40 protein-coding genes and 2 pseudogenes (1 of these 42 cut by a window edge) are annotated in these 46,102 nt (G+C 62.7%); 14 read left to right on the forward strand and 28 right to left on the reverse strand.

Going from position 1 to position 46,102, the window contains the following annotated elements; genetic code table 11:
* Both mgtA and HBR94_RS23700 read left to right on the forward strand, forming a co-directional pair.
* Positions 1-97, forward strand: the final stretch of a protein-coding gene (gene mgtA, locus HBR94_RS23695; protein ID WP_170045642.1) for a magnesium-translocating P-type ATPase. It extends 2,618 nt beyond the left edge of the window; only the last 97 of its 2,715 coding nucleotides appear in the window; its start codon lies off the left edge, out of view; its stop codon occupies positions 95-97.
* A 107-nt stretch (positions 98-204) separates the two neighbouring features.
* The gene (locus HBR94_RS23700) at positions 205-933 is read left to right on the forward strand and encodes a hypothetical protein (protein WP_170045643.1); all 729 of its coding nucleotides are present in this window, start codon (positions 205-207) and stop codon (positions 931-933) included.
* Between the two features lie 1,307 nt (positions 934-2,240).
* On the opposite strand, the gene HBR94_RS23705 is transcribed toward HBR94_RS23700, so the two are convergent.
* Entirely contained in the window at positions 2,241-2,972 is a 732-nt protein-coding gene (locus HBR94_RS23705) for a tellurite resistance TerB family protein (RefSeq protein ID WP_170045644.1), read from the reverse strand.
* A 295-nt stretch (positions 2,973-3,267) separates the two neighbouring features.
* Here HBR94_RS23705 and HBR94_RS23710 point away from each other — a divergent pair, with 295 nt between their 5' ends.
* A complete protein-coding gene (locus HBR94_RS23710) occupies positions 3,268-3,552 on the forward strand; it encodes a hypothetical protein (protein WP_057440027.1) in 285 nt (94 codons plus the stop codon).
* Between the two features lie 37 nt (positions 3,553-3,589).
* On the opposite strand, the gene HBR94_RS23715 is transcribed toward HBR94_RS23710, so the two are convergent.
* Complete coding sequence (locus tag HBR94_RS23715; protein ID WP_057440026.1) at positions 3,590-3,772, reverse strand: hypothetical protein; 183 nt, start codon at positions 3,770-3,772, stop codon at positions 3,590-3,592.
* 226 nt (positions 3,773-3,998) lie between these two features.
* On the opposite strand from HBR94_RS23715, the gene HBR94_RS23720 reads away from it, so the two are divergent.
* Complete coding sequence (locus tag HBR94_RS23720) at positions 3,999-4,601, forward strand: glutathione S-transferase (RefSeq protein ID WP_057440025.1); 603 nt, start codon at positions 3,999-4,001, stop codon at positions 4,599-4,601.
* On the opposite strand, the gene HBR94_RS23725 is transcribed toward HBR94_RS23720, so the two are convergent.
* Together HBR94_RS23725 and HBR94_RS23730 are read right to left on the reverse strand one after the other, a co-directional pair.
* Entirely contained in the window at positions 4,591-5,022 is a 432-nt protein-coding gene (locus HBR94_RS23725) for an MAPEG family protein (protein WP_057959585.1), read from the reverse strand. The genes HBR94_RS23720 and HBR94_RS23725 overlap by 11 nt on opposite strands.
* Positions 5,019-5,330, reverse strand: a complete 312-nt coding sequence (locus HBR94_RS23730) for a hypothetical protein (RefSeq protein WP_057959584.1) — start codon at positions 5,328-5,330, stop codon at positions 5,019-5,021. Before HBR94_RS23730 ends, HBR94_RS23725 begins: the two co-directional genes overlap by 4 nt.
* Before the next feature lie 112 nt (positions 5,331-5,442).
* Between HBR94_RS23730 and HBR94_RS23735 the strand changes: the two genes are divergently transcribed.
* Complete coding sequence (locus tag HBR94_RS23735) at positions 5,443-6,252, forward strand: helix-turn-helix domain-containing protein (RefSeq protein ID WP_170045645.1); 810 nt, start codon at positions 5,443-5,445, stop codon at positions 6,250-6,252.
* A 10-nt stretch (positions 6,253-6,262) separates the two neighbouring features.
* On the opposite strand, the gene HBR94_RS23740 is transcribed toward HBR94_RS23735, so the two are convergent.
* The 6 genes from HBR94_RS23740 to eutH form a co-directional block, all read right to left on the reverse strand.
* Entirely contained in the window at positions 6,263-9,100 is a 2,838-nt protein-coding gene (locus HBR94_RS23740) for a TonB-dependent receptor (protein WP_170045646.1), read from the reverse strand.
* Positions 9,101-9,197: 97 nt separating this feature from the next.
* Positions 9,198-10,163 (reverse strand): FecR domain-containing protein, encoded by a 966-nt coding sequence (locus HBR94_RS23745; RefSeq protein WP_169960863.1) that lies wholly within the window; start codon positions 10,161-10,163, stop codon positions 9,198-9,200.
* On the reverse strand, positions 10,160-10,666 hold the full coding sequence (locus HBR94_RS23750; protein ID WP_057959580.1) for a sigma-70 family RNA polymerase sigma factor: 507 nt from the start codon (positions 10,664-10,666) through the stop codon (positions 10,160-10,162). Before HBR94_RS23750 ends, HBR94_RS23745 begins: the two co-directional genes overlap by 4 nt.
* Positions 10,667-10,952: 286 nt before the next feature.
* Positions 10,953-11,798, reverse strand: coding sequence for a DUF1989 domain-containing protein (locus tag HBR94_RS23755; RefSeq protein ID WP_170045647.1), 846 nt, complete (start codon positions 11,796-11,798; stop codon positions 10,953-10,955).
* A gap of 192 nt (positions 11,799-11,990) precedes the next feature.
* The gene (locus tag HBR94_RS23760; protein WP_057440017.1) at positions 11,991-12,347 is read right to left on the reverse strand and encodes a DUF1937 family protein; all 357 of its coding nucleotides are present in this window, start codon (positions 12,345-12,347) and stop codon (positions 11,991-11,993) included.
* Between the two features lie 56 nt (positions 12,348-12,403).
* Positions 12,404-13,648 carry an ethanolamine utilization protein EutH gene (eutH, locus tag HBR94_RS23765; RefSeq protein ID WP_057440016.1) on the reverse strand — a complete coding sequence of 415 codons (1,245 nt, stop codon included), beginning with the start codon at positions 13,646-13,648 and terminating at the stop codon, positions 12,404-12,406.
* A 386-nt stretch (positions 13,649-14,034) separates the two neighbouring features.
* Here eutH and HBR94_RS23770 point away from each other — a divergent pair, with 386 nt between their 5' ends.
* Complete coding sequence (locus HBR94_RS23770; protein ID WP_057959577.1) at positions 14,035-14,814, forward strand: DeoR/GlpR family DNA-binding transcription regulator; 780 nt, start codon at positions 14,035-14,037, stop codon at positions 14,812-14,814.
* A gap of 4 nt (positions 14,815-14,818) precedes the next feature.
* Here HBR94_RS23770 and HBR94_RS23775 read toward each other — a convergent pair whose 3' ends face one another.
* The 3 genes from HBR94_RS23775 to HBR94_RS23785 are packed head-to-tail and all read right to left on the reverse strand — an operon-like array spanning position 14,819 to position 18,894.
* Positions 14,819-16,234: a glycerol kinase gene (locus HBR94_RS23775; protein WP_057440014.1), complete on the reverse strand. Its 1,416-nt coding sequence runs from the start codon at positions 16,232-16,234 to the stop codon at positions 14,819-14,821.
* 25 nt (positions 16,235-16,259) lie between these two features.
* On the reverse strand, positions 16,260-17,498 hold the full coding sequence (locus tag HBR94_RS23780) for an NAD(P)/FAD-dependent oxidoreductase (RefSeq protein WP_170045648.1): 1,239 nt from the start codon (positions 17,496-17,498) through the stop codon (positions 16,260-16,262).
* Entirely contained in the window at positions 17,485-18,894 is a 1,410-nt protein-coding gene (locus HBR94_RS23785) for an NAD(P)/FAD-dependent oxidoreductase (RefSeq protein WP_170045649.1), read from the reverse strand. The genes HBR94_RS23780 and HBR94_RS23785 overlap by 14 nt, the downstream gene beginning before the upstream one ends.
* A gap of 812 nt (positions 18,895-19,706) precedes the next feature.
* Between HBR94_RS23785 and HBR94_RS23790 the strand changes: the two genes are divergently transcribed.
* Positions 19,707-24,683, forward strand: a complete 4,977-nt coding sequence (locus tag HBR94_RS23790) for a glycosyltransferase (protein ID WP_170045650.1) — start codon at positions 19,707-19,709, stop codon at positions 24,681-24,683.
* 19 nt (positions 24,684-24,702) lie between these two features.
* On the opposite strand, the gene HBR94_RS23795 is transcribed toward HBR94_RS23790, so the two are convergent.
* Positions 24,703-26,025, reverse strand: a complete 1,323-nt coding sequence (locus HBR94_RS23795) for a PLP-dependent aminotransferase family protein (protein ID WP_170045651.1) — start codon at positions 26,023-26,025, stop codon at positions 24,703-24,705.
* Between the two features lie 92 nt (positions 26,026-26,117).
* On the opposite strand from HBR94_RS23795, the gene HBR94_RS23800 reads away from it, so the two are divergent.
* Genes HBR94_RS23800 through yghX form a run of 3 tightly spaced genes read left to right on the forward strand, consistent with a single transcriptional unit; the run spans position 26,118 to position 28,488 of the window.
* Complete coding sequence (locus HBR94_RS23800) at positions 26,118-27,008, forward strand: DMT family transporter (protein ID WP_170045652.1); 891 nt, start codon at positions 26,118-26,120, stop codon at positions 27,006-27,008.
* Between the two features lie 51 nt (positions 27,009-27,059).
* Positions 27,060-27,554 (forward strand): PaaI family thioesterase, encoded by a 495-nt coding sequence (locus tag HBR94_RS23805; protein ID WP_170045653.1) that lies wholly within the window; start codon positions 27,060-27,062, stop codon positions 27,552-27,554.
* A gap of 46 nt (positions 27,555-27,600) precedes the next feature.
* A complete protein-coding gene (gene yghX / locus HBR94_RS23810; protein ID WP_057959570.1) occupies positions 27,601-28,488 on the forward strand; it encodes a YghX family hydrolase in 888 nt (295 codons plus the stop codon).
* Between the two features lie 426 nt (positions 28,489-28,914).
* Here the strand turns inward: yghX and HBR94_RS23815 are convergent, their stop codons facing one another.
* A complete protein-coding gene (locus HBR94_RS23815) occupies positions 28,915-29,793 on the reverse strand; it encodes a LysR family transcriptional regulator (RefSeq protein ID WP_057439722.1) in 879 nt (292 codons plus the stop codon).
* A gap of 132 nt (positions 29,794-29,925) precedes the next feature.
* Between HBR94_RS23815 and ampC the strand changes: the two genes are divergently transcribed.
* Positions 29,926-31,068, forward strand: a complete 1,143-nt coding sequence (ampC, locus tag HBR94_RS23820; protein WP_170045654.1) for a class C beta-lactamase — start codon at positions 29,926-29,928, stop codon at positions 31,066-31,068.
* 263 nt (positions 31,069-31,331) lie between these two features.
* Here ampC and HBR94_RS23825 read toward each other — a convergent pair whose 3' ends face one another.
* From HBR94_RS23825 to norR, 7 genes are all read right to left on the reverse strand, one after another.
* The gene (locus HBR94_RS23825) at positions 31,332-31,799 is read right to left on the reverse strand and encodes an SCP2 sterol-binding domain-containing protein (RefSeq protein ID WP_057439724.1); all 468 of its coding nucleotides are present in this window, start codon (positions 31,797-31,799) and stop codon (positions 31,332-31,334) included.
* On the reverse strand, positions 31,793-32,683 hold the full coding sequence (locus HBR94_RS23830; protein WP_170045655.1) for a U32 family peptidase: 891 nt from the start codon (positions 32,681-32,683) through the stop codon (positions 31,793-31,795). The genes HBR94_RS23825 and HBR94_RS23830 overlap by 7 nt, the downstream gene beginning before the upstream one ends.
* 10 nt (positions 32,684-32,693) lie before the next feature.
* Complete coding sequence (locus HBR94_RS23835; protein ID WP_057959567.1) at positions 32,694-33,689, reverse strand: peptidase U32 family protein; 996 nt, start codon at positions 33,687-33,689, stop codon at positions 32,694-32,696.
* Between the two features lie 65 nt (positions 33,690-33,754).
* A complete protein-coding gene (gene glp, locus HBR94_RS23840; protein WP_057439726.1) occupies positions 33,755-34,990 on the reverse strand; it encodes a gephyrin-like molybdotransferase Glp in 1,236 nt (411 codons plus the stop codon).
* Positions 34,987-35,541 (reverse strand): molybdenum cofactor biosynthesis protein B, encoded by a 555-nt coding sequence (gene moaB / locus HBR94_RS23845; RefSeq protein WP_170045656.1) that lies wholly within the window; start codon positions 35,539-35,541, stop codon positions 34,987-34,989. The genes glp and moaB overlap by 4 nt, the downstream gene beginning before the upstream one ends.
* A 92-nt stretch (positions 35,542-35,633) precedes the next feature.
* Positions 35,634-36,281: a pyridoxamine 5'-phosphate oxidase gene (pdxH, locus tag HBR94_RS23850; RefSeq protein WP_057439727.1), complete on the reverse strand. Its 648-nt coding sequence runs from the start codon at positions 36,279-36,281 to the stop codon at positions 35,634-35,636.
* Positions 36,282-36,380: 99 nt separating this feature from the next.
* Positions 36,381-37,904 carry a nitric oxide reductase transcriptional regulator NorR gene (gene norR / locus HBR94_RS23855; protein WP_170045657.1) on the reverse strand — a complete coding sequence of 508 codons (1,524 nt, stop codon included), beginning with the start codon at positions 37,902-37,904 and terminating at the stop codon, positions 36,381-36,383.
* Positions 37,905-38,094: 190 nt separating this feature from the next.
* Here norR and HBR94_RS23860 point away from each other — a divergent pair.
* Positions 38,095-38,532: pseudogene (locus HBR94_RS23860) on the forward strand (hemerythrin domain-containing protein); the annotation flags it as partial.
* A 40-nt stretch (positions 38,533-38,572) separates the two neighbouring features.
* Here the strand turns inward: HBR94_RS23860 and HBR94_RS23865 are convergent.
* On the reverse strand, positions 38,573-39,004 hold the full coding sequence (locus tag HBR94_RS23865) for a hypothetical protein (RefSeq protein ID WP_057439729.1): 432 nt from the start codon (positions 39,002-39,004) through the stop codon (positions 38,573-38,575).
* 10 nt (positions 39,005-39,014) lie between these two features.
* Complete coding sequence (locus HBR94_RS23870; RefSeq protein WP_170045658.1) at positions 39,015-40,202, reverse strand: NnrS family protein; 1,188 nt, start codon at positions 40,200-40,202, stop codon at positions 39,015-39,017.
* Between the two features lie 513 nt (positions 40,203-40,715).
* Here HBR94_RS23870 and HBR94_RS23875 point away from each other — a divergent pair.
* Complete coding sequence (locus HBR94_RS23875; protein ID WP_057444811.1) at positions 40,716-41,435, forward strand: Crp/Fnr family transcriptional regulator; 720 nt, start codon at positions 40,716-40,718, stop codon at positions 41,433-41,435.
* Positions 41,432-41,632, forward strand: a complete 201-nt coding sequence (locus tag HBR94_RS23880; RefSeq protein WP_057439731.1) for a hypothetical protein — start codon at positions 41,432-41,434, stop codon at positions 41,630-41,632. The genes HBR94_RS23875 and HBR94_RS23880 overlap by 4 nt, the downstream gene beginning before the upstream one ends.
* Here the strand turns inward: HBR94_RS23880 and HBR94_RS23885 are convergent.
* The 4 genes and pseudogenes from HBR94_RS23885 to HBR94_RS28480 all read right to left on the reverse strand — a co-directional run.
* A complete protein-coding gene (locus tag HBR94_RS23885; RefSeq protein WP_115128082.1) occupies positions 41,626-43,467 on the reverse strand; it encodes a VWA domain-containing protein in 1,842 nt (613 codons plus the stop codon). The two genes, HBR94_RS23880 and HBR94_RS23885, sit on opposite strands and share 7 nt — an antisense overlap.
* Before the next feature lie 72 nt (positions 43,468-43,539).
* On the reverse strand, positions 43,540-44,961 hold the full coding sequence (locus HBR94_RS23890) for a cbb3-type cytochrome c oxidase subunit I (RefSeq protein WP_057959561.1): 1,422 nt from the start codon (positions 44,959-44,961) through the stop codon (positions 43,540-43,542).
* Positions 44,962-44,964: 3 nt separating this feature from the next.
* Positions 44,965-45,405 carry a cytochrome c gene (locus HBR94_RS23895; protein WP_057439734.1) on the reverse strand — a complete coding sequence of 147 codons (441 nt, stop codon included), beginning with the start codon at positions 45,403-45,405 and terminating at the stop codon, positions 44,965-44,967.
* A gap of 487 nt (positions 45,406-45,892) precedes the next feature.
* Positions 45,893-46,102, reverse strand: a pseudogene (locus tag HBR94_RS28480) (hypothetical protein); the annotation flags it as partial.

Raw genomic sequence — 46,102 nt, forward strand, 5'->3', positions numbered from 1 at the left:
CTACTTCCCTTGGCTGGTCGGCACCTTGCTCGCCTACTGCTGCGTGGCACAACTGATGAAGACGATCTACATCCGCCGCTTCAAGCAGTGGTACTGAGTTTGCTGTTGTGACCGGGCTGGGTGTGGCAGACAGGTTTGCCACACCCAGCCCACTCTAACAGCACCATCGCTACAGATAATTCTGTTCATTTGGAGCATGACCCCATGCACAAACACACCTTCCTTGCTGCCTTTGACTGGCTACCGGCATCGCGGCAACGGGCGCTGCGGCGCAACCTGATTTTTATCGGCGCCCTCCTGGTGCTCGGCCTGCTGTCCAAGGCCTTCGCCGCCGGTGGCTCCTATGTGGTGGACGATGGCGCCATCAACGCCCCCGGCGAATGCAATATCGACGGCGGCTACACCCGCTCGACATCGCACACCACCCTCTCCGCCGCCTGCACATCCCGCGCAATGCCCAACCTGCAATGGGGCGCCGCCCTCGAGGATGACCCTGAGCAGACCCAGCTCAGCCCGCAGCTCAAGGGCTCATTGTGGGCCTGGCAGGATGCCGGCGTGGAGATCGCCTGGGCGGCGGCAGCGCATATCGCGGTGGATCGCCGGCACCCATTCGACGGCGCAGACCTGGGCCTGCCGCTGACCTGGCAAGCGTCTCAGACGCTACGCTTGAACCTCAATGCCGGCTGGGCCCATACCTATGACAATGGCGAACAAAATCACCGACTGACCTGGGGCACAGGCCTGGAATACCGCTTGGCGGACTCGTTGACGCTATTGGCAGAACGCTATGGCCAGCAAGGCGGCGACCAGGCCTGGCAAGCTGGGCCGCGGGTGCATCTGGGTCAGCAAGTCGATGTGGACCTGGTGGTCGGACGCAACCTGACCGGGGATCGCGACCGCTGGCTGACCACCGGGGCTACCCTACGGTTCTGAAACACTGGAGGGAGATCAATGTGGGAGCTGTCGAGCCCCGGCGAGGCTGCGATGGCAGTGGTACGGCTGGCATGGATGTTGGCTGAGCCACCGCTTTCGCAGCCTCGCTGGGGCTCGACAGCTCCCACAGGGTTTGTCGGAGTTTGCGGGATCTGTGTTCTCGAACGCGGGCGTCCCACAGCGAACACGTTATGCCAGCGGGCACAAAATAATGTGGGAGCTGTCGAGCCCCGGCGAGGCTGCGATGGCGGCGGTACGGCTGGCATTGATGCTGGCTGAGCCACCGCTTTCGCAGCCTCGCCGGGGCTCGACAGCTCCCACAGGGTTTATCGGGGTTCGCGGGATCTGTGTTCTCGAACGCGGGCGCCCTACAGCGAACACGTTATGCCATCTGGCCCAAAATAATGTGGGGGCTGTCGAGCCCCGGCGAGGCTGCGATGGCGGCGGTACGGCTGGCATTGATTTTGGCTGAGCCACCGCTTTCGCAGCCTCGCTGAAGCTCGACAGCTCCCACAGGGTTTATCGGTGTTTGCCGGGACTGCGGACCTTAACGCTGGCGCCCTATAGCGAACACGTTATGCCAACTGGCACAAAACAATGTGGGAGCTGTCGAGCCCCGGCGAGGCTGCGATGGCGGCGGTACGGCTGGCATTGATGTTGCCTGAGCCACCGCTTTCGCAGCCTCGCTGAAGCTCGACAGCTCCCACAGGGTTTATCGGGGTTTGCGGGATCTGTGTTCTCGAACGCGGGCGCCCTGCAGCGAACATGTTATGCCAGCTGGCACAAAATAATGTGGGAGCTGTCGAGCCCCAGCGAGGCTGCGATGGCGGCGGTACTGCTGGCATTGATGTTGGCTGAGCCACCGCTTTCGCAGCCTCGCTGAAGCTCGACAGCTCCCACAGGGTTTGTCGGTGTTTGCCGGGACTACGGACTTTAACGCGGGCGTCCTACAGCGAACACGTTCTGCCATCTGGCACAAAATAATGTGGGAGCTGTCGAGCCCCGGCGAGGCTGCGATGGCGGCGGTACGGCTGGCATTGATGTTGGCTGAGCCACCGCTTTCGCAGCCTCGCTGAAGCTCGACAGCTCCCACAGGGTTCGTCGGTGTTTGCCGGGACTGCGGACCTTACCGCGGGCGCCCTGCAGCGAACACGTTATGCCAGCTGGCACAAAATAATGTGGGAGCTGTCGAGCCCCAGCGAGGCTGCGATGGCGGCGGTATGGCTGGCCTTGATGCTGGCTGAGCCACCACTATCGCAGCCTCACTAGGGCTCTGCAGCAAGCACACGCTTCAAGTTGCCTCGGTATCAGGCCGGCTTGGCTTGCTGCTCAAGGTGCAGTTGCAGCTCCGGCTCGATGCCCAGCGCACCTGCCAACTCGTCCAGGTAGTTTCGCTCGGCGTCCTGTTGGTCATCCACCAACATGACGCTGGCCAGGTAGACCTCGGCAGCCACCGCCGGGTCATTGGCATATTCGGCAAAGTCGGTTGCATCCAGGGGCTTGGCGACTTGAGCGTCGAGCCATTGCTGCAAGTCCGGATCGTCGGTGTGGCGCCCGATCTCCTGGGAGATCAAGGCCTTTTCTTTCTCATCAATCCGCCCATCCGCCTTGGCCGCCGCGATCAATGCACGCAGTACCGCATGGCTATGGGCCTCGACATCGGCGCCAGACAACTGGTCAACCGTCTGCAGCGTCTGTTGCGGCGCCGAGGCCTGTTGCCGTTGCCAAGCCTGATACGCCTGGAACGCCATCATCCCCAGTGACGCCAGGGCCGCGTAGTTGGTACCGCCAGTGCGCGCGCGGGTCGATCCGCCCGCCTGGGTCCCGCCCAACATGCCACCCAGACCACCCAGCAGATCGCCAAGGCCGCCACCGCCCGACGCCGTTGCGGAGCCGCCGCCGCGCAGCAACCCACCGAGCAGGCCGCCCAAGCCACCGAGCCCTCCCGCGCCACCCTGGGGTGCCGCCGAGCCGCCTTGCTGCGCCAGCGAGGCTTGGCCTGCACGGAGCAGTTGTTCTAGTAGAGCACTGGTGTTCATGGTATCGCCCTCCTTTGGGCTGTGCGCCAGACAATCAACAATAGTCCCTGGAACCGGTAACGCCAAGGCCGCCCAGCAGGCACGGAGTTGGCGACCTGAACGCGCCCCAGCAAACCCGGCGCAGGCCTTTAGCCACCGTGAGAATTCTTCAGATTCGGCACACCAAGACGGGTGGTGAACGTCAGCGCGCGCGTGGGGTCGGAAATATAAGGGCTCGGCCTCAATCGGCCTGGCCTTGAGCGCGAGCATCAACAGATTAGCGGTGCCGCGTACCCTCACAGAAGGAGACGCTGACATGGTCACTCACTTCAAGGTCGCGGGGCACCTCGCTTGCGGCCATCACGGCAATAACCTGACGTCCACGGTGGAACTGAACCGGGTTAAATGCCGCACCTGCCGCAACACCGATGCCTACAAGGAAGCCCGCCGTAACCAGCGCAACGCATCGCGCCGCGCGGCACGCAGAGCCCGCTCCGGTAGCCCCCACAATGACTGGCGCAGCGCCTGGACCCAACGCCTGACCGAGCTGCCCGGCCTGCAGCGCCTACCACGCGGCTTCAGCGGCCAGCCCTTCGTCTGACCCGGTGCGGGGGCCGCAAAACCGGCCCCCTCCAAGGTTATGGGGTCGGCCGTGGCCGGGCCTTGTAGCCCGGCAAGGTCGCGGCATAGGCCAGCGCCTGTTCGCGGGAGCTGAATGAAGCCAGTCGATCATCCTTGGTGCAGACGCGCCATGGGCCGCTATTGACCCGGACAATTTCATAGCCATTGAGCTGCATCTTGTTCAACAGGGGAACGCTCATAGTCACCTCTCCTCTTCCAGAGATAATCCACGGGTTGCCCGGTCCACCATACTCCCGATCCCGGCCCTGCGGCCTACCGAACGTCGCTGACTGCCGTTCGCGCTCACCATGATCCCGCCAAGGGTCCACAGACAACCGGGCTGAGTTTCAACCAGGCATTTATGGTAAAAAACAGCGGCATCAAGTCAACGCACAAACCCTTCCCCTTGATAGCAATGGAGGCTTCATGAAACTGGTTGGCATGCTGGACTCGCCCTACGTGCGCCGCGTGGCGATTGCCCTGGATCTGTATGGGGTGGACTTTGAGCAGCAATCCCTCTCGGTGTTCAGCACCTTCGACGAATTCGCCAGGATCAACCCGGTGGTCAAGGCCCCAACCCTGGTGCTCGACGACGGGACGGTGCTGATGGACTCCAGCCTGATCCTGGATTACTTCGAAACCTTGGCGCCGGCCGATAAAAAACTCTTGCCCCAAACTGCTGCGGCCCGCGCACGGGACCTGCAAGTGATCGGCCTGGCATTGGCCGCCTGCGACAAGAGCGTGCAGATTTACTACGAGCACAACCTGCGGCCCGCAGAGAAGCTGCATGCGCCATGGCTCGATCGGGTAACCGGGCAACTGCTGGCGGCCTATTCGGGCCTGGAAAAACTCTTGGCCAACGCTCCAGGCGAGCCCTTGACCCAGGCGTCGCTGAGCGTCGCGGTGGCATGGTCCTTTAGCCAGTACGCCGTGCCCTCGGTGGTCAAGGCCGAGGACTTTCCCAACCTGCAACGCCACGCCCAGTTGGCCGAGCAACACCCGGCATTCGGCAAATACCCTATCGAATAGGCAGCAGCGCCGCGCCGATCAACCCCGCCAACCCCAGCAGGCACGCCAGGCCAACGCCATAGGCCAGGGTGCGCCAGGGTTGGCGGCGACCCAGGTACATCAAGGTATGTAGCACCCGCGCGACGGTGAACAGGGCAAACAGCCAGGCCGTCGCCACCCCATGGGTGCCCAACGCCACGCACAACCCGCCCAGCGCGAAGAACAGCGGAATATTCTCCAGGTCATTGGCCCAGGCCCTGCTTGCCCGGCTGACGGCGGACAGTTCGTGCACCAGGGCATCGCGCTTGAAAAAACCGGCATCCTCGGGGTTGGTGAACGCCCGGTGCCTGAGGCGGAAAAACCCCTGGTAACAGGAAATCGCCAGCATCTTGGCAAATAACACCAGCACGCACAGGGCAAACACATGCAGGCTGCTGCTCATTGCCGGCCCCTGGCAAAGCCATTGACCACGATGTACAGCAGCGGGCCGACTGAGACAAAGACCGCCGTCAGCAGCCAGTAAGGCAACACGCTAGCCAGGGACCGACCCTTGGCGCGGGCGTCGCGGTACATCCACACACACGCCAGGGCCGCCATCAGGTACAGGTCGATCACCACCTGGGCGGTATCGGGCCGGGATAGCAGCTCAAGACCGAACGCCAGCAGCGACTGCTCGGCCCAGAGCAGGGTGCCCAGGGTGTACAGGGAGAACGCCAGTAGGCTGGCAAGGGCGATGTAGGGTCTGTGCATAGGGTCCACCACGCAGGATTGGGCAAGCCGCAGATTAGTGATAACGTCGCCGCCATCTCAATGACCTGCGAGGTCATGGACGCCCCCCGCCCCGCCCTCCCAGAGTCCATCCATGAACCGCCCACCCTTCCCCCGCGCCAACCCCGAGACCGACGCCGGCACCCAACTGCGGCTGTTGCGCCGTCAGGCGAAGTTGAGCCAATTGCAGCTGGCGCTGATCAGTGGCATTTCCCAGCGCCACTTGAGCTGTATCGAAACCGGCCGCGCCAAGGCCAGCCCGGGCACCTTGCATAACCTGCTCAGCGCCCTCGAGGTGCCCCTGGAGCAGTGCAACAGCCTGTTCCTGGCCGCCGGCTACGCCCCGCGCTACGAAGCCACGCCGCTCGCAGCGCCGGCAATGGATGCCATTCGGGATGCCATCAGCCATGTACTGAAGGCCAACAATCCGGCGCCGGCGATCGTGCTGGGCAGTCACTGGGAAGTGCTCGCCGCCAATGCCAGCACCCAGGTGTTGTTCGACCTGGTGGGTTTGGCGCCAGACGCTGCACAAGGCCTGAACCTGCTGACCACCCTGCTGCAACCGGGCGGCCTGGGCGACCATCTGCTCAATGCCGACGAGATCCGCAACCTCGCCTGGCAACGGGCTGCCCGTGAAGCACTGGGCAACCCGACCCTGGCCACGCTGCTGCAAAGCCTGCCCGTGCCGCACGGCTCGACACCCCTGGCCAATCAACTGCCGCCGCTGGTGCTGACCCGCGTGAATTCACGGCATGGCCAGCTGGATTTCATGTCCACCTTCACCACGTTCGGCATGCCCCAGGACATCACCGTCACCTCATTGCGCATCGAGCACCTGATCCCGGCCAATCCCCACACTTGGCAGGTCATGACCGCAGCCTACGAACACTCCCTGGGCCGCTAGGCGCCGCTGATCAGAACTTGGTCACCACGCCCATGCGCAACGTACGCCCCGGCGCCGGCATAAAGCTCTGGGCCAGCGGGTCCAGGTAGTAACGGTTCGTCAGGTTGTCCAGCGACACGTTGAACTGGGTGTGGTCTTGCCATTTGTAGTCGAAGAACAGGTCCACCAGCGCCACTTCGCGATAAACCAGCTGCGGCGTGGTGGCGCCGGTCTGCCAGGATTTGTCGGCGGTGACGGTCGGGCCCGAGGTGTAGGTCAGGCGCCCGCCCACGGTCAGGGTCTGGTCAAAGAAGCGCAGGCCCGAGGTCAGGTTACCGGCGACCCGTGGTGGGTTCTGGGTGTTGGTGTACGAGCCCATGAAGCTGCCCGCGGTGCAGTTGGGGGTGTCGTCAAGCTTCCGCCAACGGTTGGAACTGGCCCGCAGGCGCGCGGCGAAGGCCGAGTCACAGGTTTCGGTCTTCAGGTAGTAGGTCGAGGACAGATCGGCAAAGACCCAACCGGCATCGTATTTCGATTGCAGTTCCAGGCCGCTGGTCTTGAAGCTGTCGGTATTGCTGAAGTTCATCAGGCCCATCAGGCCAGGGCTTGGGTCGTAGTAGCGGGTCACGTAGTTCTTGATGGTGTTATTGAAGTACGCCAGCTTGATCGCCGCCGTGTCGTTGTCCGCCAGCAGGCCTTTTTGCAGGGTGCTCGCACCGATTTCCCAGTTGCTCGAACGCTCCGGTTTCAGGCCCTTGCCAGGCATGGTCTGCAGGGTGCCCTGGCTGGTTTCGAACAACGAGGGCATGCGCAGGCCCTGGGTGTACGAGGCATAGATGAAGGTATCCGGAGCGATCTCGTAGTTGATGCCGATGGCCGGCGAAAAGGCGCCCTTGCTGTCGCTCTGCTTGCCCGAATAGGTGTAGCCGGTGACCACTTCGCCCACCTGCGACGGATAGACGAGTGTGCCAACGCCCCCATAGTCGTTGTAGCGCGGGCCATCAAACGGGTTGTTGGTGTCGCTGAACACAATCCCGTTGTTCAGGCGCGGGTCGGTGGCGTCGGTGTATTGGCCGTTGGCGTCGGGGAACCACAGCATATTGCCGTAGCTGCCCGGCTTGATCACGTTCACGTAGCGCAACTCGCGCTCCTCGCGCTGGGCGGTCGCGTGCGGTACATGGTCCTTGGTGCGGTAGTAGGTATAGCGCCCGCCGCCCCACACCGTCAGCTCATCCACCGGTTTGTACTCCAGCTTGCCGTTGAGGCTGAATTCCTTGCGCGAACCGTCACGCAGGCTGCGGTTGGCGTTGATATCGTTCTGTGTGGTGACCACGCTCTTTTGCGGCTGCAGTTCCTCGAGCTGGAACGAGCCCCCCAGGTCCAGCTTGAAATCGCCATAGCGCGTATCAAAACGCGAGGTATTGGCCAGTTCACCGCCGATGCGTCGGTCATCCTGGCGCGTCCAGTTGCGGTCCGAACGATAGGCCTGGGATTTGGGCGCCAGCACCGAGGTCAACTGGCTGGTCTTGGCATCGGTCATCCACAGGCTGGTCGTCAGGTCCACCAGCATATTGCCCGTGGGCAGGTAGTGATAGCGGGCGGTGTAGGTGTCGATCTTGGTGCTGCCGCGCGGGTACTGGTAGATACCGCCGGTGCCGAAACGGAAGATGTCCGAGGGCATGATCTCGCCTATGCGCCCATCGTAACGGATGTAGCCGAAGTCGAAGGTGTGGTCATCGGCCGGGCGCAGGGTGGTCTTGAGCAGGATCGACTCGGTCTCTGCCGAGGAGTTGAGCACCTCTTCGCCGGCGTTGTAGGTCGTGGCCACCGTCATGTTTTCCTGGCCATAGCGGTCAAAGGTGCGGTAGCGGTCCTGGCCGTGCTTGCCGGAGAAGTAGTTGCCCTGGTTGCGATGGGCGTAGGCGGCCACCACATCAAACAGGTCATGGGTATAGGCAAACGCCGCGCTGCCCGATTCCGAGTCGGAACCGAACAGGCCGCCACGGTTCTGGTGCGGTTCGGAGTACAGGTCCTCGGTGGTCGAATGGCTGTTGCGCGAGGCCGGCTCGACGCCGTTGTTCCACAGATCGCCCTTCAGGCGCAGGCCCACGTTCTTGCCGTCGCGCAGGATGTCATCGACACCCAGGGTGCGGATTGCCACCGTGCCGCCGATGGCGCTGGAGGTCAGGCTGGGGCCTTTGTCGATGGACACGTCGCTGATCAGGTCGGGGTCGATGTAGCTGCGCTGTTGCGTGCCCGCATAGCCGCGATAGACATCCAGCGCCTGCTGCGAACCGTCGACCGTGACCGCGACCCGGCTTTGCCCCTGGATCCCGCGGATATTCACATCCAGGCCACCGCCATTACGGCTGTCACCCACCTGCACCCCCGGCTGGCCCTTGAGCAGGTCGCCGGCGGAGATCACGCCAAAGCGGCGCACTTCTTCGTTGGAGATATACACCAACGAACGTGGCTCGGTGTACACCGCTTTTTTCTCAAGGTCATCGCCAGTGACTTTCTGCGACGGCAGCACCACGGCACTGGTCGCCGGATGCAGTTCAAAGCTGCCATCGACCTGGCGCTGAAAACTCAAGCCCGTGCCCGCTAATAACTTTGCCAGGCCGGCTTCGGTGCTGAAATCGCCGTGCAGGCCGTTGCTGCGCTTGCCCGCCGTCAGCGTCGAACTGCCCGCCATGCTGATACCCGCCTGCACGCCGAAGCGCGAGAGTGCCTGGTCCAGCGGGCCGGCTTCGATGCTGTAGGGCTGGCGCTCGGCCTGGGCGAAAACCGCCGTGCTGTACAGCGGTTGCAGGCTGAGTAACAACAGACCCAATGTGCGGGTGCGCAAGACACTTGCGGGAGAAATCATGCAGGACTCCTAGAGGTGAAGGCCCACCTGTTTCGGTGGGTTATTCCTAGAGGCCAAGCGAGTCGGGAAAAACTACGGGGGGAACGTAAAAAAATATTCAGACCGGCACCACAGTCACCCAATAGCGGGTCCGCCGCTCGATACGCACGGGCAACGCATGGGCGACCAACGCCAACGCCGCATCGGTATCGTCCAACTGGAAGCTGCCGGTCACGCGCAACGCCGCGACCTGCTCGCTGCATCGCAAGACGCCCGGCCGGTAACGGGACAGTTCGGCCAGCAGCACATCCAGGCGCATACGCTCGGCGGGCAAAATCCCGCGCAGCCAGGCTTGGGCCAGAAACCCATCGGTTTGCCGTGGCGTGCCCACACCCTGGCGATCGACCTGGGTCTGCCAGCCTGCCGCCACTGATACCGGTGCCGGATGGCGCGGCGAACTCACCTCGACCAGCCCGCGCACTACGGTAATCCACGTGCCCTGCTGATCATGACGCACCAGCAGATTGGCATCCTGACCACGCAGCAGCGCATCCGGTGTGAGCAGTTGCAGCGGGCGCGATTCAACCCGAGCATCCAGCGCTACTTCGCCCTCGATCAACTGCACGCGACGCAGCTGCGCGCTAAAGTCCAGGCTGACAGCGCTGGCAGTGTTCAACCACAGAGAGCTGCCATCGGCCAGGGTCCAGCGGCGGCGCTCGCCGGTGGCCGTGCGGTACGTGGCAAAGGCTGCGCGCACCAGGGTCGATTCCGCGCCCTGCCAGGACAAACCACCGAGCAGGCCCAGGCCCAACAAGCACTTGAGCACCTGCCGGCGCCGTGCCGGATCGGCCCCGGCCGCCTCCAATGCCCGCCGCGCGGTGACATCGGCCAACAGGTTGGCCCCGGGCTGGAGCATCAGCGGCAGACTGGCGACGCGTTGCCAGGCGTATTCGTGCTCGGCGTTTGCCTGGCGCCAATGCTGCAACGCCTGCTGCTCGGCCGGGCTCATCATTCCGGACTGCACGCGGACGATCCAGTCGATGGCCGTCTCGCGGACTTTCGGTGCAACCGGCTTGCCAGTCATTCAAAACGGCTCGCGTAGCACACGCTGAAAGCCTTGCCCATCGCCCGTTGCACCTGGGCCACGCTCAAGCTCAACTGCGTGGCGATCTGCGGATACGTCAGGCCATCGAGCTGGGACAGGAAGAAGATCTTGCGCACCTGCATCGACAGGCCCACCAGCAGCGAGTCGAGCTGCAGCAGGGTTTCGATCATCAGGTAGCGGGTCTCAGGCGATGGCTCCTCACCTTCCGGCCGGGCGGCGAGTGCTTCCAGGTAAGCCCGCTCTATCGCCTGGCGGCGCCAGCGGTTGATCAGCAAGCCATTGGCAATCGCCGCCAGAAACGCCATGGGCTGGCGCAACTCCCGCACATCCTGCTGCGTGCGCAACACCCGGATAAACGTGTCGTGGGCCAAGTCTTCGGCATCGGCGCAGTGCCCCAGGCGCCGCTGCAACCAGCTGCGCAACCAGGGGTGATGACGGGTATAGAGTTGTTCGACGGGCGAGACGAGACTGTCGTCGTACATGTCAGGTCCAATGAGCAGCGAATGATAATACTTCTCATTTTAGTGTCTAGACCTGATGCTTGTACAGCCTCGACTGCTCCCATAGGGGATCTCTGCCTGGCACAGAACCTTACACACACCACACATCAACTGTGGGAGCTGGCTTGCTTGCGATGGCGGTGTGTCAGATACCAGAAGTAGCGCCTGAACCACCGCCATCGCGGGCAAGCCCGCTCCCACAGGGGGGGGGCGGCTGGGCACGCAATTTCCGCCACATAAAGCACTACCGCCGCCCTTCCCGGCTCCATTATTTTTCCCACGCTGCCTTGGGAATCAGCAAACCATGGTTGCCGTTGTACGCCGCGCGCGCAGGCGATTCCCAGCCGTGCAGCAGGGCCGCGTCGAGCCGATAGATCTCCACGCCTAGCGGGCGGCACACGGTCAGCGGATCCTGGGCATCCGGGCCCCACATCGGCAGCGACAGGTCGCCGCCCGGACAAGTGGACAGTGCGCACAGCAAGTCGATCTCGGCAAAAAATTCCAGATAATCGCCCTGTTTGGCCGGGCATGCCTTCATGAAGTACATGTCGTCGTGGTTCAGGCCGGTGCACTGGAAGATGTTCAACACATCGTGCACATCGAACTCGGTCAGGCCGTGGGGCAAGATGGCGCGGGTCAGGTTGGAGTGGCAATGGTGGTGGAAGTCCTCGCCGGTGAGCATCTTGTTCACGTATGGGTCGCAGCGCGTGCCCAACAGGTCGTGCAGGCGCCCGCCGTGCTCGTCGATGCCGTAGCCGGCCAGGCTGTCATCGGTGATGGTGACCATCGGCCGCAGGAACGGCAGGTTCGACCACAAGCGGTCATAGGTGCTGACGTGGGCGCCTTGCAACTGGCGGGTGCGGGCCGCCCACATGCGCTCGCGCGGATCATTGGCATTCCACACATTGAAGTCGCCAACCTGCGGGCCGACCGGGGTGGTCACGCGGAACACATGGCCTGCCTGCACTTTCCAGGCGCGGCCGGTGCGGATCGGCACTTCAAACTGCTCGACCAGGGTGCGCTCGGCCTCGCGCACGCGATCATAAAATGCCTGGTCGACCTGCAAGGCAGCACCTTTGCTGACTTGGTAGGCGGCGGGATAGTCCTTGTACATGGGGGGTGCTCCGTTGCAGGGTTTTGCAAGACCATACAACGTGGCATGTGGCGTGCGCCATGCACACAACCCGAAGTGGGAGGGCTTTTGTGGGAGCGGGCTTGCCCGCGATGGCGGTGTGTCAGTCAAGTAGTTTTAACCTGACACACTGCTATCGCGGGCAAGCCCGCTCCCACAAGGGGATCTGCGTTGTTAGCTGAACTCGCCAGAAACCTGCGACCACAGGCTGACCTTCTGCCCGCGATTCTTGAAGAATTCAATCTCGCGCTTGATCCCCGAACTCAAGTCCCAGCCTGGCAGATCGAGGATGATCAATTCTTCCATCATGTCCATGAACAACGCATCCACCGGCGCCCACAGCTTGCCGATGGTTGCGCTGTCCTTGCCTTCGAACGCCAGGTTGATCGGGTGCGACATCGACACCTGACTGAACACCCCATGACCCGCCTCGATAATCGTGGCCGCCACCTTGTTGCACTGGATAAAGCGCTCGTGGGTGACGGACGCATCGGCATGGCTGTAGGGGCAGGCCAGAAAGATCTTTCTCATTGTTACCTCAGGGCAATGCAAGGGCTCGCACCCTTGCGATGGTTGAACAGTGGCCGTCAGACCGCCTGGGCAGCGGGCACACCGGGAGCATCGGCCTCTTCGCGCTCGCGTTCCTGCGCTTCATAACGCTGGGCGGCGGGCACCGAGATCTTGATCGCGATCGCCACGGCGAGCAGGCCGCCAAACAGCTTGGCGAGCAGGATCGGCATGATCAGCGTCGGCTGGAAGTTTGCGGTAAAGGCCAGGTGATCGCCAATGGTGGCCTGGGCACAGACACCCAGCGCCACACACAGGACCTTATCCCGGGCATTCATTTTCTTGAACAGGTGGTAAACCGCGATGATGTTGGCAAACACCATGACAAACGCCGCCGCACCATCGGCCGACAGCCCGATGTGCTTGCCCAGCACTTCCATGGGTTTCTTGCAGTAGCGGTTGAACAGGTAGCAGATCGGGAACGTACCGGCGAGCATGATGCCGATATAGCCAGCAATCTCGATGGCACGGAACAACTCCTTCTCGTCGGCGAACATCGGGTCAAAGCCCCACACACCGAAATTCTTCATGAAGAACCCGGTGAAGTGCTCAACGATGGCCAACGCCAGGACGATCTTGATAAAGGCGTCCATCAACTTACCGAACACCAGGAACCCGGCCACCATCCACGCCGCCCGGTAGCGCAGGCCGGCAGCCAGCAGGAAGCAGAACACAAACAATGGCGCGAGCAAGCGCACGCAGTCGACAAAACCCAGGCTCAGGTAATGCAACGCCGGCGACGTGGTGGACACAATGTCCCGCACCGGCAGGTTGAAGGCGGTGATCATCATCAGCGACGCAAGCACCGCGAACGGGATGCTGATCAAGCCCGCCATGGCCCCCAGCGCCAGGTACTTGTGGTCCTTGCGCTCGAGCATCATCAGGCCGACCGGGATCAGGTAGACAATAGTCGCGCCGGAGGTGTAGCCGACGATCATGGCGGTGATCCACATGTCGCGGTTCGCCGCCAGGGCATCGGCCAACTGGTAGCCGCCCATGTCCACGGCAATGATCGACAGCGCCGCAATCGACACGTCAGACCCCATCGCACCAAAGTACGGCCCCAGGGCGACCTCGATGAATTTGGACAAGTACGGGATCGCCACCATGATGCCCGCCTGCGCCAGGAACACCGGGCCGATGGAGTGGATGCCGTTGACAAACTCCTTGCCCAGGCCGCTGTCCGGCTTGATCACGGATGCAAACGCGCCAACCACCGCGCCGATCATGATCAGGTAAATAACGTAGTTGCCAAATTCCGCCATTGCTTTCGCTCCATCTGTACTGAATCAATTATTTTTGTAGGAGTACGCCCCAGTTCGGTCGCTCCATTGGCCAAACGCGTTTACAGCTCCATTTGCGGTGTTTTCACACCCTATTACTAACCACTTCCCATGCCAATCGTGTGTTTTATGTGGTTTTGCGGGTTAAACACACTGGAATCGGTCAATTGTATTGCGTAATCTCTGGTCACACCTTTCAAGGCAGCGGACTTTACGGCCGTGAACGACAAACGCCAATACCACGTTCACCTCCCTGCCGCTGGCGCTCAAACGCCCCAGCGCTAGCGACTGCGGCATCATTTGAGTGCCTCGGTAACAGCGCCGCGCCCCTGTGGCGCATTCACGTAGCATCAAGAGGATGATTACCCATGCGCCCCAATGAAAGACGCCAACATATCCTTGAGTTACTACGCCAACGTGAACGCATTTCGGTCGACGAGTTGGCGCGCACCCTCGGCACTTCGCAAGAAACCATACGCCGCGACCTCACGGCCCTGGCCGAAGACGGCCAGGTCACCAAGTTCCATGGCGGTGCCTCGCTGCCCCCAAGTGGTGAGCACGAGAACGCCTTCCAGACCCGAATGAATGAGTTCTCCCACGAGAAACGTGCGGTGGCGCGCTTCGCCGCCGGGCTCTACGCGCCGGGCGACAGTCTACTGATTGATACTGGCACCACTACCCTGTTCTTCGCCCGTGAACTGGCAAAACTCAACCGCATCACAGTGATCACCAACTCCTTGTTGATCGCCGCCGCCATTGGCGCCAGCGGTAATCGCGTGTTCATGATCGGCGGCGAATACCGCCCCGAATCGGAACAGAATATCGGCGCCCTGGCCATGGAGCAGATCGCCCGTTTCAACGCCGAACATGCCGTGGTCACCATTGGCGCCCTGAACACCGACGGCGCCTTCGATTTCTCCATCGAAGAGGCGGAAATCACCCGCGCGATGATCGCCCGCACACGCTACCTCACGGTGATTGCCGACTCTTCGAAGATGGGCAAGCGTGCGCTGTTCCAGGTGTTCCCCCTGGAGCGCATCGACCGCCTGATCATCGACCGCGCGCCCCTGGGCGAACTGGCCAAGGCCCTGGCAGAGGCCCAGGTTGAAGTGCTGCAAGCCCCTGCCCTGACCCGCCCGGAGTGGTGACTGGTTAACGCCAGTCGCGGCACCGCGTCACCGCGTCACTGAACGTGGCACGCCACTGCTGGGCCTGGGCGGCACTGACTTTCGGGTGGAAGCTGGTGCTGGTATTGCGCGGTGGCTTGAGCGCCACGCCAAGCCCTTTGGCCGCCAGCGCGGCACAGCCGAACGCGGTCAACTCATCGAAACGCTGGGTGACGATGCAACGCTGCAAGGCATCGGCGAGGAACTGCGCAAAATACGGGCTGCGCGCCAGGCCGCCATCAATCGACAGGTGATCGGTGACGCTGAGAAACCCGTCCATGGCCGTGATCACTTCAACACTGCGCAACGCCACGCCCTCCAGCACCGCCTGGCACATATCCTGGCGTGTGGTGCTGCCGTTCATACCGACCCACAGGGCGGCCGCGCTGCGGTCCCAATGGGGGCAAGCCAGCCCGGACAGCGCCGGCACAAACGCCAGTTGGCGGCCAATGGCCGGAGGCTCGTCAAACGCCGCCAGCTCCGAAAAATCCGTGAACAAGCCGAGCCGCCCGGCCCACTCCACCGCCGCGCTGGCATCGTAGACACCACCGTCCATGGCATAGGTGGGCTTGCCGTCGATCTGCCAGGCAATGGTTGCCAGCAGGCCCTTTTCCGGCGCGCGGATGATCTGCTCGCCGGTCAAGGTCAGGGCAAACGCACCGGTACCGTAGGTGATCTTGGCGTCGCCTTCATTGCGGCAACCATGGCCATAGAGCGAGGCCTGCTGGTCGACAATCGAAGCGGTGACCGGGGTGGCGCCAATCTCGCCAAAGTGCCCGACGGTGTCGCGGATCTGCGGCAGGGTTTCCATCGGCACGCCAAACAGCTCGCAGAGCTGGCTGTCCCACTGCCCGGTCGCCAGGTTCATCAGCGAGGTGCGCGAAGCGGTGGTGACATCGGTGGCAAAGACCCCGGTCAGGCGGTCGAGAAAGTACGCATCGGTGGTGCCCAGGCGCAGCCGTCCGGCGCGCAATGCGCTCTGCGCGGCCGGCAGGTTGCGCACGATCCAGGCCAGCTTGCTCGCCGAAAAATACGGGTCGAGCGGCAAACCGGCGCGCTCCAGGGTCAGGGCCTCGCCACCGTCGCCGCGCAACTGGGCGATCTCGGCCGAGGTGCGATTGTCCTGCCAGACGATCACCGGGGATAACGGCTCGCCGGTCTGGGCATCCCACGCCAGGCAACTCTCGCCCTGGTTGGCAAGGCCGATGGCGTCCACCTGGCCGGTGGCCTCCAGGCAACGTTGCAGGTTATTGAGCAATTCCAGTGGATCATGCTCCACCCAACCAGGATGGGGATGGTGTTGCTGATGGCGCAACGAGAGCTGGATATCAGCAGACCCATTGTCACTCACCACCAGCACACGGGTGCTGGTGGTACCTTGATCGAGCGCGGCAATGCGCATGTTAAAGACTCCTCGGCAGGTCTTGTTATGGGCCGACAAAGTCGACTTCGAGTTGCTGTACGCCCTGGGGCAGGTTCAGGCTGGCGATGGGTATCAAGATCCGCCGCTCGGGCAGCGAACTGTCGGCGCGCGACCAGATCTCCTTACCGTCGGCGCGAACCACCAGGCGCCCTTTCACCCCACGACGAACCCGCAGTTGCAGGTGCTGCAGCCCCGCCACGGCAGACGGGCTCAGGCGCTGCGGTACGCAGAGTTTCAAGTCGCCCCTGCAGGCAATTTCGATACTCGACGCAGCAGACGGTAATTGCCCCTGCAGGTCACGGGCAATCATCGTAGCGATCTTATGGCCTTCGCGAAACGACCAACCTGCCGTCTCGACGGGGCGCAGCAGATTGCCGGCGGCAAAGTACGCCGGGTCGGAACAGCGCCCGTACTGATCAATATGCGGGCCGCCGCTGTTGGGGTCCAGGCGCAACTCGCTCAAACGCACCAGGCTCGATTCAGGGGTGAACTGGCCGGTGAGCAGCACGCCGTCACAGTCAAACGTCTGGGTCTGCCCGTTGGCCAGGCGCACCGTCGCGCCCTCGACCCGCCCGGTGCCGTGGATTTGCAGGAGTTGCGCGCCAAAATGCATCGGCACCCCGCACAGCCGCGGGAACAGCGACAACGGCCAGCGCGCCGTGGCCCGTGGGTTGACCTCGATCATGGCCACCGGCTGGATCCCGGCACGCCGGCAACTCATGACTGCCGACAGGCTGACCAGCTCGGTACCGACGATCAATGGGCGTTCAAAGGGCTTGAGGTGCTCCAGGTACAGATAGGATTGGAACGCACCGGTATTGATCACCCCCAGCGGGCGGTCGCCACCCACCAGGCGCGCCGAGCGCGGCGTTTCCCGGGCCCCGGTGGCGATCAGCACCCGACGCGCCTGGATCACCTTGGCGCCCTGCGGGCTGACCACCTCCAGGCGTCCGCCCTGGCCCATCTGCGTCACCGAGTGCTTGACGCGGATATCCACGCCCGCCTTCACCGCCTGCGTGACATTTTTGCGCGCATACGCCGGCCCCGTGTAGACCCGGCCATATTCACGCAGACCAAAGGGTGGATGCCCGCAATGGCGCGGAATACCGCCAGCCTCGGGCTCACGCTCGAGCACCACCACCGTGCCCACGCCCAGCTTGCGCAGGGTGATCGCCGCCGACAGTCCCGACGGCCCGCCACCGATAATCGCGACATCAATGTTTTCGACTTCAATGGGCTGCATGACAAACACCTGTTGCAAGGGGAATGGCCAGATGGCCAGCGCTCAGCTCGGCCACCCGCGCCCCACAATAAAAACCCTGGCAGCGCCCCATGCAGGCCCGCGTGCGCCGCTTCAACCCGCCCAGGTCACCGGGCGGCAGCGCGCTGGCCAAGGCATTCTGGATTTCCCGCAGGGTCACCATTTCACAGTGGCAGACGATTTCGCCGTAGCCCGGCCGGTGGTAGTCGCGTGGCAAATGTTCGGCGAGGTTAGGCAGCGTCGGCCATTGCAGGATGGACGCGGGGACTGGCGTGTGCTCGCGCTGATACAGGCTGAACACGTGCCGGGCGATGCCCAGCGCCGCCGTCAGGCCGGTGGAACGGATGCCGCCGACGCTGATCCAGTTCTTACCTTCGACCCGCTGCACCCGATACTCTTTCTTTTCCGTGGCCGGGCGCAACGCAGCATAGGTGGCAGTGACCGGCATGCCGTCGAGCGCGGGAATGCGCTCGACGGCGGCGTCCACCAGTTGGCGCAATACCTCGCTGTCGAGCCCTGCGTGCAGGCGGTCTTCCTGTTCTTCGGCGGTAGGCCCCACCAACAGGTTGCCGTAGACCGTGCGCGTCAGGACGATGCCCTTGGTGCGCTCATTGGGCACCGGCAGGATGATATTGCCCAGATAGCGCGCGGCCGCCTTGTCGAACACCACGAACTGGCCTTTGCGCGGGTGAATGGAGAAGCTCGATGCGCCCAGCAACTGTTGCTCCAGCACATCGCCGAACAACCCGGCGCAGTTGATGATCGTACGGCCGCGGATAAACCCGTTGGTGGTCTCCAGGGCCCAGAGATCGCCATCAAAATAGCCGCCGTTGACCTCGGTGTTGAGACGCACCTGCGCGCCATGCATCATCGCCTGAAGCAGGTAACCCAAGGGCGCCGACCACGGGTCGATAAGGAATTCGCCAGGCACCTCGACCGCGCCCAGGGCATTGAGCGCCAGGTTCGGTTCCAAGGTGCGCAGCCGCTCGCGGCCGATCAGGCTGACATCGGCAATGCCATTGGCGTGTGCCTGCTCGACGATACCTTGCAGCTTGCCCAGGTCGTCCTCGTTCCAGGCCACCACCATCGCGCCGCTCTTGAGCAGCGGCAGCGACATCTGCTGGTGGATCTCCAGGTATTCCTGGTAGCCGTCCTTCATGCACTGCAGCTCCAGGCTGCCGGTGGGCGCATCGAAGCCGGTGTGCAAGATCGCGCTATTGCCTTTGCTCGCCCCAGACAGGATATCCGGGCTCTTTTCCAGCAACAGCACCCGCGCCCCCTCCAGGGTAAAGCGCCGGACCATCGCGCATCCCACCACGCCACCGCCCACAACGATGACGTCGTAGATACCGCTCTGATTCGGGAAGGGTTTCGTCATGATCAAGCCTATGGGTGAAGTGAACGCATGGAATGCCTTGAAAGGGTGCAGGGCATATGCCACTGACCGAACCGGGGTTGGAATGACCGATTGGCTATGGCGTTTCTCGCAGTGCCCAAGGGCTCTACGCCAAAACAAGCAGTCACAGCCATGCCAGCGCCTAATGTTTATGGGGATCCGGGCTTTAAACACAACGTGGAAAAGGCTGACCGGATCGGTGCGCACAGAGCGGATTCTGTCAAAAAGACGTTACTGTGAATTCGGTCAATACGCACAAAAGCGCTACCTAAATACACATAAACTTTATATATGGTTACTTTTCAACACCTACAAAGCATGACCCAGACCGCTTTTCCACGGCCATATCGCGCTCTACCAGCGCCGATCAGTCAATAAAACCAACAAAAAATGACTGATATCAAAAATTAACCACATGAAATCCGCGCATTAACGACGTGAAGCCATCTTTCTTCGAGTCCTTCTATATAAAGACGTTGAAAGGGGCTGCGCTGAGACCAAGGTGCCCCTCGCCCGAGCAGATTCTGCAGGCGGCACAGGTGCTCAAAGCGATTGACCGGGTGCGCCAACAGGCGAAGGCGACCGCAACAACCAACTGCTGGAACCCTCCGAAGGCAAGAACCGTGATGCTGACTACCCGCTGGGATTTCTGATCCGTAGCTGATGGAAATAAGAGGTAAATCAACAACTGCAGACGCAAGGGAATCATCCGGCGTTAAACCGCTACACAAGGCTAATGCCACGGTCGCTGTTTAACCCCGGACCCATTCCCAAACCTTCAGGCAGTCGCCCTTATGCTCAGTATTCCCAAGCACGTGAACCCGCAACGTCAGCCACCTCTTGCCTCCAACATCCTCCCCGGACCGCCGCCCTCCCGGCAAAAACGTGAAGCCCCCAACCCCGAAGGCCCCAACGAAAACCCGCGTGTCGCAGGTGATCGCGAGCTGGCGATGGAGTATCACTCGGCGCTGTTGCTGGCCGCCAATGGCCAGAGAAACGTCACGATCAACACCCTTGCTCCCGAGTCCACGTTCGGCCAGTGGTGGACGCAACTGTCAAACGCCTTCAAATCGCCCGACATCCGTCAATGGATGCAAGACAAAGGCATCAATCCCCGCTCGATCGAACTGCATCCGCAATCCGGCAAAATCTCCTTCAAGCTCCAGCAGCACCTTGATCCCGAGCAGAAGCGACACACCGTCGGGCAAGACGACGCCCGCTGGGCCGCCATCAGCGGACCCGTGCTCAAGGCCGGCCAAGTCATCGCTGCGGGCGACAGCGATACGGCCTTCTCGCCGCCGGCAAGCGACCTTATCGAGCCCGTCCCCTACTGGTTGGTCGGGCGCTTTTACAATGAGCGGCTGGACCTAACCGCCCCCTCAATGCGCCAGCGTGCTGCGCAAATCGACCAGAACCAAGGCTTCACACCGCTCGATCCAGCCGCCTCGGCCCCCTTGATCAAGTCGCGCAGCGAAGATGAACTGCAAAACCAGGAAGCGCATCTGGGCGACATTGACCACCGGCACCAGGCCATCGCCGAGCTTCGTCACCTGGCAAGGTCGGTCGAGCACGACATCGACTATGTCGGGCAGATCAGGAACCAACTGCACAAAAGCATGATCGAGCTGTCCCCCAACAGCACCTACCAGGCCAACCACACCGAGCAATCGAACAAGGTCAGCCTCCTGCAATTCATCGAAGACCATGGCTGGGACGTGCCCACCACTCATGAGCAGTTGGCAAACCTTGCAACCGTCCTCGCTACGCCAGCCCCCAAGGCACCGGCCAATGGCAACCTGGGTGGAGCGCTGGCCTGGCCCGAACCCCTTGACCGGGCCAGCCAGCAACAACTGCACTCGGACCTACGCGCCGGCAAGTTCGGCGATACCACGCTGAGTCCGTTTAACCATGTGCTGGATTATTTGCTGAACGGTAGGCAAATCTCGGCCGAGGAACAAAAACACCCACGACAGTTGATCGATACCATGCTCCATTCGCCCCGGGGCAAGGCACTGGGTAGCGCCATCCAGGCCACTTTCGAGGCGCGCGGCGTCAAAGGCAGTGCCACGGACTGGCTGTTGGCGGCCTTGAACATCGAGAGCGGCAAACACCTGCATAACCCGTCACCCGGACAGATCGAGGGCTATCGGCTGGTCTCGGAGAACAATACGGGCAAGCCAGCCTCGGCGATCATCAAGGAACTCGCCGCGCACTTGCTCGCCCAAGGCAGCGCTTCGTCCCCTGAGAGCGCGGCAGTCAAAGCCCATCTTTTGCTGGCCAGCCGGGCACCGGAGTTCCTGGTCAAGGGCATTCCGAATCAGGTGACGCCGGGCACCCATAGCTGGGTCAGCCTGGTCACGGCAACCGCGCGCCTCGAAGCAAAAGCGCCAGGCAGCACGGCGACGATGAGCTACGCGCAAATCATGCTCGACGCCGCAACCGCCCCCATCACTGACGAAGAACGTCGTATTGAGTACACGGCGCAGAGCGAGGCGATCAAAGACTGGGGAGCAGCCAACGGCATGGGTTACCCGGCAACACCCGCAGCCATAAATACCGTGCGCGAGGAGTTCAGTGCGCAGATTCGCGAGCTGAAAGAGGCCTCCGAAACCCAACTTGCGCAAATGCCTACCACCAAGGCAATTGCCCTCGAGCAACTGAAGAAAGCCCTGCCGGACATGGACCCGGCACTGTTCGACAAGAAGTGCATTACCTCGCAACCCTCCAGCCGTTATTTCCCGGGCCCCTACTCGATCCTCGACCTGTATATCGATGGTCGCGCGCTCAGCGGGGCTCCCGACTCGGCCGACAATTGGGGGGAGCATGGCCGTGCTTTTGTAAAAGACCTGACGTTTGGGGCGATCACCCTCGAGCCTGATGGCAAACCTGCGGCATGGGTTTCCTCATCTGAGGCGATCAACATCAGTGCTGTCATGCCAAAGCTTAAAAACCTGGCGCGCCCGGTGGAGGCCTTCAACGAGACATTTGCGGGCTACGCCAATACGGTCAAGAAAGCCACGGCCACCCAGATCAAGCTGCTTATTTCAAAACTGCCGCCGCAAGACCGAGAGAACCTCGAGTTCGGCAAAATATCCATCAGCAAGGAGGTTCGCTACACCCGGGCCGATCACCCCATTCTCGTTGAACCGGGTGTGCTGCTGGTCAAGACCGAGCGCAACGGTAAGGTCATGACCTATGCCATTGACCGATTGAAAGGCACGGTGACCAGGCGACCGAACCAGAGTTACCAGGAGTACGCCCCCACCAGCGGCTTTTTACACGCATCAGGCGGCAAGAGATTCGATGCAGTAAAACCGGCGGGCCCGCACCCGCCTGGCATAACCGATGAAAACAAGGGAGCACAAGGCGCGCCCAACAGCTTCAACAGTGCCCGGACCCGCTACATTGCTGACGCAGTGATCGAGGCCATGGACCTGCCTGCTGTAGAACGCTACGCCAAGGGCGCCACCACCTTTGACACTGAACTACCGTTCTATAAGGCGCTTGAAGAAATCGCCCTGAACCTCATTCCATTTCGCTCAGCCATAAAGAACTTTATAGACGGCAACGTTGGCGAGGGCATTACCGACCTGGCGTTTGATATCTTCGGTTTTGCAATTGGCCTGGGCACCGCAGCCAAAGGTGCCAAAGCCCTCGCAGCCGGAGCATCGGCCCTTTCAAAACTGGGGCGTGCCGGCAAGATCATCGGGCGCGCGGCGGTTGGCGCGCTGAATCCCGTGGGGGGGCTTGATGACCTGGCGCGCTCGGTAGCGAAGCTGGGGCGTACCGCCTACAAGGGGGTCAAATACTTGCGTGGCTCCTACCGCAGCGTGAACCTGCTGGAGTTGGCGAAAAAACCTGATATCGCCGAAGGCACCTACAAGACAGCCAATAGCGCACTTGAAAACAAAGCCTTGGCCAAGTTCGATGAGGCGAGCCAAAAATGGTATGCCTTTGACCCGCACACCCAGCGGGCGTACGGCAAAGCCCTGGACAACTTTGTGGCTACCCCCGACAACCCGATTGCTCTCGGCGGCGATACAACCAAGATCGCCAGCCAGCAGCACGGCCTGGCAGCAACCGGCACGTTCAAGGTTGGCCAGGAGACGACCGAAGGTAACGTCGTCATGTTTCAAGGCAATTGGCATCAATACGACCCGCTCAAGAAGCGAGCCTTTGGCCCCCCGATAAAGGAGTTCAAGCCGCACCGGGTAGCGGCCAGTGGAGAGGTGAAATCCCTGAATGCCGATTTATCCGGGTATGAAGTCAAACATATCGCCCTGTCAGAACTAAAGATCAAGGGCCGACAGGGCAACGTGTATGTCGGGGGCAGTAATAAAGAGTATGTAAAGGTTGACGGAGCGCTGTATGAGTCACGCGTGAAAGATGGCCAGCGCGTGATCGTGCGCGCGGGAGGCGCAAGCCCCGATATCCCCGTCAAGGATCTGGGCGTTGCTGGCTGGGAACCCGTGTCCAGGGGTAACCGTCTGCTGGGCGGTGCCGGGAGCCCGCCCACGCCGTGGCGGCTCGACGAACATACTTATGTCGTGCCGATAGACGATGTCAAAACAACCGGGCGCCCACCCTCCCCCTACACGCTCAATTACATGGGCGTGGAACATAGCGTCACGTTCAATAGTTCACTCGGTGCCTGGAAGGCAACGAATACCTCTACCGGTGTTGAAGGGGTTACTGACCAGTATTTCTGGAGAACCGGCAAAGGCAAGTGGCAGCGGGGAACCCTACAACAACTCGGCAAAGCCAAGAAAATCGACGCCCATAGATTCCAGTTCGTGGATGTCAGCCCGCCGATCTCCATACATATCCCGAGAGATGCGAGGCCATTACCCAAACAACTGCACTATTTCTGGGCAGGCCAGGACATCCCCACCAACCTGGTGGAAAACATGGCCAACAATGCCAAGAAAGCCCCAGGCTACCAATCTGTTCTCCACGTAGATGCCGACAACCCAGCCATTTTCCAACAGATAAAAAGCAAGCTGCAGAGCAAGGCTCCCGACCTGACGGTGGTGAATCTCAATGAGGACGAGGTTTTCAAACAGTTGAAAAATGGCGAAATGTACGACTACTTTCGCCAAGGCCAGGGGAAAAACCTGGCCGCCGCATCGGACGTCGCACGCTATCCGATCATGAATAAATACGGCGGCATCTATCTTGATACCGATGATGTGATTCAAGCCGATATCGGCAATGTAGTTTTAAAAGCCGGCGCCAATGACGTTCTTCTTAACAAGCCTGTTGCCCATAGCCTGACCGGCTACAACCCGTTCTATAACACCAGTAACTTTGCTACGCAGCCGGGCAATCCCGTGCTGACGGACATGATCACAGAAATGAACCGACGCTTTTCCGCCAACAAGTCGTACTTCGCCGCCAATCGGCCCACGGTTTCCAGGGGCCCCAATGGACAGGTCCAATTCACCCCCGAGTTCAATGCCTATGAGCGCAAGATCTTTGAGACGGTAGGGCCCAACCTGTTCAATGACATACTTAAAGCGAAACGGCCCGACATGTACGACCTAGGGTTTGACGGCATTGCCAAAGAATCAAAAGTCGTCGGCAACAAAGTTGTTTCATCCGGACCGAGCGTCAATATCGAAGACGGTCTACGCGAGTTTTACGTGAGCAAGGGCATTGTTCCATCCAACCTGCTGGGTGTGAGGATCAAGGAAATGAAGGAACACTACCTCCCGCTGTTTCACAAATTCAACATCAAGGTGGGTGCTGAGCATTCCTGGATCGACGGCTGAGCCCTCACTCGGCGGATGGTCATTCGACCACCCGCCGCACCTTGAGCAATGCCGCGCGCAACGCCCCCTTATCCACCGAGCCCAGCGCCAGCCGGATCGCATGGGGCACCTGCCCCGACACCGAAAACGGCTCGGCGGTGGACACTGAAATCCCCTCCCGCGCCAGGGCCATGGTGACCTGGTCCGCGCGCACCTCCTCCCCCAGAGGCAACCAGAGAAAGTACGAGGCGGGATGGCTGATGTACGCCAGCCCGGCCAGCACCTCGGTCGCCAGCGCCTGGCGGGCCCGGGCGTCCTGGCGTTTTTGCGCCTCCAGCTGTACGACCGTGCCGTCCTCGATCCAGCCTACCGCGATGGCCGTCATCACCCCGGGGGCATTCCACACCGTGGCCATGAGCGTGCGCTCCAACGCCGGCACCCATTCCAGGGGCGCTGCGACGAAGCCCACACGCAGGCCGGTGGCGACGCTCTTCGACAGCCCGCCCACATACACGGTGCGTTCCGGCGCCAGCTGCGCCAGCGGTGGCGGCGCGTGTTCGGCGAGGAAGGCATAGGCGGCGTCTTCGATGAGGATCAGCCCATGTTCGCGGGCGATGCGTACCAGTTCCTCACGCTGCTCGAGCCCCAGTACCCAGCCCAGGGGGTTGTGCAGGGTCGGCATGCAGTACACCGCGCGCACCGGGCGCCGGCGACAGACCTGGCGCAGCGCGGCCAGATCCGGCCCGTGCGGCGTAACCGCGATGGCGACGATCTCCAGGTGCAGGGCCTCGGCCAGCACCTTGAAACCGGAATAGGTCAACGCATCCACCGCCACCACATCGCCCGGCTTGAGCAATGCCATCATGCTCACCGCCAAGCCATGCTGGGCCCCGCCGACCACCAGCACCTGCTCGGCCGCCACGCTCAGACCACGGTGCAGCAGATGCCGCGCCATGGCCGCCCGCTCATGGGGGCGCCCGGCATGGGGCTGGTAACGCAGCAGTGCTTCGAGGTCGCCGGACAACGCCAACTGGCGCAAGGCGGTGCGCAGCAGTTCGGCCTGGCCCGGCAAGGACGGGTAGTTGAAGTTCAAATCGAGCATGCCCGCCGCCACCGCCATCTGACCAATGCCCTGCCCGGGCGCCAGGGCAATTTCCCGCACAAAGGTGCCGCGCCCGGTCTCGCCGCTGACCAGGCCCATGGCCTCCAGCTCGCTATACACCCGGCTGGCCGTGACCAGGGCCAGGCCATGGCTGGCCGCCAGTTGGCGGTGGGTGGGCAGGCGGGTGCCGGGCACCAGGGTTCCAGCGCGAATATCCCGGGCAAAGGCATCCACCAACGACTTGTAACGGGCACGGGGCATAGGTGATGTATCCATGACAATTTTTTGATTGTCACAATCTTCAGCCCTAGGATGCGCCAAACGCAACCCCGCCCCCTACGAGCACACCCTGCATGGAACAGACCTCTCGGATTATCACCCCCGCGCACAGTCGCAGCGGTTGGATCAATGGCTTGATTGGCGTGCTGATTTTCAGCGGTTCGCTGCCCGCCACCCGCGTGGCGGTGCTGGAGTTCGAGCCGGTATTTCTCACCGTGGCCCGGGCGAGCATCGCCGCCGTGCTGGGCCTGTGCCTGTTGTGGCTGTTCCGGGAACAACGCCCCGCACGCCACCAGTGGCGGCCGTTGCTGATTGTTGCCCTCGGTGTGGTGATCGGTTTTCCGCTGCTGACCGCACTGGCCTTGCAGTACGTGACGTCGGCCCATTCCATCGTATTCATCGGCCTGCTACCCCTGGCCACCGCAGTGTTTGGCGTACTGCGCGGCGGCGAGCGACCGCGCCCGGTGTTCTGGCTGTTTTCGATCCTCGGCAGCCTGCTGGTGATGGGCTATGCCCTGACCCAGGGCCTGAGCGCCGCCCCCGCCGGCGACCTGCTGATGCTGTTGGCGGTGCTGGTGTGCGGGCTGGGTTATGCCGAAGGGGCCACGCTGTCACGCACCCTCGGCGGCTGGCAGGTGATCTGCTGGGCGCTGGTGGTGTCGCTGCCGGTGGTGGCGCCCCTGACCTTGCTCCTGGCCCCCCCCACCTTCAGCGGGATCAGCCTGCCGGCGTGGCTGAGCCTGGGTTATGTGGCGCTGTTCAGCATGTTGATCGGCTTTGTGTTCTGGTATCGCGGCTTGGCCCAGGGCGGTATCGCGGCGGTCGGTCAGTTGCAGTTGCTGCAACCTTTTTTCGGCCTGGCGCTGGCGGCCGGCCTGCTGCATGAACAGGTGAGCCTGGGCATGCTGGCGGTGACTGGCGCGGTGATTGCCTGTGTGGCCGGGGCGAAGAAGTTTGCGCGGTAGGGGGCTGCGCCATTAGGCTCATGGATTGGCCAAAAACAATAAGGATCCACGATGCACAGCCCTTCCCTGCAAGACACCACCGCGCCGGACGGCGTCTGTTACGGCTGCGGCCCACGCAATGCCCACGGGCTGCAGATCAAAAGCCGCTGGGATGAAGACGGCGTGCATATCGTCGCCGAGCACCTGCCCGCCGCCCAGTATTGCGGCTGGCCCGACCTGGTCTACGGTGGCCTGATCGCGATGCTGGTGGATTGCCACTCCAACTGGACCGCCATGGCCTATCACTACCGTGCCGAGCAGCGCGAACCTGGGGAGGCGCCGCGTATCGACTGCGTGACCGGCAACCTGGGCATCAAATTTATCAAGCCCACCCCCATGGGCGTGCCACTGACCCTGCGCGCCAGGGTCGAGGGCGAGGTCGGGCGCAAAAGCCGCGTGATCTGTGAGGTGTACGCAGGCGATGTGCTGACGGCGATTGGCGACTCGATCTTCGTACGCGTCGATACCGGGCAGCTGGCGGCGTCGGCCCATGGCCGGCCCGCCTGAGAATGGTCTACATTCAACGCCACGTGCCGAAAAAAGGAACCTGACGATGACGCGCCTGACCGCCAAAGACTTTGCCCCCGAACTGCTGGAACTCTACGACGGCTATGCCCACGGCAAGATCAACCGTCGCGAGTTTCTCGACCGCGCGGCCCTGTTCACCTTTGGCGGCCTGACCGCCTCGGCGCTGCTGGCCTCCCTGAGCCCCAACTACGCCCTGGCCGAACAGGTGAAGTTCACCGACCCGGACATCGTTGCCGACTACGTCACCTACCCTTCGCCCAAGGGCAACGGCCAGGTGCGTGGTTACCTGGTGCGTCCGGCAAAGGCCAGCGGCAAACTCCCGGCGGTGGTGGTGGTCCACGAAAACCGTGGGCTCAACCCCTATATCGAAGATGTCGCGCGGCGCCTGGGCAAGGCCGGGTTTATCGCCCTGGCACCCGATGGCCTGACCTCGGTGGGCGGCTATCCCGGCAATGATGAAAAAGGCGTGGCACTGCAACAGACCGTCGATCCGACCAAGCTGATGAATGACTTCTTTGCCGCCATTGAGTGGCTGATGAACCATGACGCCAGCACCGGCAAGGTGGGCATCACCGGCTTCTGCTATGGCGGAGGCGTGACCAATGCGGCGGCCGTGGCCTACCCGGAACTGGGCGCGGCGGTGTCGTTCTATGGACGCCAACCCGAGGCCAAGGATGTACCGAAGATCAAGGCACCGATCATGTTGCATTTCGGCGAGTTGGACACGCGGATCAACGAAGGCTGGCCGGCCTATGAGGCGGCGTTGAAGGCCGCTGGCACGACCTATGAAGCGTATATCTACAAAGGTGCCAACCACGGCTTCCACAACGACTCGACCCCGCGCTACGACGATGCTGCGGCGAACCTGGCCTGGGAGCGTACCTTGGGCTGGTTCCGTAAATACCTCGTGTAATTGCGGCGGTGGTTTCTCGGACGCCATCGCGGGCAAGCCCGCTCCCACAGGGGACTTTTGCCGGACACACATTTGCGCCGCATCGCAAATCAAATGTGGGAGCTGGCTTGCCTGCGATGGCGGTATACCAGCCACCAAAAATAGCGCCTGAACCACCGCCATCGCGGGCAAGCCCGCTCCCACAGGGGACTTTTGCCGGACACACATTTGCGTCGCATCACAATTCAAATGTGGGAGCTGGCTTGCCTGCGATGGCGGTATACCAGCCACCAAAAATAGCGCCTGAACCACCGCCATCGCGGGCAAGCCCGCTCCCATAGGGGACTTTTGCCGGACACACATTTGCGTCGCATCGCAATTCAAATGTGGGAGCTGGCTTGCCTGCGATGGCGTCCGAGAAGCCACCGACACCAGCAAGCCAGGCGCCTACAGGCCCTTCACCTGCTCCAACAGCCATTGCTTGAATGCCAGCATCGCCGGGGTTTCGGCGCGTGACTGCAGGCGCGTCAGCCAGTAGCTGCCGGTGCTGATGCCTACATCGAAGGGCTGGCGGATCACGTCCTGGGCCAATTGCCGCGAGAACATCATCGCCGGCGCCAGCGCCACGCCACTGCCCTGCAACGCCGCTTCCATCATCGCCAGGGACGAATCGAACACGATACTGCGCGGCACCAGGGTGTCGGCGGGCAAGCCTGCGGCCTGGAACCAGAGGTTCCATTCATCCGCCCGGTAAGAGCGCAGCAATGTGTGCTTCAACACATCGTCCGGGCCTTGCAACTGGCGGGCAATCGCCGGCACGCACAACACCGTCAGCGGCGCCTCCAGCAACTCACAGGCATGGGTGCCATGCCAGGCGCCAGCGCCGAAGCGGATCGCGTAATCCAGGCCCTCGGCCGCCACGTCCACGCGGTTGTTATGGGTCGACAACCGCAGATCGATAAACGGGCAGCGCGCCTGGAAATCCGCCAGGCGCGGTAGCAGCCAGCCCACCGCAAACGTGCCCACCGCCCCCACCGTGAGCACCTCACGGTAATGCCCGGCCTGGAACTGGCCGAGGGTCTGGGCGATACGGTCAAAGGACTCGCGCAGCACCGGCAGCAGCGTCTCGCCCTCGCGGGTGAGCATCAGGCCACGGGGCAGGCGCTTGAACAGGATGACGTTGAGTTGTACCTCCAGGCTCTTGACCTGATGGCTGACCGCCGCCTGGGTCACGCACAGCTCGATGGCCGCCCGGGTAAAGCTCAAATGCCGGGCGGAGGCTTCGAAAGCACGCAATGCATTAAGGGGTAAATGGGAACGCAGCATGGTCTAAGGCCAAATTTTTCTAATGACTGGGGCGAGATATCATCGGTTGTCCGGGGCCGGCAAACTGCCTATCTTGGCGGCGCCTGCGCAGGCAGTGATTAACCCGACCCTCCTCAAGGAAGCGACCACATCATGTACCAACATGTGCGCAACGTCACGATTCTCAGCCTATTGCTCGGTGCCGGCAACTGCATGGCCGCTGCCGACCTGCGTCAGGTGGTAGACGCCACCGTCAAGCCGCTGATGCAGCAGCAGGCAATTCCCGGCCTGGCGGTCGCCATCGTGCAAGATGGCAAGGCCCGATACTTTAACTACGGTATTGCCACCAAAGACAACCAGCAACCCGTCAGCGAGAACACCCTGTTCGAGATCGGCTCGGTGAGCAAGACCTTCACCGCCACCCTGGCCGGCTATGCCCAGGCCACTGGCAAGCTGCAGCTCGCGGAGCCGGCCAGCCACTACCTGCCAGCCTTGCGCGGCAGCCTGTTCGATCACATCAGCGTGCTCAACCTGGGCACCTACACCGCTGGCGGGCTGCCGTTGCAGTTCCCCAGCGGGGCGGACAATGCACAGCAAATGATCGGCTACTTCCAGCACTGGAAAGCCACTTTTCCCCCTGGCACCCACCGCCAGTACTCCAACCCCAGCCTGGGCCTGTTCGGCTACCTGGCGGCGCAGAGCCTTCAGCAACCGTTCGATGTGGCCATGGAAAAGACCCTGTTGCCCAAGCTCGGCCTCCAGCACACCTATCTCACAGTGCCCAAGGCGCAAATGGGTCTGTATGCCCAGGGCTACGACAAGGCCGGCAAGCCGTTGCGTGTCAGCCCGGGGGCGCTGGACAGCGAAGCCTACGGGGTGAAGACCAGCCCGGCGGACCTGGCCCGCTACATGGCGCTGAACATGGACCCGACGCCGTTGGAACAACCGCTGCAACAGGCCATCGCCGCCACCCATACCGGCTATTACACCGTGGGCAACACCACCCAGGGCCTGGGATGGGAGATGTACCCTTACCCGCTGAGTGTTGACGAACTGCTCGCCGGTAATTCGACGCCCATGGCCATGGAGCCGCACCCGGTCACCTGGCTGAAACCCGCCCAGCAGCTGCGCGCCAACACCCTGGTAAATAAAACCGGCTCGACCGGCGGCTTTGGCGCCTATATCGCTTATGTGCCGAGCAGAGGCATCGGCGTAGTGATCCTGGCGAACAAGAACTACCCCAATGCCGAACGGGTGAAAGCGGCCCATGCGATCCTGCAGGCCATGGAGCAATAGCCCAGCTTTTTTGAACCCGGCATGTTCCCAATGTGGGAGTGGGCTTGCCCTAAAGCCGGTCAGTTAAGCGAACGCAATGCTCAAAGCAGTGAAAATCAAATGTGGGAGCGGGCTTGCTCGCGAAAGCAGTGGGTCAGTCAACATCAATGTTTGCTGGGCCGACGTCTTCGCGAGCAAGCCCGCTCCCACAGGGGGTCTGCGCTTAACTGAACGGCATTAGGATTTGCCCACTCCCACAGGGCAGCCTCTGCGCCAGCGCTATCTCACGCCGCCAGGCCTTTACCGGCCCGCTCCAGATTGCGCCACAACCAGGGCGGCAGCACATCCGGGTCGAGGCTGTCGATCAGGTTCTTCAGGCCCAGCCCCAACTCCGTATCCCCTTCGATCACCAACCGCCGACGAAAGAACAAGGTGTCCGGATCTTCCTGACGGCTGGCCAATAACAGGAACTCGCGCCAGTTGCCGCTGATGGTCACCTGCGCCTCGGCCTTTTCGGCAATGCGCAGTCCGTCCCGGCCCAGGGTCAGATACCAGCGCAAGCCCAGGTCGGGAATGCGCAGGCACATCCAGCGCCCACGCAGCAGTTCAAAACCGCCATCGCGCAAAGGTTCGGCCAGGCAGCGATTCAGCGCCTGTTGCAACGCCAGGCGCTGCACCACAAAGGGCACCTTGCGCATCAGCGGCAGTAAGCGGTCGGCGCCCTTGAGCAGCCATTGTTTGCGATTCAGCACAGCCCCACCTCCTCGACCCGCAACATCCCGGCCTGGCCGTGCCAGTAGCCATTGCAACCTTCGACAAACAACGGCGGCGTGGCCCCCTGGCGGACCCGGTCAAAGGCTTCGACGATGCCCACCATGCCCAGGGCCCGTGGGCTCAGGCGCAGCAGGTCGGCGCCGCAACTGACCAGCCCGGGATAGTCGGCCAACAGGTTGGTGACATCCGCCGACATGGTCTGGATGCCATTTAACGTAAACAGCGCCTGCCCTTCCTGGCTGGTCAAGGCCATGCCATCCGGGTAGTTGAGGCAGCAGAACTGGCAGTCATCCTTGGGCCGGTTTTCCGCCCGCGCCGTAAAGCAGCGCGCCGAATAGGCCAGGGGCAGATGCCCATAGGCGAACACTTCGACTTCAGGCAACGGCCGGCCCAGTTCACGCACCTGCTCCAGCACATCGCCAATCAGTGCGGCCGAACATTCTACCGGCGGCACCCAGCGCATCATCCCCGCATCCAGCAATTGCACGAGAGCGTGGCCGTTATACAGATTCAGCGCCGGGCCGCCGACAAAGGGCAGTTTACGTTCGGCGAGCAGCTGCACGGCGCCCATGTCATTGGCCTCCACCAACACCTCGCCGTTGTCACACAGGCGACGCAGGCTCGACAGCTCCGACGCGGCCTCGATCAGGGTCAGGCTCGACAGCACGATTTGCGCGTTGCCCGCCGAGCGCAATTCGCGGCCCAGGCCCAACCATTGATCGAGGTTGAACGCGCGGCGTTTGGAGCACACGGTTTCCCCCAGGTAGATCACATCCAGCGCCAGGCTGGCCATCTCGGAGTAGAACTGCCCCAGTTGTTGCTTATCCCAGTAAAACAGCACCGGTCCCAGGCTGAGTTTCATGTACGGCTCCTCATTGCCACGAACGATGGTAGGCGCCCAGGGTGGTCTGGCTGCCTTCGGATAGACCGGCCAGCACACTGCGCCACTGGTCCTTGACCACAAAGCGTTCCGGCGCGCTGCGGTGGGCGTCCAGCGCGGCGCGCCAGACCCCGGTGACTTGCTCGACATACGCCGGGCTGCGCTGGCGGCCTTCGATTTTTACCGCTGCGACGCCCATGGCGATCAACTCGGGGATCAGGTCCAGGGTGTCGAGGCTGGTGGGTTCTTCGAGGGCATGGAAGCGCTTGCCATCGACCATGAAGCGGCCCTTGCACAGGGTCGGGTAGCCTGCCGGCTCGTCCGGGGTGTAGCGGTCGATCAGCACTTCGCTCAGGCGCGCACTCAGGCCGTCGGCGTCTTCACTCCAGCGCACCGCCTTGGCCGGTGAGCACACGCCACACAGGTTCGGCGATTCGCCAGTGATGTACGAAGACAGGTGGCAACGGCCCTCGGCCATGATGCACAGGCTGCCAAAGCCAAACACCTCAATCGGCACCGAGCTGCTGGCGGCCACATGCTTGACCTGGGCCAGGGACAACACCCGGGGCAATACCGCACGACGGATACCGTAGCGCTCGGCGTAGAACTGCAACGCCGCCGCATGGGTAGCCGAGCCCTGTACGGAAAGGTGCAAGGCCATTTGCGGATGGCGGCTGCTGGCGTACTGCAGCACCCCCGGATCACCTGCGATCAGGGCATCCACGCCATGGTCGGCAGCGCGGTCCACCGCCCGTTGCCAGCGCTCCCAGCCCTTGGGCTGCGGGTAGGTATTGACGGCCACATACAGCTTGCGCTGGTGCTGGCGGATATGGGCGACGGCACCGTCGAACTGCTTGTCGTCCATATTCAGCCCGGCAAAATGCCGGGCGTTGGTGTCATCGCGAAACCCCACGTACACCGCATCGGCACCTTGGCGCACGGCGGCTTTAAGCGCAGGCAGATTGCCTGCCGGGCAGACCAGTTGCATGGTTGATCCTCATCAGAAAATTCATCACCAACACCGCCCCCCACAGTGATTTCCATCAAAGGGGGTTACTGCATCAGTTCGGCAAAAGACACGAACCGCACCAGCCCGCCCTTCTCCACTAGCTGATCACGCTCCACAATCGCCAGGCCATCGGCCCAGCATGCGGCGCTGAGCATCGCCGAGCTTTGCCGGGGGTGCAGCGTGACCCGCGCCTGGCCGTCGAGACCCGGGGTCAGGCGTGCGCGCAGGTATTGGCGACGGCGGTTGCGCTGGGCCCAGATAAAATCGGCCGGCACCAGCAGCGGCACCGACGTGACCTCGGTCACACCCTGGGCGCGCAACAGAAACGGACGCACCACCACCAACGCGGTAATCAGTGCGGCCGAAGGGTTGCCGGGCAAACCGATCCACGGTTTGCCGGCTACATCGCCAAACGCCAGGGGCTTGCCCGGCTGAATCGCCAGGCGCCAGAAATCAACGTGGCCCAGTTCCTTGATGGCTTGCTTGAGGTGATCTTCCTCGCCCACCGACACTCCGCCGGAGGTCAGCAGCAGGTCGCATTCCGAGGACGCCAGGCTCAATGCATCGCGGCTGACGGCCAATTCGTCGGCCATCACCCCATAGTCATGCACCTCCACGCCCCAGCCTTGCAGCAACGCCGCCAGGCAGTGGCGATTGCTGTTGTAGATCTGCCCTGGAGCCAGGTGATCGCCCGGCTCGCGCAGTTCATCACCACTGCTCAACAGGCACACCCGCAACGGTCGATAGACTTTGACCTGGGCCAGTCCGGCGGCCGCCAGCAGGCCCAGTTCCTGGGCGCGCAGGCGCTTGCCGGCCGGCAGCAGCAAGGCGCCCTGGGTCACTTCTTCGCCTTGCTTGCGCACATGCTCACCCGTGCGCATCGGCGGGCACCAGATGCGTTGGCCATAGACCCGGCAACGCTCCTGGGGCACCACGGTGTCGGCCCCGGCCGGCAAGGGTGCGCCGGTAAAAATGCGCATGGTCTGCCCGCTGCCCAACGCCGTCGCGGCCTCCTCGCCAGCGGCAATCCGCCCGGCCAGGCGCAGGTAACCGCCCTCGGCCGGCAGGTCGGCGGCGCGCAAGGCGTAGCCGTCCATGGCGCTGTTGTCCCAGGCCGGCAGGTTTACCGGGGAAAAGATGTCGCCGGCCAACACCCGGCCCAGGGCCTGGGCGGTTTTCACCTGCTGCGTGGACGGCGGTGGCGGTGCCTGGGCCAACAGGCGTTCGATGGCCTCATCCACCGGAATCAGTTCGCCGCTTTCACACACCGATATAGTCATGGCCGCGCCTCACAAGGTTCCAGCACTTGCGCGGCCTGGGGCTTGAGGTGCGGGGCGAAGTTACAGGGCCCGGTGCGGCTGTCCAGTTGCCCCAGGAGGATCTTGTCCCAGCCGGTGCGACAGGCACCGGGCGAACCGGGCATGCAGCACACCAGCACGCCATTGCTCATGCCGGCCAGGGCGCGCGATTGCAGGGTCGACATGCCAATCTCTTGCAGGGACACCTGGCGGAACAGTTCGCCAAAGCCTTCGACATGCTTGTCCAGCAGCGGCAATACCGCTTGCGGGGTGTTGTCCCGCGCGGTAAAGCCGGTGCCGCCGGTGGTGAGGATCACTTGCACCTGGGGGTCGGCGATCCATTGCGAAATCTGTGCGCGGATCTGGTAGATATCGTCCACCACCAAGGCCCGGTCAATCAGCGCGTGACCGGCGGCTTGCACACGGTCGCACAGGGTTTGCCCCGAGGTGTCGCTGTCAAAACTGCGCGTATCGCTGATGGTCAGTACGGCGATATTCAGTGAGACGAAATTGCGTTGAGTCAGATGTGCCATGGTGAAAATCCCGGAATAAATGAGCAATGGCGCCAGCCTGCACCGCAAAGGCCGGCGGGCCTATTCCTCCGAGGAGGTACCTCTAGGCGAATTCAGGGGGCCAGGCGGCTGCGCTGCCAGGTGCCGTCGTGCAGGCGGTAATCGAGGCGGTCGTGCAGGCGATCGGCGCGGCCCTGCCAGAACTCCACACGCTCGGGTTGCAGGCAATAACCGCCCCACTCCGCCGGGCGCGGCGGTGGTTGCCCGGCAAAGCGTTGGGTGGCATCGCGCAGACGGCCTTCCAGCTCGGCGCGATGGGCCAGGGGCTGGCTTTGCGGCGACGCCCAGGCGCCGACCTGGCTGGCCAGGGGCCGTGAGTTGAAGTACTCATCGGACAGCTGCGGCGCCAAACGCACGACTGTGCCTTCGATGCGCACCTGGCGCTCCAGGCCCGGCCAGAAAAAGGTCATGGCCGCGCTGGGATTGCTCGCCAGCTCCTGGCCCTTGGCGCTCTGGTAGTGGCCGAAAAAGGTGAAGCCTTCAGCGCTGAAGCCCTTGAGCAAGAGGATCCGGCAATGGGCACGGCCCTGGGCATCGACGGTGGCCAGGGCCATGCTGTTGGCCTCCACCGGCGCCACTTCAGTCTTGCGCGCCTGCTCCAGCCACTGGCCGAACAATACGAGGGGATCGTCCTGTACCAGGTCATCCCGCAAACCGTACAGGGTGTAGTTGCGGCGCATCTGCGCCAGGGAAAGGGGCATGGGGCGAACCTCCGGTCAATTCGCCACAGTCTGATCAGCCGCCGCCCTGCGCACCTTGATCGCGATCAACTGCGCGCTGCGGCATGGCGTCACAGGCCGTTACTTGAGCCCCAGGCGCCGCGCCAGTTTGTGCAGGTTGCTGGAGTCCAGGCCAAGCATGCGCGCAGCGCTGGCCCAGTTATCGCCGGACAGGCTCAACGCCTGGCGCACCTTCTGGCGCTGGCAGTCGTCCACCGCATCGCTCAAGCTCTGGAACGCCGGCGCCGGCGCCGGCACTTCAGGCACAGGGGCCTGGGCCAAGGTGGCGCTGTCGAGATCCAGCAGCTCAGCTTCCAGGGTCATGATCTGGTTGCGATTGCCGCCCCGGCTCAATTGCTTCAGGGCGGCGCGGCTGATCACGTGTTCCAGCTCGCGGACATTGCCCGGCCAGGCATAACCGAGCAGGGTCTGCTCGGCCGCCGGAGACAGACGCAAACCGCGCAGGCCCAGGCGCGCCCGGTTGAGCTCCAGGAAATGCCCGGCCAGCAACAGCACATCGTGGCCACGCTCGCGCAGCGCCGGGATCGGTACCGGGTACACCGACAGTCGGTGGTACAGATCGGCGCGAAACAAGCCTTGGCGAATGCTCTCGGGCAGGTGGCGGTTGGTCGCGGCGATAATCCGTACATCCACATGCAACGGCTTGTCGGCACCCAGGCGCTGGATCTCGCCGTTCTGCAAGGTGCGAAGCAGTTTGGCCTGCACACTCAACGGCAACTCGCCCACTTCATCGAGGAACAGCGTGCCGCCGTTGGCCGCATCAAAACGCCCGGCGCGGTCGCTGGTGGCGCCGGAGAACGCACCTTTGACATGCCCGAACAACTCGCTCTCGGCCAACGACTCCGGCAACGCCGCGCAGTTGACCTGGATCAGCGGCTTTTTGCTGCGCCGCGACAGGCGATGCAGGCGGCGCGCAAACAACTCCTTGCCCACCCCGGTTTCGCCGAGCAGCAGCACCGGCAGGTCCGAATCGGCGAGCACATCCAGCTCGTTGAGCAGTTGATGCAGCACCGGGCTCTGGCCGAGGATTTCGCCATCTTCGACGCTGGGCAAACCCGCCAGCGGCTCATTGCGCGACAGGCGCAGGCTGCGGTTTTCCTGCTCCAGGCGTGTGACCCGCACCGCGGCCTCGATCTGCAAGGTGCAGCGCTTGAGTTGCTCGCGGGCATTGGCGTCGAAGGTCCCGGCATGCAGCGCGTCCAGGGTGATCGCGCCCCAGGGCCGGCCTTCGACGAACAGGCTCACGCCCATGCAGTCATGCACCGGCAGCGGTTCGCCGACCTGGGTATCGAGTAACCCGTCATACGGGTCCGGCAGGCGGCTGTCGGGTTCGAACCAGGTCGGCTCGCGGGACGCCATGATCGCCGCCAGCCGCGGGTGCTGGGCAATCACAAAGCGCCGGCCAAGGGCCTCATGCACTAGCCCCACCGTGGCCACCGGGCGCAGGCTGTCGTCGCCGTCCAGGCGCAACAGGCCCACGGCGCCGCTATGGAAATATTCACGCAGGGTCTGCACCAGGCGTTGCAGGCGCACAGCATTGGGCAGTTCGACAATCAGATCGGCCGACAGACTTTCACGCAACATGGTCATTACTACCCTTGTATGGTCGGTTCTACCGTGCAGCATCAGGGTGTTCCTGACCACTACAAAAAATTAATCGCGTTTTTTCAATGACTTGCCGGTGGCACAAGGCATGCAATCACCGGCTTATCTGTTCACTTGATGAGGAAACCCGATGAACGCCATCGCCCCGGACAGCCTGCCCCAGGCGCAATTGATCGAGCATTTGCTGCAGCGTTACCACGCCCGCCACCGCGAACAACTGCCGGAACTGATCCGCCTGGCCAGCCGCGTCGAGCAGGTCCACGGCCATCACCTGGCCTGCCCCAATGGCCTGGCCGACTTGTTGCGGGATATCGAGCAGGAACTGGAGGGCCATATGCTCAAGGAGGAACAGGTGCTGTTCCCGATGCTGCAAATGGGCATGGGCCCCCAGGCCGCGCCGCCGATCCAGGTCATGCGCTATGAGCATGAACAACACGGCCAGGCCCTAGAGCAGTTGCTGGCGCTGACCCATCGCATCCAGCCGCCCGCTGACGCGTGCAATACCTGGCGCACCCTGTATCAAGGGCTGGAAGCGTTTCATGCAGACTTGCTGGAGCATATTCATCTGGAAAATGACGTGTTGTTTGTTCGTGCGCTAACAGCCTGAACCCTCTCCATAGGAGCGAGCTTGCTCGCGCCTACAGGACTCAGCGCAGCATCAGCTTGGCCAGGATCACGATCAGCACCATATGCCCAAGGATGCTGCGGCGAATCCATACCGCCCGCAATGGGCTCAGGCGCTTTTGCGTCAGCCAGTACGCGAGCAACAGGTAATGCCCGATGATGCTCAGCGCCAATACGATCTTCAGGCTCAACATCGCCGAAAAATGACTGGCCCAGGGCGCGCCCAGCACGCCGCGGTAATGCCAGGCCAGGCCGATGCCCGCGCCATACAACAGCACCACCACCCCATGCAGCACCTGCCGCGAACGCCGGGCAATGGCTTGCTCGCTGGTGAACTGCGCCGACCAGGCCAACTCTTCGCGGGCCCGGTGCCAGATGAAAACCTCGAAGAACAGCGTGCCGATAAAGGCGATGGCCGCCAACAGATGCACAATCAATAACCACGAATAGAGCATTGCCGTTCTCCTAGCCCGGATGACCGTCAACCCGCGCACGCCACAGCATTGGGGCATAGCGCCATAGATACAGGCCCAGGCCCAGGGTCCAGCACAGGCCCGCCAGCCACAGCGCGGCATACGGCCAGATCAGCACCAGCAGCACCCGGCTCAGGCAGGCCAGGTTCAACAGCGCGAAAGCCAGGGTCATGCCCTTGGGCGGCGTCAGTGGCCGGCCGGTATGACCGAGGCTGACCCGCGCGATCATCGCCAGGATCAACCCGCCCATTGCCCCGACCGTCAGCGCATGCACCGCCAGGCTCGGGCTCAGTGGCACGCCCACGTGCCACAGCGCCATACCCAGGCAGGCCACGGCCAGCCAGGCATAGGCCAGGTGCAGCGACCACAGCAGCGGCACGCGCCACAAGCCTGGGTCGTGCCAGCGCACCAGGCGCAGCAGATGACCGAGCCCCAGCAGGGCAAACAACAGGCCGACCCAAAGTCTAGGTATCAGCGCCACGCCGCTGGCATACAGCAGCGCCACCAGCGCCGAGCCTGCCAACAGCAGGTAATCCAGCCACGGCCAGGGCTTCACTGCTTCAGTGCGCCCCAGGCCTCGCTGGGTGAAGAACGGAATCACCCGCCCGCCGATCAAGCCCATCATCGCCGCCACCAGCCACAACCCGGTCAACACCGCCTGGCGCTGCCAGCCTTCGTCAGCGCGCAGCAGGCCATACAGGGACAGGCCATCGGCCAGGGCCAACAACAGCAGGACCAGCACAATCGGGTAGTTGCGTTGTTGCCGCACTTTCCACAGGGTCCAGCCCATCAGCCCGGCGACCGCCAGGGGAAAGCTCAGCTCCAGCACCGCCAGCAGCGGCCACGGCAGGTTGAACAGCCAGGCCAGGCGTGCGGCCAGCCATACCCCGGCCAGCACCGCCAGGGGCATGCCGCTGATGCCGGGCCGGCCGGTCCAGGTCTGCACCGCCGTCAGCAGGAACCCGCCGATGATTGCCAGGGCGAAACCGAACAGCAGCTCATGGCGATGCCACGCCAGCCAACCGCCCGCCGGCTGCCAGCCCGCATTGCCGGCCAGGGCCAGCAGCCACAGGGGAATCGCCAGCAGCGCCAACAGGCAGCCACCGAGGAAAAATGGCCGGAAAGCCAGGCGAAACAACGGGGTAATCGACATAGCCTTGCGTCGATCCAGCACTTGCATACCACCACTCCTCAAGTCATTGCCGGCCCGATCATCCGGGATTGCCCGCCCCTGGCCCTTGTCGCAGATCAAGCGGGGTCCAGAGGCGGCGCACTATCCTTGGGGCCGTCGCGCAATCAGTGTTGCAAGGGCCGGGCCGAATTCCCCGGTGCGCCGCCCCACCGCTGTGGGAGCTGGCTTGCCTGGGATGCAAACACCTCGGTCTGGCGGTTACACCGTAGCGATGCCATCGCAGGCAAGCCAGCTCCCACAGGGGGGCGGTGTTGTATATGAGGGTTTAAATAACCATTAGAGGGTTAAAAGAACCCTTATAGGCCAGGTCATTTTGACCCTCAAGGCGCTACAGCCCAGGTTTTACACGGCCCGTGCCTTGGCCCAGCTCTTGCTCTACTCGGTTATCCCTTATTACCGCCCCCACGGAGTCACCATGAAAAAAGTCATCCAGCCCCTCGCCTGGTTCGTGATCCTCGGTTCGATGATGGCGGCGGCCAGCGGCCTGTCGTTGTGGCTTGTATGATCCCGTCCCTGAGCTGTTCCAAGGATGCACCCCGGGTTTTGCACCGCGTGCATCATCAGATCCTGCGCAGCCATCACCTGTTCGAGCCGCTCAACGAAGAGCAGATGGATGAGTTGATGGCCAGCAGTCAACTGCTGAGTGTCGACAAGGGCGAGCCGTTGTTCCGCCAGGGCGAACCGGCCGATGCGTTTTACTTCGTGATTGCCGGCGCGGTGAAGGTCTACCGCCTGACCCCGGACGGCCAGGAAAAAGTCTTTGAGGTGATCGGCGAGCGACAGACCTTCGCCGAGGCGATGATGCTGATGGACACCCCCAACTACGTGGCCTGCGCCGAAGCGGTGTGCCCCACGCAGTTGTATCGCCTGTCCAACGCCACCTATATGCGCCTGCTCCACAGCAACAGCCGCCTGACCTTCGCCCTGCTGGGCAAGTTGTGTGTGCGCCTGCACCAACGGGTCAACGAGATCGAGACCCTGTCGCTGAAAAACGCCACCCACCGGGTGGTGCGCTACCTGATGACGCAATTGGTGCGCCTGCACAGCGTCGACAGTTCGTTCGAACTGCCCATGGCCAAGCAGTTGATCGCCGGGCACCTGTCGATCCAACCGGAGACGTTTTCGCGGATCATTCGCCGCTTGATCGACGAAAAAATCATCACCCAGGACGGGCGCCAGATCGCCATTCTTGACCGCCTGCGCCTGGAGCAATTCGAATGAACGCCGTGCGGGTCTGCCTGTATTGCCAACATGCCAACCCGCCGACGCAGACGGCCTGCGAACGCTGCGCCATGCCCCTGCCCGCCTCCACCGCACACCTTGAGGCGCGGCGGCTCAGGCGCTTCCAATGGTTCTGCCTGGGGCTGGCCGTGTTCTGCATCGTGATGTTTTTCTGGCTGCCCCGGGACTTCTACTGATCTTCGGTCAACTGCCGGTAGAGCTGCGGCAAACGTAACGGCAGTTGCTCCGGCTGACGGATCAGGGTGTAGCCGTGGGCACCGAACATGTACGGCAGGTAATCCCCGGCCTGTTTGTCGATGGTGATGCAGAACGGCACCAGGCCCTGGCGCCGCGCTTCCATCACGGCCTGGCGGGTGTCCTCCACGCCATAGCGCCCCTCATACAAGTCCAGGTCGTTGGGCTTGCCATCGGTCACAATCAACAGCAGTTTGCGCCGTTGCTTGCAGGCCCCCAGGGTCTGGGTGGCGTGGCGGATGGCTGCGCCCATGCGCGTGTAATAACCCGGTTTCAGGCCCTGGATGCAGCCACGGGTATGGTCGTCGTAGGGTTGCTGGAATGACTTGAGCTGCTGCAGGCGCACCTGCTGGCGACGCAAAGACGAGAAGCCATACAAGGCAAACGCATCGCCCAGGCCCGCCAGGCTTTCGCCAAACAGCAACAGGCTGTCGCGGATCACGTCGATGACCTTTTGCGTATCGTTCAAATGGGCATCGGTGGACATCGACAAATCGGCCAGCAGCAAACAGGCCAGGTCCCGCCGGGTGCGGCGCTGCTCCTTGAACAGGCCACGTTCGGCGCACGCTCCGTGTTGGCGTTCGACATGGAAGTCCAACCACGCCTGCAGGTCCAGCTCTGCGCCCTGGGGCTGTTGGCGCAGCCATTGGCGGTCGGTGCGCAGTAGCTGGAACTGGCGGCGCAAGCGCGCGGCCTGGGGCAACAGGCGCGCCGGCAACGGCTGGGGCGCACTGTCCCGGGGTTGCATCAGTTGCAGGTTGACGAAATTCGCTTGCAGGCACTGTTGGCGGTAGTCCCACTCGGGCAGTTTGATGCCTTCGCCCAGGGGGATATCGTCGACGTCGGCCGGGGGCAGATCCAGGTGCAGCTTGAGCCCGCCGCTCTTGCGCACGCGCTGGCGCGACAGGCTCAACTGGTCGAGGTCTTCGGCGACTCGTGCGGCATCTTCGTCCTCGGAATCGTCGGCCCAGCGGTCCAGATCGACATGCTCAGTCCAACTGAACAGGTTTTCCAGGCGCACCACCAACAGGCCGCCGTCGCGGCTGTTGTCGTCGACCCGGTTGGCCTGTTTAGGCGCGCCCTGCTGTTCGCCAGGCCGGGTTGCCAGGTCGTCGCCCTCTTCGTCCTGATCTGCGGCCTGCGGGCTGTGCAGGTGCAAGGGTGGATACAGCCACAGCGGCAACGGCCAGGCGGCACGCTCGCTGCGGGGTAACTGGCGGATGCTGCCGGGTTCGCGCAGGGCCTTGCGCAAGGCTTTTTCTACGGCAGCTTCCGCGGGGTTGAGGGTGGCGGCATCGGGGCGCAATTGCAGGTGGGCGTCCACCAGGCGCTGATAACTGGGGAGCATGGCCGGGTAGCGCTGCAACAGCAGCCAGGTCCAGCGCTGGTTGTCCCGGGCCCAGTGGGTCATCGGCCCGGCGTGCGCGGCCAGCAGCGCCAGCCAGCGGTACAGTTCCAGGTTCAGGGCGGCCGAGGGAAACACCGCCAGGCTTGCCGGCAGGCGCAGGCGATGACCATCGCACGAGGCCAGGGGCGCCTGCCGGCAGGTGCCGGCGATGCGCATCAACAGGTTGCGCCGCAGCAGCAGATCGCGCTCGCTGGCGGCTTCCACGGCTATCCCATGGGCGCCGCCCAGGGCGCGGAACAACAGGGCCAGGCTGCGCTGGCGGTCGACCAGATCGACCCGCGCCTCGGGGAAGTCGGCGCTGGCGCGGCGGGTGATAAAGCGGTGCCAGACACTGCCGACCCACTCTTCCAACTCAAGGGTAAAGGCCATGTGAAGTGCTCCAGACGTAAAACGGCCCGCAGAACCTGCCGGGCCGCCCTCTTGGGGATTGACGTTTACCGGTTAAGCCGTCACGGGAGCGGCAGAGTTCAAGCCCTTGCCCCGCTGCCGGAAGCTCCACAGGTAGCAGAGCAGGCCGAGCAGGAACACCACGCCACTGGCCAGGCGTGCCCAGAACAGCACCGTCAGGTGGTCCATGGTGGCCATGAACGGCAGCGCCACACCGTCCACTTGCCAGCGTTGCAGCCAGACCTGCACGGCACCGGCAGCGGTAAGGAACAGGGTGATCATCACCATCGACAGGACCATCATCCAGAAGCCCCAGATCTCCAGGGTCTGCGAGCGTGCATCCGGTGCTTCACCAATACCGCGCAGGCGGGGCATGGCGTAGCTGATCAGGGTCATGACGATCATCGCGTAGGCACCGAAGAACGCCAGGTGGCCGTGGGCGGCGGTCAGTTGGGTGCCGTGGGTGTAGAAGTTGACCGGTGCCAGGGTGTGCAGGAACCCCCAGACCCCGGCGCCGAAGAACGCCGTGACCGTGGTGCCCTTGGCCCACAACGTGGCTGCCCGGTTCGGGTGCTGGCGGCGACGCTGTTTGACCATGGTGAAGGCAAACATCACCATCGCCAGGAAAGGCAGGGGCTCCAGGGCCGAGAAGATCGAGCCGACCCACAACCACACCTCAGGCGCGCCGATCCAGAAGAAGTGGTGACCGGTGCCAATGATCCCGGTGATCAGGGCCATGGCGATGATCACGTACAGCCATTTTTCCACGACCTCGCGGTCGACGCCGGTGACCTTGATCAGCACAAAGGCGAGCATCGAGCCCATGATCAGCTCCCACACGCCTTCCACCCAAAGATGCACCACCCACCACCAGTAGAACTTGTCCCGCGCCAGGTTGCCCGGGTTGTAAAACGAGAACAGGAAGAACACCGCCAGGCCGATCAGCCCGGTCATCATCACCATGCTCACGGTGGTCTTGCGGCCCTTGAGCAGGGTCATGCCGATGTTGTAGAGAAAGCCCAGGCAGACAACCACGATGCCCATTTTGGTGATGGTCGGCTGTTCCAGGAACTCACGGCCCATGGTCGGCAGCAGTTCGTTATGGGTCAACTTGGCCAGGGCCGCATAGGGCACCAGCAAGTAACCGAGGATGGTCAACACACCGGCGGCGGCAAACACCCAGAACAACAGGATCGCCAGCTTGGGACTGTGCAACTCGCGGTCGGCCTCTTCCGGCACCAGGTAGTAGGCGGCGCCCATAAACCCGAACAGCAGCCAGACAATCAGCAGGTTGGTGTGGACCATGCGGGCCACGTTGAACGGGATCAGCGGGAACAGGAAGTCGCCGATCACGTATTGCAGGCCCATGATCAAACCGAACAGCACCTGGCCCAGGAACAGGATCAGCGCGAATACAAAGTAGGGTTTGGCGACGGCCTGGGATTGGAATTTCAGATATGGATTGACGGTACGCATCCCTCAGCCCTCCTTGTTTGGCGGCCAGCCATTGGTGTTGATCTTCGAGCTCCATTTGAGGAACTCGGCCATATCGTCCACCTCCTGGTCGCTGAGGTTGAATTGCGGCATCGCGCGCCGGCCCGGAACGCCCAAGGGTTGCATCTTCATCCAGGCGTGCAGGAATGGCTTGAACGCTTCATCGCCGCCACGGCGGTTGAACACATTGCCCAATTCCGGCGCAAAGTACGCGCCCTCGCCCAGCAAGGTGTGGCAGCCGACGCAGTTGTTGCGCTCCCAGACGCCCTTGCCGCGGACCACGGATTCGGTGAGTAGCTCCTGATTACTGCGAGAGGGAAAGGTTTGTTCGGTGTGGTAGGTCAGGGCCAGGAATATCAGGAAGAAGAACACGCTTCCTCCGAAGTAGATATTCCTGGCCATGCCCTTGGTGAAGGTCTCTGACATGGTCGCTTCCTCATTGCTTGGCAGGGACCATGATAGGAAGTGAGGGGGTAAAAGCTGCTTGATGGCGATCAAGAAATGCTGATGGTTTTGGTCGGGTATTGGGTGGGGTTGGGGTTGGGTACATATCCGTTGCTGCGGTAACGGCGGCTATTGGTTCCGCTCTTACAGCGGGTCACTTTTGGAAAAGAGCCCCAAAAGTAACCAAAAGGGCTCTTGCCCCACCACTCGGCACCTCGCCCAGGCTCGGTGTGCCCGTCATCCGACATTGATTTGGGGGGCCGCCGCGATGGGCCATCCATGGCCCAGCGCGGCTAACCCGGCGTCCTGCCGGGTTACCCCCCAAATCAATATCGGATGACGGCCAGCGTGGTTTAACGGGGCGCCTAAGATCAAAATCAAAGCAAAGCGAGGCGGCCTGACAGCCGACCTGATCCTCGAGGCGTACGCGGATTCCTGTGGGAGCTGGCTTGCCTGCGATGACGGTGTCTCAGTCGATAAATGTATTGGCTGATACACCGCCATCGCAGGCAAGCCAGCTCCCACAGGGGAATGCAGCTTCGCACCCCGGCTTTGCTGTTGCTCTGCTTTTGATCTGGCTTTTGATCTTGATCTCAGGCGCCCCGTTAAACCACGATGGCCGCAGGCAGGTATTGCGCAGTGGGCACCCCGGCATGGATGCCGGGGTAGCCGCGACACG

This window comes from Pseudomonas sp. WS 5412 (assembly GCF_012985615.1).
In the GTDB taxonomy this organism is placed as follows: Bacteria; Pseudomonadota; Gammaproteobacteria; order Pseudomonadales; family Pseudomonadaceae; genus Aquipseudomonas; species Aquipseudomonas shahriarae.

Bases quoted from the DNA above. Each gene is read 5' to 3' on its own strand.
- HBR94_RS23700 (WP_170045643.1), top strand. From the start codon at position 205: ATGCACAAACACACCTTCCTTGCTGCCTTTGACTGGCTACCGGCATCG.
- HBR94_RS23705 (WP_170045644.1), bottom strand. From the start codon at position 2,972: ATGAACACCAGTGCTCTACTAGAACAACTGCTCCGTGCAGGCCAAGCC.
- HBR94_RS23710 (WP_057440027.1), top strand. From the start codon at position 3,268: ATGGTCACTCACTTCAAGGTCGCGGGGCACCTCGCTTGCGGCCATCAC.
- HBR94_RS23715 (WP_057440026.1), bottom strand. From the start codon at position 3,772: ATGAGCGTTCCCCTGTTGAACAAGATGCAGCTCAATGGCTATGAAATT.
- HBR94_RS23720 (WP_057440025.1), top strand. From the start codon at position 3,999: ATGAAACTGGTTGGCATGCTGGACTCGCCCTACGTGCGCCGCGTGGCG.
- HBR94_RS23725 (WP_057959585.1), bottom strand. From the start codon at position 5,022: ATGAGCAGCAGCCTGCATGTGTTTGCCCTGTGCGTGCTGGTGTTATTT.
- HBR94_RS23730 (WP_057959584.1), bottom strand. From the start codon at position 5,330: ATGCACAGACCCTACATCGCCCTTGCCAGCCTACTGGCGTTCTCCCTG.
- HBR94_RS23735 (WP_170045645.1), top strand. From the start codon at position 5,443: ATGAACCGCCCACCCTTCCCCCGCGCCAACCCCGAGACCGACGCCGGC.
- HBR94_RS23740 (WP_170045646.1), bottom strand. From the start codon at position 9,100: ATGATTTCTCCCGCAAGTGTCTTGCGCACCCGCACATTGGGTCTGTTG.
- HBR94_RS23745 (WP_169960863.1), bottom strand. From the start codon at position 10,163: ATGACTGGCAAGCCGGTTGCACCGAAAGTCCGCGAGACGGCCATCGAC.
- HBR94_RS23750 (WP_057959580.1), bottom strand. From the start codon at position 10,666: ATGTACGACGACAGTCTCGTCTCGCCCGTCGAACAACTCTATACCCGT.
- HBR94_RS23755 (WP_170045647.1), bottom strand. From the start codon at position 11,798: ATGTACAAGGACTATCCCGCCGCCTACCAAGTCAGCAAAGGTGCTGCC.
- HBR94_RS23760 (WP_057440017.1), bottom strand. From the start codon at position 12,347: ATGAGAAAGATCTTTCTGGCCTGCCCCTACAGCCATGCCGATGCGTCC.
- eutH (WP_057440016.1), bottom strand. From the start codon at position 13,648: ATGGCGGAATTTGGCAACTACGTTATTTACCTGATCATGATCGGCGCG.
- HBR94_RS23770 (WP_057959577.1), top strand. From the start codon at position 14,035: ATGCGCCCCAATGAAAGACGCCAACATATCCTTGAGTTACTACGCCAA.
- HBR94_RS23775 (WP_057440014.1), bottom strand. From the start codon at position 16,234: ATGCGCATTGCCGCGCTCGATCAAGGTACCACCAGCACCCGTGTGCTG.
- HBR94_RS23780 (WP_170045648.1), bottom strand. From the start codon at position 17,498: ATGCAGCCCATTGAAGTCGAAAACATTGATGTCGCGATTATCGGTGGC.
- HBR94_RS23785 (WP_170045649.1), bottom strand. From the start codon at position 18,894: ATGACGAAACCCTTCCCGAATCAGAGCGGTATCTACGACGTCATCGTT.
- HBR94_RS23790 (WP_170045650.1), top strand. From the start codon at position 19,707: ATGCTCAGTATTCCCAAGCACGTGAACCCGCAACGTCAGCCACCTCTT.
- HBR94_RS23795 (WP_170045651.1), bottom strand. From the start codon at position 26,025: ATGCCCCGTGCCCGTTACAAGTCGTTGGTGGATGCCTTTGCCCGGGAT.
- HBR94_RS23800 (WP_170045652.1), top strand. From the start codon at position 26,118: ATGGAACAGACCTCTCGGATTATCACCCCCGCGCACAGTCGCAGCGGT.
- HBR94_RS23805 (WP_170045653.1), top strand. From the start codon at position 27,060: ATGCACAGCCCTTCCCTGCAAGACACCACCGCGCCGGACGGCGTCTGT.
- yghX (WP_057959570.1), top strand. From the start codon at position 27,601: ATGACGCGCCTGACCGCCAAAGACTTTGCCCCCGAACTGCTGGAACTC.
- HBR94_RS23815 (WP_057439722.1), bottom strand. From the start codon at position 29,793: ATGCTGCGTTCCCATTTACCCCTTAATGCATTGCGTGCTTTCGAAGCC.
- ampC (WP_170045654.1), top strand. From the start codon at position 29,926: ATGTACCAACATGTGCGCAACGTCACGATTCTCAGCCTATTGCTCGGT.
- HBR94_RS23830 (WP_170045655.1), bottom strand. From the start codon at position 32,683: ATGAAACTCAGCCTGGGACCGGTGCTGTTTTACTGGGATAAGCAACAA.
- HBR94_RS23835 (WP_057959567.1), bottom strand. From the start codon at position 33,689: ATGCAACTGGTCTGCCCGGCAGGCAATCTGCCTGCGCTTAAAGCCGCC.
- glp (WP_057439726.1), bottom strand. From the start codon at position 34,990: ATGACTATATCGGTGTGTGAAAGCGGCGAACTGATTCCGGTGGATGAG.
- moaB (WP_170045656.1), bottom strand. From the start codon at position 35,541: ATGGCACATCTGACTCAACGCAATTTCGTCTCACTGAATATCGCCGTA.
- pdxH (WP_057439727.1), bottom strand. From the start codon at position 36,281: ATGCCCCTTTCCCTGGCGCAGATGCGCCGCAACTACACCCTGTACGGT.
- norR (WP_170045657.1), bottom strand. From the start codon at position 37,904: ATGTTGCGTGAAAGTCTGTCGGCCGATCTGATTGTCGAACTGCCCAAT.
- HBR94_RS23865 (WP_057439729.1), bottom strand. From the start codon at position 39,004: ATGCTCTATTCGTGGTTATTGATTGTGCATCTGTTGGCGGCCATCGCC.
- HBR94_RS23870 (WP_170045658.1), bottom strand. From the start codon at position 40,202: ATGCAAGTGCTGGATCGACGCAAGGCTATGTCGATTACCCCGTTGTTT.
- HBR94_RS23875 (WP_057444811.1), top strand. From the start codon at position 40,716: ATGATCCCGTCCCTGAGCTGTTCCAAGGATGCACCCCGGGTTTTGCAC.
- HBR94_RS23880 (WP_057439731.1), top strand. From the start codon at position 41,432: ATGAACGCCGTGCGGGTCTGCCTGTATTGCCAACATGCCAACCCGCCG.
- HBR94_RS23885 (WP_115128082.1), bottom strand. From the start codon at position 43,467: ATGGCCTTTACCCTTGAGTTGGAAGAGTGGGTCGGCAGTGTCTGGCAC.
- HBR94_RS23890 (WP_057959561.1), bottom strand. From the start codon at position 44,961: ATGCGTACCGTCAATCCATATCTGAAATTCCAATCCCAGGCCGTCGCC.
- HBR94_RS23895 (WP_057439734.1), bottom strand. From the start codon at position 45,405: ATGTCAGAGACCTTCACCAAGGGCATGGCCAGGAATATCTACTTCGGA.